Origin of the sequence: Kribbella sp. NPDC050124 (assembly GCF_044460355.1) — a bacterium.
GTDB lineage: Bacteria > Actinomycetota > Actinomycetes > Propionibacteriales > Kribbellaceae > Kribbella.
On the sequence record NZ_JBITJU010000010.1, the window covers coordinates 222,787 to 277,800 of the forward strand.

General features: G+C 69.0%; 57 protein-coding genes (2 of these 57 cut by a window edge). 28 read left to right on the forward strand and 29 right to left on the reverse strand.

Annotated features, from left to right (window positions below):
* On the reverse strand, positions 1-312 hold the 5' end (the start) of the coding sequence (locus ACIBL3_RS24050; RefSeq protein WP_396355768.1) for an MFS transporter. The gene continues 858 nt to the left of window position 1, outside the view; 312 of the gene's 1,170 nt are visible here — the first part of the coding sequence; the start codon lies at positions 310-312; its stop codon lies beyond the left edge, outside the window.
* A gap of 69 nt (positions 313-381) precedes the next feature.
* Here ACIBL3_RS24050 and ACIBL3_RS24055 point away from each other — a divergent pair, with 69 nt between their 5' ends.
* The 7 genes from ACIBL3_RS24055 (at position 382) to ACIBL3_RS24085 (ending at position 5,652) form a co-directional block, all read left to right on the forward strand.
* Positions 382-927 carry a CGNR zinc finger domain-containing protein gene (locus ACIBL3_RS24055; protein WP_396355769.1) on the forward strand — a complete coding sequence of 182 codons (546 nt, stop codon included), beginning with the start codon at positions 382-384 and terminating at the stop codon, positions 925-927.
* Between the two features lie 35 nt (positions 928-962).
* Positions 963-1,184, forward strand: coding sequence for a biotin/lipoyl-binding carrier protein (locus ACIBL3_RS24060; RefSeq protein ID WP_396355770.1), 222 nt, complete (start codon positions 963-965; stop codon positions 1,182-1,184).
* A 153-nt stretch (positions 1,185-1,337) separates the two neighbouring features.
* Positions 1,338-2,006: an RNA polymerase sigma factor SigE gene (sigE, locus tag ACIBL3_RS24065; RefSeq protein ID WP_396355771.1), complete on the forward strand. Its 669-nt coding sequence runs from the start codon at positions 1,338-1,340 to the stop codon at positions 2,004-2,006.
* A complete protein-coding gene (locus tag ACIBL3_RS24070; RefSeq protein ID WP_396355772.1) occupies positions 2,003-2,614 on the forward strand; it encodes an anti-sigma factor family protein in 612 nt (203 codons plus the stop codon). The genes sigE and ACIBL3_RS24070 overlap by 4 nt, the downstream gene beginning before the upstream one ends.
* Before the next feature lie 3 nt (positions 2,615-2,617).
* Positions 2,618-3,676 (forward strand): transcriptional regulator, encoded by a 1,059-nt coding sequence (locus tag ACIBL3_RS24075; RefSeq protein WP_396355773.1) that lies wholly within the window; start codon positions 2,618-2,620, stop codon positions 3,674-3,676.
* Positions 3,677-3,752: 76 nt separating this feature from the next.
* Positions 3,753-5,189, forward strand: a complete 1,437-nt coding sequence (locus tag ACIBL3_RS24080; protein ID WP_396355774.1) for a trypsin-like peptidase domain-containing protein — start codon at positions 3,753-3,755, stop codon at positions 5,187-5,189.
* Positions 5,190-5,307: 118 nt separating this feature from the next.
* Positions 5,308-5,652 (forward strand): sec-independent translocase, encoded by a 345-nt coding sequence (locus tag ACIBL3_RS24085; RefSeq protein WP_396355775.1) that lies wholly within the window; start codon positions 5,308-5,310, stop codon positions 5,650-5,652.
* A 7-nt stretch (positions 5,653-5,659) separates the two neighbouring features.
* On the opposite strand, the gene ACIBL3_RS24090 is transcribed toward ACIBL3_RS24085, so the two are convergent.
* A complete protein-coding gene (locus ACIBL3_RS24090; RefSeq protein WP_396355776.1) occupies positions 5,660-6,613 on the reverse strand; it encodes a helix-turn-helix transcriptional regulator in 954 nt (317 codons plus the stop codon).
* Between the two features lie 62 nt (positions 6,614-6,675).
* Between ACIBL3_RS24090 and ACIBL3_RS24095 the strand changes: the two genes are divergently transcribed.
* Complete coding sequence (locus ACIBL3_RS24095) at positions 6,676-7,875, forward strand: epoxide hydrolase family protein (RefSeq protein ID WP_396355777.1); 1,200 nt, start codon at positions 6,676-6,678, stop codon at positions 7,873-7,875.
* An 11-nt stretch (positions 7,876-7,886) separates the two neighbouring features.
* Here the strand turns inward: ACIBL3_RS24095 and ACIBL3_RS24100 are convergent, their stop codons facing one another.
* From ACIBL3_RS24100 to ACIBL3_RS24135, 8 genes are all read right to left on the reverse strand, one after another.
* Positions 7,887-9,032 (reverse strand): Mrp/NBP35 family ATP-binding protein, encoded by a 1,146-nt coding sequence (locus ACIBL3_RS24100; RefSeq protein ID WP_396355778.1) that lies wholly within the window; start codon positions 9,030-9,032, stop codon positions 7,887-7,889.
* A 78-nt stretch (positions 9,033-9,110) separates the two neighbouring features.
* Complete coding sequence (locus tag ACIBL3_RS24105; protein WP_396355779.1) at positions 9,111-9,674, reverse strand: hypothetical protein; 564 nt, start codon at positions 9,672-9,674, stop codon at positions 9,111-9,113.
* A 15-nt stretch (positions 9,675-9,689) separates the two neighbouring features.
* A complete protein-coding gene (gene htpX / locus ACIBL3_RS24110; protein ID WP_396355780.1) occupies positions 9,690-10,589 on the reverse strand; it encodes a zinc metalloprotease HtpX in 900 nt (299 codons plus the stop codon).
* Between the two features lie 48 nt (positions 10,590-10,637).
* Positions 10,638-11,171 (reverse strand): DUF1003 domain-containing protein, encoded by a 534-nt coding sequence (locus ACIBL3_RS24115; RefSeq protein ID WP_396355781.1) that lies wholly within the window; start codon positions 11,169-11,171, stop codon positions 10,638-10,640.
* On the reverse strand, positions 11,161-12,426 hold the full coding sequence (locus ACIBL3_RS24120; RefSeq protein ID WP_396355782.1) for a magnesium transporter MgtE N-terminal domain-containing protein: 1,266 nt from the start codon (positions 12,424-12,426) through the stop codon (positions 11,161-11,163). Before ACIBL3_RS24120 ends, ACIBL3_RS24115 begins: the two co-directional genes overlap by 11 nt.
* A 107-nt stretch (positions 12,427-12,533) precedes the next feature.
* Entirely contained in the window at positions 12,534-13,061 is a 528-nt protein-coding gene (locus tag ACIBL3_RS24125) for a hypothetical protein (RefSeq protein WP_396355783.1), read from the reverse strand.
* Positions 13,058-13,879, reverse strand: coding sequence for a hypothetical protein (locus ACIBL3_RS24130; protein WP_396355784.1), 822 nt, complete (start codon positions 13,877-13,879; stop codon positions 13,058-13,060). The genes ACIBL3_RS24125 and ACIBL3_RS24130 overlap by 4 nt, the downstream gene beginning before the upstream one ends.
* Positions 13,872-14,813: a hypothetical protein gene (locus ACIBL3_RS24135; RefSeq protein ID WP_396355785.1), complete on the reverse strand. Its 942-nt coding sequence runs from the start codon at positions 14,811-14,813 to the stop codon at positions 13,872-13,874. Before ACIBL3_RS24135 ends, ACIBL3_RS24130 begins: the two co-directional genes overlap by 8 nt.
* Positions 14,814-14,932: 119 nt before the next feature.
* Here ACIBL3_RS24135 and ACIBL3_RS24140 point away from each other — a divergent pair, with 119 nt between their 5' ends.
* Positions 14,933-18,832 carry a S8 family peptidase gene (locus ACIBL3_RS24140; RefSeq protein WP_396355786.1) on the forward strand — a complete coding sequence of 1,300 codons (3,900 nt, stop codon included), beginning with the start codon at positions 14,933-14,935 and terminating at the stop codon, positions 18,830-18,832.
* Positions 18,833-18,937: 105 nt separating this feature from the next.
* On the forward strand, positions 18,938-19,897 hold the full coding sequence (locus ACIBL3_RS24145) for a CoA ester lyase (RefSeq protein WP_360523231.1): 960 nt from the start codon (positions 18,938-18,940) through the stop codon (positions 19,895-19,897).
* Here the strand turns inward: ACIBL3_RS24145 and ACIBL3_RS24150 are convergent.
* Complete coding sequence (locus tag ACIBL3_RS24150; RefSeq protein WP_396355787.1) at positions 19,894-20,511, reverse strand: VOC family protein; 618 nt, start codon at positions 20,509-20,511, stop codon at positions 19,894-19,896. The two genes, ACIBL3_RS24145 and ACIBL3_RS24150, sit on opposite strands and share 4 nt — an antisense overlap.
* 40 nt (positions 20,512-20,551) lie before the next feature.
* Complete coding sequence (locus ACIBL3_RS24155; protein ID WP_396355788.1) at positions 20,552-21,217, reverse strand: peptidylprolyl isomerase; 666 nt, start codon at positions 21,215-21,217, stop codon at positions 20,552-20,554.
* A gap of 121 nt (positions 21,218-21,338) precedes the next feature.
* On the opposite strand from ACIBL3_RS24155, the gene ACIBL3_RS24160 reads away from it, so the two are divergent.
* Positions 21,339-22,766 (forward strand): serine/threonine-protein kinase, encoded by a 1,428-nt coding sequence (locus tag ACIBL3_RS24160; RefSeq protein WP_396355789.1) that lies wholly within the window; start codon positions 21,339-21,341, stop codon positions 22,764-22,766.
* A 114-nt stretch (positions 22,767-22,880) separates the two neighbouring features.
* Positions 22,881-24,071, forward strand: a complete 1,191-nt coding sequence (locus tag ACIBL3_RS24165; protein WP_396355790.1) for an acyl-CoA dehydrogenase family protein — start codon at positions 22,881-22,883, stop codon at positions 24,069-24,071.
* Between the two features lie 77 nt (positions 24,072-24,148).
* Here ACIBL3_RS24165 and ACIBL3_RS24170 read toward each other — a convergent pair whose 3' ends face one another.
* The gene (locus ACIBL3_RS24170) at positions 24,149-25,174 is read right to left on the reverse strand and encodes an ArsR/SmtB family transcription factor (RefSeq protein ID WP_396355791.1); all 1,026 of its coding nucleotides are present in this window, start codon (positions 25,172-25,174) and stop codon (positions 24,149-24,151) included.
* A 194-nt stretch (positions 25,175-25,368) separates the two neighbouring features.
* Entirely contained in the window at positions 25,369-26,475 is a 1,107-nt protein-coding gene (locus ACIBL3_RS24175; RefSeq protein WP_396355792.1) for a magnesium and cobalt transport protein CorA, read from the reverse strand.
* Between the two features lie 76 nt (positions 26,476-26,551).
* On the opposite strand from ACIBL3_RS24175, the gene ACIBL3_RS24180 reads away from it, so the two are divergent.
* Entirely contained in the window at positions 26,552-27,097 is a 546-nt protein-coding gene (locus ACIBL3_RS24180; RefSeq protein WP_396355793.1) for a general stress protein, read from the forward strand.
* A 126-nt stretch (positions 27,098-27,223) separates the two neighbouring features.
* On the forward strand, positions 27,224-27,733 hold the full coding sequence (locus ACIBL3_RS24185) for a MaoC family dehydratase (protein WP_396355794.1): 510 nt from the start codon (positions 27,224-27,226) through the stop codon (positions 27,731-27,733).
* 104 nt (positions 27,734-27,837) lie between these two features.
* Here ACIBL3_RS24185 and ACIBL3_RS24190 read toward each other — a convergent pair whose 3' ends face one another.
* Genes ACIBL3_RS24190 through ACIBL3_RS24205 form a run of 4 tightly spaced genes read right to left on the reverse strand, consistent with a single transcriptional unit; the run spans position 27,838 to position 32,218 of the window.
* On the reverse strand, positions 27,838-29,136 hold the full coding sequence (locus ACIBL3_RS24190; protein WP_396355795.1) for an alpha-L-fucosidase: 1,299 nt from the start codon (positions 29,134-29,136) through the stop codon (positions 27,838-27,840).
* 22 nt (positions 29,137-29,158) lie between these two features.
* Positions 29,159-30,010, reverse strand: coding sequence for a carbohydrate ABC transporter permease (locus ACIBL3_RS24195; RefSeq protein ID WP_396355796.1), 852 nt, complete (start codon positions 30,008-30,010; stop codon positions 29,159-29,161).
* Positions 30,000-30,944, reverse strand: a complete 945-nt coding sequence (locus tag ACIBL3_RS24200) for a carbohydrate ABC transporter permease (protein ID WP_396355797.1) — start codon at positions 30,942-30,944, stop codon at positions 30,000-30,002. Before ACIBL3_RS24200 ends, ACIBL3_RS24195 begins: the two co-directional genes overlap by 11 nt.
* Positions 30,944-32,218 (reverse strand): ABC transporter substrate-binding protein, encoded by a 1,275-nt coding sequence (locus tag ACIBL3_RS24205; protein WP_396355798.1) that lies wholly within the window; start codon positions 32,216-32,218, stop codon positions 30,944-30,946. The genes ACIBL3_RS24200 and ACIBL3_RS24205 overlap by 1 nt, the downstream gene beginning before the upstream one ends.
* Positions 32,219-32,418: 200 nt before the next feature.
* Here ACIBL3_RS24205 and ACIBL3_RS24210 point away from each other — a divergent pair, with 200 nt between their 5' ends.
* Positions 32,419-33,183, forward strand: coding sequence for a FadR/GntR family transcriptional regulator (locus ACIBL3_RS24210; protein WP_396355799.1), 765 nt, complete (start codon positions 32,419-32,421; stop codon positions 33,181-33,183).
* Here the strand turns inward: ACIBL3_RS24210 and ACIBL3_RS24215 are convergent.
* The 6 genes from ACIBL3_RS24215 to ACIBL3_RS24240 all read right to left on the reverse strand — a co-directional run bounded on the left by ACIBL3_RS24215 (position 33,086) and on the right by ACIBL3_RS24240 (position 40,637).
* A complete protein-coding gene (locus tag ACIBL3_RS24215) occupies positions 33,086-34,897 on the reverse strand; it encodes a xylan 1,4-beta-xylosidase (RefSeq protein ID WP_396355800.1) in 1,812 nt (603 codons plus the stop codon). The two genes, ACIBL3_RS24210 and ACIBL3_RS24215, sit on opposite strands and share 98 nt — an antisense overlap.
* Before the next feature lie 19 nt (positions 34,898-34,916).
* Entirely contained in the window at positions 34,917-36,491 is a 1,575-nt protein-coding gene (locus tag ACIBL3_RS24220) for a glucoamylase family protein (protein WP_396355801.1), read from the reverse strand.
* Positions 36,492-36,514: 23 nt separating this feature from the next.
* Positions 36,515-37,327, reverse strand: a complete 813-nt coding sequence (locus ACIBL3_RS24225; protein ID WP_396355802.1) for a carbohydrate ABC transporter permease — start codon at positions 37,325-37,327, stop codon at positions 36,515-36,517.
* The gene (locus ACIBL3_RS24230) at positions 37,327-38,139 is read right to left on the reverse strand and encodes a carbohydrate ABC transporter permease (protein ID WP_396355803.1); all 813 of its coding nucleotides are present in this window, start codon (positions 38,137-38,139) and stop codon (positions 37,327-37,329) included. Before ACIBL3_RS24230 ends, ACIBL3_RS24225 begins: the two co-directional genes overlap by 1 nt.
* A gap of 170 nt (positions 38,140-38,309) precedes the next feature.
* Positions 38,310-39,602: a sugar ABC transporter substrate-binding protein gene (locus tag ACIBL3_RS24235; protein WP_396355804.1), complete on the reverse strand. Its 1,293-nt coding sequence runs from the start codon at positions 39,600-39,602 to the stop codon at positions 38,310-38,312.
* Positions 39,603-39,620: 18 nt separating this feature from the next.
* Positions 39,621-40,637: a LacI family DNA-binding transcriptional regulator gene (locus ACIBL3_RS24240; protein ID WP_396355805.1), complete on the reverse strand. Its 1,017-nt coding sequence runs from the start codon at positions 40,635-40,637 to the stop codon at positions 39,621-39,623.
* A gap of 127 nt (positions 40,638-40,764) precedes the next feature.
* Between ACIBL3_RS24240 and ACIBL3_RS24245 the strand changes: the two genes are divergently transcribed.
* On the forward strand, positions 40,765-41,343 hold the full coding sequence (locus ACIBL3_RS24245; RefSeq protein WP_396355806.1) for a histidine phosphatase family protein: 579 nt from the start codon (positions 40,765-40,767) through the stop codon (positions 41,341-41,343).
* On the opposite strand, the gene ACIBL3_RS24250 is transcribed toward ACIBL3_RS24245, so the two are convergent.
* The gene (locus ACIBL3_RS24250; RefSeq protein ID WP_396355807.1) at positions 41,311-41,883 is read right to left on the reverse strand and encodes a TetR/AcrR family transcriptional regulator; all 573 of its coding nucleotides are present in this window, start codon (positions 41,881-41,883) and stop codon (positions 41,311-41,313) included. The two genes, ACIBL3_RS24245 and ACIBL3_RS24250, sit on opposite strands and share 33 nt — an antisense overlap.
* An 88-nt stretch (positions 41,884-41,971) precedes the next feature.
* Here ACIBL3_RS24250 and ACIBL3_RS24255 point away from each other — a divergent pair, with 88 nt between their 5' ends.
* Positions 41,972-42,379 (forward strand): DUF4267 domain-containing protein, encoded by a 408-nt coding sequence (locus ACIBL3_RS24255; protein WP_396355808.1) that lies wholly within the window; start codon positions 41,972-41,974, stop codon positions 42,377-42,379.
* Here the strand turns inward: ACIBL3_RS24255 and ACIBL3_RS24260 are convergent.
* Positions 42,358-43,137 carry a GNAT family N-acetyltransferase gene (locus ACIBL3_RS24260; RefSeq protein WP_396355809.1) on the reverse strand — a complete coding sequence of 260 codons (780 nt, stop codon included), beginning with the start codon at positions 43,135-43,137 and terminating at the stop codon, positions 42,358-42,360. The two genes, ACIBL3_RS24255 and ACIBL3_RS24260, sit on opposite strands and share 22 nt — an antisense overlap.
* 63 nt (positions 43,138-43,200) lie before the next feature.
* Here ACIBL3_RS24260 and ACIBL3_RS24265 point away from each other — a divergent pair, with 63 nt between their 5' ends.
* Both ACIBL3_RS24265 and ACIBL3_RS24270 read left to right on the forward strand, forming a co-directional pair.
* Positions 43,201-45,267, forward strand: a complete 2,067-nt coding sequence (locus ACIBL3_RS24265; protein ID WP_396355810.1) for an ATP-binding protein — start codon at positions 43,201-43,203, stop codon at positions 45,265-45,267.
* A 70-nt stretch (positions 45,268-45,337) separates the two neighbouring features.
* Positions 45,338-46,726 (forward strand): FAD-dependent oxidoreductase, encoded by a 1,389-nt coding sequence (locus ACIBL3_RS24270; RefSeq protein ID WP_396355811.1) that lies wholly within the window; start codon positions 45,338-45,340, stop codon positions 46,724-46,726.
* On the opposite strand, the gene ACIBL3_RS24275 is transcribed toward ACIBL3_RS24270, so the two are convergent.
* On the reverse strand, positions 46,644-47,048 hold the full coding sequence (locus ACIBL3_RS24275; protein WP_396355812.1) for an NUDIX hydrolase: 405 nt from the start codon (positions 47,046-47,048) through the stop codon (positions 46,644-46,646). The two genes, ACIBL3_RS24270 and ACIBL3_RS24275, sit on opposite strands and share 83 nt — an antisense overlap.
* A 106-nt stretch (positions 47,049-47,154) precedes the next feature.
* On the opposite strand from ACIBL3_RS24275, the gene ACIBL3_RS24280 reads away from it, so the two are divergent.
* The 7 genes from ACIBL3_RS24280 (at position 47,155) to ACIBL3_RS24310 (ending at position 53,283) form a co-directional block, all read left to right on the forward strand.
* Entirely contained in the window at positions 47,155-48,039 is an 885-nt protein-coding gene (locus ACIBL3_RS24280) for a PHP domain-containing protein (RefSeq protein WP_396355813.1), read from the forward strand.
* Entirely contained in the window at positions 48,036-48,653 is a 618-nt protein-coding gene (locus ACIBL3_RS24285; protein WP_396355814.1) for a MarC family protein, read from the forward strand. Before ACIBL3_RS24280 ends, ACIBL3_RS24285 begins: the two co-directional genes overlap by 4 nt.
* A 1-nt stretch (position 48,654) precedes the next feature.
* Positions 48,655-49,548 carry a RecB family exonuclease gene (locus ACIBL3_RS24290; protein ID WP_396355815.1) on the forward strand — a complete coding sequence of 298 codons (894 nt, stop codon included), beginning with the start codon at positions 48,655-48,657 and terminating at the stop codon, positions 49,546-49,548.
* 62 nt (positions 49,549-49,610) lie between these two features.
* Complete coding sequence (locus ACIBL3_RS24295; protein WP_396355816.1) at positions 49,611-50,483, forward strand: alpha/beta hydrolase; 873 nt, start codon at positions 49,611-49,613, stop codon at positions 50,481-50,483.
* A 234-nt stretch (positions 50,484-50,717) separates the two neighbouring features.
* Entirely contained in the window at positions 50,718-51,515 is a 798-nt protein-coding gene (locus ACIBL3_RS24300) for an ABC transporter permease (RefSeq protein WP_396355817.1), read from the forward strand.
* Positions 51,508-52,323, forward strand: a complete 816-nt coding sequence (locus ACIBL3_RS24305) for an ABC transporter permease (protein ID WP_396355818.1) — start codon at positions 51,508-51,510, stop codon at positions 52,321-52,323. The genes ACIBL3_RS24300 and ACIBL3_RS24305 overlap by 8 nt, the downstream gene beginning before the upstream one ends.
* Before the next feature lie 3 nt (positions 52,324-52,326).
* A complete protein-coding gene (locus tag ACIBL3_RS24310) occupies positions 52,327-53,283 on the forward strand; it encodes an ATP-binding cassette domain-containing protein (RefSeq protein ID WP_396355819.1) in 957 nt (318 codons plus the stop codon).
* Here the strand turns inward: ACIBL3_RS24310 and ACIBL3_RS24315 are convergent.
* Positions 53,273-53,539, reverse strand: coding sequence for a hypothetical protein (locus ACIBL3_RS24315; protein ID WP_396355820.1), 267 nt, complete (start codon positions 53,537-53,539; stop codon positions 53,273-53,275). The genes ACIBL3_RS24310 and ACIBL3_RS24315 overlap by 11 nt on opposite strands.
* 73 nt (positions 53,540-53,612) lie before the next feature.
* On the opposite strand from ACIBL3_RS24315, the gene ACIBL3_RS24320 reads away from it, so the two are divergent.
* Together ACIBL3_RS24320 and ACIBL3_RS24325 are read left to right on the forward strand one after the other, a co-directional pair.
* A complete protein-coding gene (locus ACIBL3_RS24320; protein WP_396355821.1) occupies positions 53,613-53,906 on the forward strand; it encodes a transposase in 294 nt (97 codons plus the stop codon).
* 2 nt (positions 53,907-53,908) lie between these two features.
* Positions 53,909-54,808: an IS3 family transposase gene (locus ACIBL3_RS24325; protein ID WP_396355822.1), complete on the forward strand. Its 900-nt coding sequence runs from the start codon at positions 53,909-53,911 to the stop codon at positions 54,806-54,808.
* A 199-nt stretch (positions 54,809-55,007) separates the two neighbouring features.
* On the opposite strand, the gene ACIBL3_RS24330 is transcribed toward ACIBL3_RS24325, so the two are convergent.
* Positions 55,008-55,014, reverse strand: partial view of a hypothetical protein gene (locus ACIBL3_RS24330; protein ID WP_396355823.1) — the end only. It continues 290 nt past the right edge of the window; the window shows 7 of its 297 coding nt (coding positions 291-297); its start codon lies beyond the right edge, outside the window; it ends in the stop codon at positions 55,008-55,010.

Sequence of the window (55,014 nt, forward strand, 5' to 3'; positions counted from 1 at the left end):
CGTGGCCCCAGCGACGGCTGCGAGGGCAGGAGTCATCCACTGGGCGCTGTGCCCGACGACAGCCAGCAGGCTGAGCATGACCACGCCGAGCACCGCCTGGTTGAGCGCCAGCGCACTCCGGCGGTACGGCGTCCTGTCGAGCCAGGCACCGAGTAGCGGCCCAGTGACGACTGCTGGCAGCGCGTAGGCAGCTCCGGTGGCACCTGCCAGCGCAGGACTGTCAGTCCGCTCCAGCACCAGCAGGACCAGCGTGAATGCGACCATCTCGTCGGCCAGCCTGGCTAGGGTCGCCGCCAAGTAGTAGCTGGGCACGCAGGCCTCCTGTAACGCGGATCAGGCTGTTACGCGTTACGCTATCAAATACGTTACGAGAGGAGCGGTGTGGAGCTTCAGGCGCCGGACCGGCTGGTACGGCTGGCGGTGGACCTGGTCAACACCCGGACCCGCGACCCCGAGCAGCTGAACGCGCCCGGGGACGTCCGCACGTTCCTGCTCGAGCACGGCGAGACCGAGCCGATCACGCTGGACGAGTCCGACCTGGCCCAGGTGCGGGCAGTCCGCGAGCGGATCCGTGCCGTCTTCCACACTGAGGCACGGGACGCTGCGGCCGTCCTCAACGAGTTGCTCGAGGGGTACGCCGTACGCCCGTATCTGTCCGACCACGACGGGTCGCCGTGGCACCTGCATGTCGCCAAGCCGGGCGCGACGTGGGGTGACTGGCTGGCGGCGGCCACTGCGCTTGGGCTGGCGAGCTTCGCGGCCGGGCATGGGTTCGATGCCATCGGCACGTGTGCGGCGGTCGACTGCGAGCGGGTCTACGTGAACCCGGCCGAGCGCCGGCCGCGGCGGTTCTGCTCACCGACCTGCGCGAGCCGGACCCGGGTCGCGTCGTACCGGGCCCGCAAGGCGGCAAACCCGAGCACCTAGGATCGAGGCAGACATCCGGGACTGAGGAGTGCGAGTTGAGTCACACTGTCGTGGCGGAGCTGGTCGCGAATGTGCTGAAGGTCACCGCCAAGGCCGGGGACATGGTGGGGCCGGAGGACACCCTGGTCATCCTGGAGTCGATGAAGATGGAGATCCCGGTGCTGGCCGAGGTGGCCGGCACCATCACCGAGCTGAAGGTCGCCGAGGGTGAGGTCGTCCGGGACGGCGACCCGATCGCGGTGATCGAGGAGAAGTAGGGCTGCAACAAAAGTGCTCGCCACCGCGTCTGGTCTTCGGAAGGCTTCGGCTGGGAACTTCCTGCCGGAGCGCCGCGTTGAGCCGTCGTACCAGAAACTCAGGGTCGAACCCGGGTGTTCCCGACGTGCGCAGAGGACGGTGACCGCGGCACCATGGCCTTCACGCTCATTGCCGAGAGGACCCAGGGAGGCGTTGCGGTGAAGCCGGCCGACACCTTTGTGGCGCCTGCGCTGCAGCCGGTCCCGGACGCGCTGCCGTCCTGGGACGAGATCGTGCGGACGCACTCCGCCCGGGTCTACCGGCTCGCGTACCGGCTGACCGGCAACAAGCACGACGCCGAGGACCTGACCCAGGAGGTCTTCGTCCGGGTCTTCCGCTCGCTGTCGTCGTACACCCCGGGCACCTTCGAGGGCTGGCTGTACCGGATCACCACGAACCTGTTCCTGGACGGCGCCCGCCGCAAGCAGCGGATCCGGTTCGACGGGCTGCCGGAGGACGCGCACGACCGGCTGCCGGCCAAGGGCGAGGGCCCGGCCGAGAAGCTGGACTCCGACCAGTTCGATCACGACGTGCAGGGCGCGCTGGACGCGCTGCCGGAGGACTTCCGCGCCGCCGTGGTGCTCTGCGACATCGAGGGCATGACGTACGACGAGATCGCCGACGTGCTGGACGTGAAGCTGGGCACCGTCCGCAGCCGGATCCACCGGGGCCGCTCGATGCTGCGCAAGCACCTCAAGCACCGGGCGCCGCGGTCCGGCCAGACCAGGGTCGGCGGTCCGCCCGCTGACGGACCCTTTGGCGCCGGAGGTGAGTTCCGGTGACTCTGCAGCACCCCCTGGACAAGCTCAGCGCGGTCGTCGACGGCGCGCTCGACCACGACTCGCGGGACAAGGTCCTGAGCCACCTGGTCGGCTGTGACACCTGCCGCGCCGAGGTGGACGCTCAGCGCCGGCTCAAGGCCCGGATGGCCGCGCTGGAGACGCCGGACCCGTCCACCGATCTGATGCAGCGCCTGATGGGCGTCTCGTCGTTCTCGCCGGAGCCGCGCGAGGAGATCCGCCCGGTGCTGACGCCGGCCGTGTCGCTCTTTCCGCAGCGCTCCGCCTTCCCGGCTGCCCGCACGGGCGCCAGCCGGCCCGGTGCACCCCGGACCACACGCTCCCGGCGGCGCACCGGCGTACTGGGCGCTGCTGGTTCTGCAGCCGCCGTTGCGTCTCTGCTCGGTACGGCGTTCATCGTGGGCGACCCGTCCCGGGAGGAGCAGCCGCCGACCCTGCAGCCGCCGGTGGCGAGCTTCTCGTCCGACCACGCGACCACGTCGGGCGGAGCGCCGTTCGCCGACCCGGTGGCGCTGCTGAACTCCTACAACGGGGCTGGGTATGCGGGGCTGAGCCCGACGCTGCAGCCGGTGGCCCTGACAGGACGCTGACCTGTGAGCCTCACCCGGCTCGCCGTACTGGTCAGCACCGCACTGATCGGCTTCGGCCTGCCCGCACCCGCCGTCGCCGCCCCACCCACCTCCGCGCGTGAGGACTCGCCACTGGCGATCAGTTGGCTGGCCCGCGCGGCCGCAGCGCCGAACACCGTCTCGTACCACGGCACGCAGATCATCACCTCGTGGGGACCGCAGGGCGCGAGTTCGGCGATGCTGGACATCGTCCACGCGGCCTCACAAGGCTCTGAGATCAGCGTGGTCGGCTCCTCGTCGTCGCCGGGTGCGAAGGCGTTCGTGCAGCGTGCGACGAATGCAGGCGCCGCAGTCGACGGTGGACCGCTGACTCTGCTCCGGGCGACGTACCAGCTCGTCTACAAGTGCTGCACGGACACCATCGGGCGGGCCGCTGTCCTGGTTGAGGCGCTGCGGGACGACCAGACGCTGGCAGCGCGGTTCTGGATCGACAAGGCGACCGGACTGCTTCTGCAGCGGCAGCTGTTCAGTGTGGACGGCAAGACGATGGTCCGGGCCACGGTGTTGACCGAGCTGGAGATCGAGGAGTCGGAGTTCCTCGGCCACCTGCCGCCGATGGCGCCGGGCGGGGTCGAGTCACTGGGCCTCGGCAAGGTCGACGGACTGCGCTCGGAGGGCTGGGTCTGCGCACCGGAGCTGCCCGCTTCGCTGAAGCTGTACGACGTCCACCAGGACACCACCAACGGGTCGCTGCAGTTCTCGTACTCGGACGGCCTGTTCAACGTGTCGCTGTTCGAGCAGCGCGGGGCGCTCGACCCGGCCGCGGTCGCCGGGTTCAGCACCACCGAGACCCCGGGCGTCTACCTGCGCTACGGGATGCCGTCGTACGTCGTCTGGTCGTCCGGTGGGATCGTCTACACGCTGATCGGGGACCTGCCGCCGGACGTGCTCGGGCAGGTGGTCCGCTCGTTCCCGCACGACGTGCCGGTCAAGCTGACCGCGGTCCAGCGAGTGGGGGCCGGGCTGGCGAAAATCGCGACGTGGCTCACTCCGATGGGTGCGCTTTCCGGGAAGCTGGGATAATCGAATCCGGTAGTGCCTCCCGAAACCCGGGCGGACACCAACCGACGACCACGACGACGACGTGAGGCGGGGCACCGTGACCAGCGACGACGCCGAGCCGACAGTACCGACTCCGAGCGCGGACCCAACCCGCATCCTCCCGGCCGAGTCCCCTGCCGCCTCCCAGACCCCGGCGGCCCCGCCCAGCAGCACCGCCCCACTGCCGTCGCCTGGTGTGGACGCTGCGTACCGGCAGTCGAACGGGCCGACCACCAACCAGCGTTCGGTGACGCAGCGCAGTTTCGGCCGGCCGCAGCAGCAGGAGCCGAGCTTCCGGCCGGTGTACCCCGGCCAGGCCTGGCCGACGCAGCGCCCGGCGTACCAGCCGTCGTACACGCCGCCCCCGCCGCCGGACTGGCACAACCAGCAGGCCCGCGCCTACACGCCGGATCCGCCGCAGAAGGGCAACCGGATCATCGCCATCGCGGCCGCGGTGGCCCTCATCATCGGCATCATCGCCGGCGCCGGCGCCGCCGCGACCGTTGTCGCGATCGACAACAACAACAATCCGGTCGCCGAGCAGCCCAGCCCGCCGGTCGGCACCGGCGCGGACCCGAAGATCCGCAGCGGCTCGGTCTCCGCGGTCGCCTCGACCCTGCTGCCGAGTGTCGTCCAGCTCAAGGTCGAGGGTTCCGACAACACGAACGCGACCGGCTCCGGCTTCGTCATCGACAACGCCGGCCACATCCTGACCAACAACCACGTCGTCGCGTCCGCGGCCCAGGGTGGATCGATCCAGGTGCTCAGCGAGAAGGGCAAGACGCTGACCGCGCGGCTGGTCGGGCGTTCCCCGGTCTACGACCTGGCCGTCGTCCAGGTGACCGGCCTGGACGCGCCGTCGGTGCAGTTCGGCCGCTCCGACCTGGCCATCGTCGGGCAGGACGTGGTCGCGATCGGGTCGCCGCTCGGCCTGGCCGGCACGGTCACCTCGGGCATCATCTCGGCCAAGAACCGCCCGGTCACGACCGGCGACGAGGCGTCCGGCGAGACCTCGTTCATCAGCGCGCTGCAGACCGACGCGGCGATCAACCCCGGCAACTCCGGCGGCCCGCTGGTCGACATGAACGCGCGCGTGATCGGGGTCAACTCCGCGATCGCCACCGTCCGCGGCAGCAGCGAGCAGAGCGGCAACATCGGGCTCGGGTTCGCGATCCCGATCGACCAGGCCCGGCGGACGGCGCAACAGCTGATCGCGACCGGCAAGGCGTCGTACCCCGTGATCGGGGCGCAGGTCGACATGCAGTTCGAGGGCGGCGCCCGGGTCAGCCGGGTCGAGCCCGCGTCCCCGGCGCTGCGGGCCGGACTGCGGGTCGGCGACGTGATCACCTCGATCAACAACGTGGCCGTCGCCAGCGCCGAGGAGCTGATCGTGGCGATCCGGACGCATCAGCCGGGGGAGAGTGTCCGGCTGGTCTACGAGCGCGGCGGCAGGGCGCGGTCGGTGACGGTCACGCTCGGCCAGCAGACCGGCTGAGTTCTTTGGTACGACGGGATGCCGCCAGGTGTCCGGAATCGGCTGACCCGGCAGGCGGTGTCACCATGGTGCGGCTACGCTGGTCGCCGTCGCAGACGATCTGCAGAGAGGTGGGGACATGTTCGGCATCGGGCCACTCGAGCTGGTGGTGATCGCGATCGTCGCCGTGCTCGTCTTCGGCCCGGATCGGCTGCCGGAGTTCGCCCGGACGGCCGGCCGGTTGCTGCGCCAGGTGCGGCAGATGGTCACCAACGCGCAGAACGACCTGCGCAACGAGCTCGGTCCGGAGTTCGCCGACCTGGAGCTGCAGGACCTGAACCCGCGCAACTTCGTCCGCAAGCACCTGCTCGAGGGCAGCGACGAGTACGACGACGACAAGCCCGTCAGCACGCCGGACTTCTCGGACGCTCCGCAGCGCCTTCCGGCCGGCCAGCGCGCGCCGTTCGACCCCGAGTCCACCTGACCTCGACTCACTCCAGGGCGCGGGCGTAGCGGGCTGCCAGCCTGCGAACCTCCGCGGCCAGTTCGGGGGCCTCGGCGACGGAGAAGTCGAGGTCGAGCATGCTCAGATAGCGCAGCAGCATGCCGGGATCGTCGGAGCCGGCGTCGAGGTAGCACGAGGACTCGTCGATCTCGGTCAGCTCTCCCGCGGTCGCGGGCAGCCGGGCGGCGACGACGGACAGCGGAGCGAACACCCGGATCCGGGCCCGGAACTCCCACATCGCCGTCGACACCCCTTGATCGACGTACGACGCGACGCCCTCGGACGGCAGGTCCCGCGGCTCGAAGCGCGGGCCGGTCGGGACCCTCGGCGTCAGCCGGTCCACGCGGAACGTGCGCCAGTCCGCACGGTCCAGGTCGAACGCGACCAGGTACCACCGGCCACGCAGGTGTGCGAGCCGGTACGGCTCCACGGTCCGGACCGACGCCGTACCCGAGTGCGACGAGTAGTCGAACCGCAGCCGCTCATGATCGCGGCAGACCGCGGTCAGTGTGGTCAGCACAGCTGGATCCACCACTGGTCCGGACCCGGGCACCTGGACCGTGTAGCTGTTCAGGGTGTTGACCCGGTGCCGTAGTCGCGACGGCAGGACCTGCTCGAGCTTCGCCAGCGCCCGGACGGAGGTCTCCTCGATGCCCGCGACCGAGCCGCCGGCCGCTGTCCGCAGACCGACCGCGATCGCCACGGCCTCTTCGTCGTCGAGCAGCAACGGTGGCAGCGCGGCGCCTGCTCCGAGCCGGTAGCCGCCTGCGACGCCCGGAGTCGCTTCCACCGGGTAGCCGAGCGACCGCAGCCGTTCGACGTCGTTCCGCACGGTCCGCGTCGTCACGTCGAGCCGCTTCGCCAACTCCGGGCCGGTCCAGTGCTGGTGCGCCTGCAACAAGGAGAGCAGCCGCAGCAGTCGTGCCGAGGTCTCCAGCATTTCTCCAGGATAGTTTCAAACGCGGAACGATCCTTTCCGCATTGGTTCCTAGAGTTGTTGGCATGACGACGAACACAGCAGTGGACAGCCAGATTCGCCCGTTCCGGATCGACGTACCGCAGACCGAGCTCGACGATCTCCGGGCGCGGCTCGCGAACACCCGGTGGCCGCGGGAGCTTCCCGGTCTCGGCTGGAGCCGTGGTGTCCCGACCAGCTACCTGCAGCGGATCGCGGAGTACTGGCAGAACACCTACGACTGGCGCAAGGCGGAGGCTCGGCTGAACGAGCTGCCGCAGTTCGTGACCGAGGTCGACGGTCAGCCGATCCACTTCGTCCACGTCGAGTCGAAAGAGCCGGCCGCCCGGCCGATGCTGATGGTGCACGGCTGGCCGAGCTCGTACACCGAGTTCCTCCGGGTCATCGGCCCGCTGACCGACCCGGTCGCGCACGGCGGCAAGGCCGAGGACGCCGTACACCTGGTGCTGCCGTCGATCCCCGGGTACGGCTTCTCGCCGGTCACCGAACCCGGCTGGGGCAACCTGTTCCGCGTGGCCACGGCGTTCGCCGAGATCATGACGCGGCTCGGGTACGAGCGCTTCCTGGCGCAGGGCACCGACGTCGGCTCCGGTGTCGTCGGGATGCTCGGCATGATCGCGCCCGGTCGTGTGATCGCGACCCACATCAACGGACCGGCGCCGTTCCCGTTCGGCCCCGAGCTGTCGCTGGACGGGCTCGAGGGATCTCAGCGCGAGCGCGCCGAGCGGTTCAACGCGTGGCGTGAGGACGGCGTCGGCTACCTGTCGCTGCAAGCGACCCGCCCGCAGACGCTCGCGTACGGGCTCACCGACTCACCGGTCGCCCAGCTCGCCTGGATCATCGAGAAGTTCAAGGAGTGGACCGACCCCGAGCGCGAGTTGCCCGAGGACGCGGTCGACCTCGACCAGCTGCTGACGAACGTGAGCATCTACTGGTTCAACGAGGTCGGCGCATCGGCGGCGCACGCGGTGTACGAGGGGATGCAGGCCTACCGCGAGTTCGTCACCAAGTCGGACGAGCCGTCGGAGGGCGGCTGGGAAGCCCCGCCGATGCCGCCGACCGGTGTCGCGGTCTTCGCAGCCGACATGTCAGTCCGCCGCGACGTCGATCCGTACGGCGCCTACACGGCATGGAACGAGTACGACGCCGGCGGTCACTTCCCCGCGATGGAGGTCCCCGACGTGCTGGTCGAGGACATCCGGACGTTCTTCCGCACCCACCGCTGACGCGGCGAGGGTCAGCGACCGACGGGGGAGAGGCCGAGTTGGCGGCCCAGGAGACCGCGCGGGCGGCCGCCCAGCTTGGCGGCGATCTTGTCGAGGACCTGGGCTGCCGGGGTGTCGGGGTCGGCAGCCGTGAGCGGGTTGCCCAGGTCGCCGCCACTCCGGAGCCGCTCGTCGAGCGGGATCTCGCCGAGCAGCGGGATCTGGTAGCCCAGGCGGGCCGACAGGGTCTCGGCGACCCGGGTGCCGCCGCCGGTGCCGAAGATCTCGATGCGGTGCTCGGGGCCGCAGTGCGGGCAGGGCAGGAACGACATGTTCTCGATCACGCCCGCGACGCGCTGGTGCACCATCTGCGCCATCGTGCCGGCCCGCTCGGCCACCTCGGCGGCGGCCTCCTGCGGTGTCGTCACCACGATCACCTCGGCGCTGGTCAGCCGCTGGCCGACCGAGATCGCGATGTCCCCGGTGCCGGGCGGTAGGTCGAGGAGCAGGACGTCGAGGTCGCCCCAGTAGACGTCGGCCAGCATCTGCACCAGCGCGCGGTCCAGGATCGGGCCGCGCCAGGCGACCACCTGGTCGCGCTTCGGCTTCAGCATGCCGATCGAGATCACCTTCACGCCGTGCGCGGGCACCGGCATGATCATGTCGTCCACCGCGGTCGGCCGCTGGTCCGCGACGCCGAACATGGCCGGCACCGAGTGACCGTAGATGTCCGCGTCCAGGACGCCGACCGACAGCCCCTGCTGGGCCATCGCGACGGCGAGGTTGACCGTCACCGACGACTTGCCGACGCCGCCCTTGCCGGAGGCGATCGCGAACACCTTGGTCAGCGAGTCCGGCCGGGAGAACGGGATCTCCTTCTCCGCCACGCCGCCGCGCAACTGTGTCTGCAGGGCGGCGCGCTGCTCGGCCGACATCACGCCGAGGTCGACCTCGACCCCGGTGACGCCGTCGAGTTTGCTGACCGCGGCCGTGGTGTCGCGCCGCAGCGTGTCCTTCATCGGACAGCCCGCGACGGTCAGCAGGATCCGTACGGCGACCACGCCGTCGTCCCGGACGACGACCGACTCGACCATGCCGAGGTCCGTGATCGGCTTCTTGATCTCCGGATCCAGCACACCACCGAGCGCCGTGGTCACCTGATCAGCAGTGGGAGCCATACCCCAAGGCTACGTGCTCGGGTGAAGCCCGCCGACCACGGTCCGTGTGACGTACCTCCGGCAAGGCAACCCTAACCTCTACAGGCCGGGCGCACCGTAGACCGGGAACCAGCGGGCCAGGTCGGCCTCGAAGCGCAGGTCGCTGCCGACGATCGACCTGATCTGGAGCTCGGTGGCGTTGTCGCGGCGGTCGGCGCCGACCGGGACGAACGGGTACCACGAGCCGCGTTTGTAGAGGTACACGAGCCCCAGCGACTTGCTGCCGTTGGTGAAGGCGACCAGCGTGCACAGCAGCGCCGACCCGAAGCCCGCGTCGACCAGCGAGGTGTTGACCGCGTGCAGGTCGGTGACGAGGCCCTCCAGGTTGTCCGGAGAGGTCTCCCGGACCAGCCAGGTGAAGCCGTAGGAGTCGGTCTGGCTGGTGAACTTGCCGTTGTCGAGGGCGAGCAGCTTGTCGACCTCCTCGCGCAGCGCCGAGAACCCGCCACCCTCCGCGGCCTTGAAACAGACCGATCCGCTGCCGGTGGCCTTGTATCCGGCCGCGGTGTCCAGGGTGATGGCTGCCGAGGGCAGCGAGAAGAGCTGGTCGAGGTTCGGCGGGACGGCTTTGCTCCGGCCGAGCAGGATGTCGAGAAGGCCCATGAAGCTAATCCTGCGCTACGCCTGCTCGCCCAGCTCGCGCGACAGCACGCCGAGCCGGTCGAGGCGGGTCTCCAGCGGCGGGTGGGTGGAGAACAGCGAGGACAGGCTCGCCCCCCGGCCCGAGATCGCCGGCGCGAAGAAGAACGCGTTGAACGCTTCCGCCTGCCGCAGGTCGCGGGACGGTATCCGGGCGATGTCCCCGCTGATCTTGGTCAGCGCCGAGGCCAGTGCCGACGGCCTGCCGGTGAGCATCGCCCCGGCCCGGTCCGCGGCGAGCTCGCGGTACCGCGACAGCGCCCGGGTGAGCAGGAACGAGATCGCGTAGACGGCGATCGACACCAGGATGACGGTCAGCACGACCACCGTCGCGTTCTGGTCGCGGTTGCGGCTGAGGCCGCCGTACAGGCCGAAGCGGGTGATCAGGCCGGCCAGGACGCCGAGGAACGACGCGATCGTCATCACCGCCACGTCCCGGTGGGCGACGTGGGACAGCTCGTGGGACAGCACGCCCTCGAGCTCGTCGGCGTCGAGCCGGCGCATGATCCCGGTGGTCACGCAGACCACCGCGCTCTTCGGGTTGCGCCCGGTGGCGAACGCGTTCGGCAGGTCGACGTCGGCGATCGCGACCCGTGGCTTCGGCATGTCGGCCAGGGCGCACAGCCGGTCGATCGCGCCGTGCAGCTGCGGCGCCTCCTCGGGCGTGACGATCCGCCCGCGCATCGCGTACAGCGCGATCCGGTCCGAGAACCAGTACTGCACGAACAGCGCCCCGCCCGCGATCACGACGGCCAGGACGGCGCTCTTCGTGAGCGCGATCAGCAGCGCGACGAAACCGACGTACAGCAGGCCGAGCAGGAAGCTGGTGACCAGCATCCGCCGGGACAGCCCACGGTCGGGCGCGAATCGAGTCTTCATTGCACGTCCTCCTCGCCTGTGAGCCAGGCTAGCTCGACCCCAAAGGCCTCAGACCCGGTCGTCCTCGCGGCTCTTCAGGTCCAGGTCGGCCAGCAGCGAGCGCAGCTCGGAGCGCAGGAAGTCGCGGGTGGCGACCTCGCCGACGGCCATCCGCAGCGAGGCCATCTCGCGGGCCAGGAACTCCATGTCCGCGCGGGTCCGGGCGTCGACGTCGCGGTCGCGCTCGTACTGCACCCGATCGCGCGCCTCCTGCCGGTTCTGCGCGAGCAGGATGAGCGGAGCGGCGTACGACGCCTGCAGGCTGAGCGCCAGCGTGAGGAAGATGAACGGGTACTCGTCGAAGCGCAGGTCCGCCGGCGCGAAGATGTTCCAGGCGACCCAGAACAGGATCGTGCCGGTCATGTAGACCAGGAACTGCCCGGTGCCGAGGAAGCGGGCGATCCGCTCGGACAGCCGCCCGAACGCGTCGGCGTCGTACGTCGGCCGGGGCACGAAGGTACGGCGGAAGTCGCGGGGCACGTCCAGCCGTGCGCTACTGCGGAGCAATCGGCGGTCGTCGGTGCTGCGGTCGTCACGGGGCATGGCGGTCCTCCTCCTGCTGTTCCGATTCGCGCCAGTCTTCGGGGAGCAGGTGGTCGAGCACGTCGTCCACGGTCACCGCTCCGAGCAGCCGGCCCTCGTCGTCGAGCACCGGCGCGGCCACCAGGTTGTAGGTGGCGAGGTACTTGCTGACCGCATGCAGGCTGTCGTCCGGCCGCAGTCCGTCGAGGTCGGTGTCCAGTACGGCGGACACCAGCTCGGACGGTGGTTCGCGCAGCAGCCGCTGGATGTGGCCGACACCGATGAACCGCCCGGTCGGGGTCTCCAGCGGTGGACGGCAGACGTAGATCATCGCGGCCAGTGCGGGACTGAGCTCAGCGATACGTACCTGGGCCAGCGCGTCCGCCACAGTCGCGTCGGCGGGCAGGATGACCGGCTCCGACGTCATCAGTCCACCGGCTGTGCGCTCCTCGTACGTCAGCAGCCGCCGTACGTCCTCCGCCTCGTCCGGCTCCATCAGCGTCAGCAGCCGCTCGGCAGTGTCGGTGGGCAGCTCGGCGATCAGGTCCGCCGCGTCGTCGGGCGACATCTCCTCGAGCACGTCCGCCGCCCGCTCGGTGTCCAGGGCAGCGAGGATCTCGACCTGGTCGTCCTCGGGCAGCTCCTCCAGGACGTCGGCCAGCCGCTCGTCGTTCAGCGCGGCGGCGATCTCCTTGCGCCGCTTGGGGGACAGGTCCTGCAGTACGCCGGCCAGGTCGGCAGCCTTCATCGAGTCGAACGCGGCCAGGATGTGGGTTGCGCCCTGCCCCTCCTCGACCTGGGCGAAGCCGCTCACGTCCATCCAGTCGAGCACATGGGACTGACCGCGCCGCCGGAACCGCTTGGCGCCCTCCCGGACCGCCACCTTCGACAGCACCCAGTCCCGGGTCCGCCACTGCTCCATGGCCATGTCGAACACCACTGCAGTCGCACCCGACTCGCGGATTGTGACCGTGCGGTCGAGCATCTCCCCGAGCACCAGCACCTCGGTCGGCCGCTGCTCGAAGCGCCGCATGTTCACCAGGCCGGTGATGACCACGTGGCCGACGTCGATCGACGTCACCCGGGTCATCGGCAGGAAGATGCGCCGCCGGGTGAACACCTCCACGACCAGGCCGAGCACCCGCGGCGGCTGGGTGCCCTGCCGCAGCATCACCACGACGTCGCGGACCTTGCCGACCTGGTCACCGTTCGGTGCGAACACCGGAAGACCAGCCAGCCGAGCCACATACACGCGCGACGACTGCGAGCCACTCATCCGCGTCGCTCCGCTCCAAGCGCGGATGAGTGGCAGGCCACACTGTGCCTTCTGATGAACTCGCTCCGCTCGTCCATGTTCGAAGGCTAACTCGCCGACGCACACTCTCAGCTAAGGCGCGGTCGGCGGCTGATGCGGCGGTGCAGGGTGACCGGCGGCTCGCCCTTGGTTGTTGCGGGTGTCCCGATCGGTGCCTCGGCCCGTGGGCGGTCGTCGTACTGGCCTGCTCGCTCGGTGATCTCACCGGTGGGCTCCAGGACGAGCAAGTCGGCCTCGGTCTTCCAGCGCTCCAGTTGGGTGTCCAACCCGGCTGCGTTGAGCCGCTCGGTCCGCAGTACCTGGGCTGCGGCGGTCCACTCCTCGCTCCCGGGCTCCAGCCGCCGTACCTTGGCTGTCCAGCTCGCCAGCCGGTTGGTGGCGGGCTTGGCCGGTACGACGACCTCCGCAGTGCCCGCCGTGGCCAGTCCGGGCAGCGGCTGCTCGGCGCTGTCCGCGGCATCCGCCAGTACGACGTACTGCCCGTCGACCGTGGCGAACCAGGCCGGCGCCGGGCGGCCGCCGTTCCAGGACAGCCAGACCAGGCCGGCCTTCTTCATGACACCGGCGATCTCGGCAGCAGCGTCCTCGATGGTCACAGGTCCAAGGGTGTCACACCGAGCTCGCGGATCGCGGCCTGCGCGCCCGCCTGGAAGCGGGTCCGTGCGCCGAGCTCCTGCATCAGTGCGGCGATCTTGCGCTGCGCCGTACGGGCGCTGACGCCGAGCTGACGGGCGATGGCCTGGTCGGTCAGCCCTGCGAGCAGCAGCGCGACCAGAGTCTCGTGGTCACTCGACTCCACCGGCAGCGCCCGCTCCCACAGCCGCTCGAACAGCTCGGCATAGGCGTCGAACAGCCCGCACGGCTGCAGAATCACCGCGGAGTCCTCTCTCAGCAACACCAGCGCCAGCCGGTCGTCCGCCAGGTACAGCTGGAGCGGCACCGACGGCAGCACCCGAGCGGCCTCGTTGCCAGACGCATCGACTGCGGCGCTTTCGTAGACGGTCCGGCAGTCGGCGTGGTGCGGCGGCGGAGCGCCGTAGGGCGCCTTCACCAGGCGGCGCAACTCCGTCCGTGCGGCCTGTTGCACCTGGACGACCCGTTGCTGCACCGCACCGATCCCGCTGACCAGCTCCAGCAGCGTGGCAGTGGGTGCACTGGTGTGATTGCGGTAGTCCGCCGCCAACTCGTCGATCCGTGCACGCGCGTCCCGCAACAACCGCTCTTGGTCCAGGAGCAGTACTTCCAGCGCGATGTCCGGGGCGACTGCGACGTAGCGGCCGTCCACGATGCTGACCAATCCCTTGGCGAGCAAGCCTGCTACGGCTGGTGGAGCTGCGCTCGGCGGTTGACCGACGAGGGCGCAGTACGTTGCCTCCTCGGCTGGGCTGAGGCCGAGTGCGGTCAGGTCACCCACGATGCTCCAGCCAGCCACGCAGTACGGCCTGATAGCCGGCCTGGAAGCGAGTGTCGGCGTTCAGGCGATGCCGCATGCCGTCGATGCGCGTGCGGACCGTCCGCTCGCTCCAACCGAGGTGCGCCGCCATCTCGAGGTCCGTGAAGCCCGACATCAGCAACGCCAGCAGGTCCCGCTCCTCTGGTGTCGGGCGGTCTGTCGCAGGCTGGCCGGCGTACGTGGCCAGCGGGACGGCCCTGTCCCAGTACAGCTCGAACAGCGCGGCCAGTCCGGCCACCATGACGGGGTCGTGAACCAGCAGCGCGGTCTGGTGCGCGGTCGCCCGTACGTCGAAGGGGACAAAGGCCATCGGTGCGTCGCTGACGACCAGCTTCAGTGGTACGTCGCCAACCCGAGCCTGCTCGCCGTCGGCGATCCCCTGGATGAGTGCGGCGAGACGACCGGGCCGGTCCACCGAGCCGCGACGGTCATAGACCACCCGGAACGTGACCCCGCGCTTGAGCTGGTCCAGCTCGAGTTGGTTCACCTGGTTGGGATCGTCCCGGTACGGCGGGGCGTCCCAGCCGCAGACCTCCTTACGGGCGCTGAGCAACAACCTGGTCATGCCCTGGACGATCTCCTGCTCGCCGTGCAGCACCTCCATCAGGTCAGCGGGCTCGCGGCGCGCCGTACTGCCGTGGAACCGCACGGTCAGCTCCACCATCTTCCGACGGGCGTCGGCCAGCTCCCGCTCGCGTCGACGGGCCAGCACGTCCAGCGCGGTGTCCGGCGGGAGTACGACGTACCTCGGTGGCTCGGTGTCGATCGGCGTCACCAGGTTGAGCTCGACGAGCCTGCTGAGGGCAGGACTGTCCGGTGCAGTGGCCGGCGGGCCGGACAAGAGCGACTCGTACAGGTCCTGTTCCGCGCGGGTCAGACCGAGTGGCTCGAGCACTGCACGATCATCGCCGGTTTTCGCCATTGGCGTGAACTGCGCGCCAGGACCGCTTCCGGACATGTCGCAGCCCTGCCATGGTCTGCTCAGGTCCCGCTCGACCCTCTAGGAGAAGCCCCATGTCCCGATGGCGGTTGCCGGTCGTCGCGCTCTCAGTCGTCTCGCTCCTGCTCGGCTCTGTCACCGCCGGTGCGACACCACCCGATGTACTGGCGGCGCCAGCCGCACAGCCGGTGCCCGTTGCCGGACCGGTCGGCTCCACCAAGGTCACCCTGATCACCGGCGACCAGGTCACCTACCGGTTCACCGCGGACGGTACGCCGGTCGACGCCGACGTCGCCGCCGCCCGCCGGGTGGGCGGCCGCCCGGTCGTCTTCACCCAGCTCCGCGACCGCGACGCCTACTACGTCTACCCGTCCGACGCGACCGACCTCGTCACCACCGGTCGCCTGGACCGCCGCCTGTTCGACGTCTCCTACCTGACGAAGTACGGCTACACCGACAGCAAGGTCTCGTCGGTCCCGCTGATCCTCCAGTACGGCGCTGCCACCGCGAGGGCAGCCACTGCCGCAGACGCGCTACCCGCCACGAGCAGCACGCGGGCGCTGAACAGCATCCGTGGAGCCGCAGTCCGCGTTGCCAAGGGCCAGACCAGCAGCTTCTGGGCAGCGCTGGACACCCCAAGCGCCAAGACGCTGGACGCCGGTGTGACGAAGGTGTGGCTCGACGGCAAGGTTCAGGCCAGCCTGGACGTCAGCGTCCCGCAGATCGGCGCACCCGAAGCCTGGCAGGCCGGGTACACCGGCAAGGGCGTCAAGGTCGCCGTCCTCGACACTGGCATCGACGCGACGCACCCGGACCTGGTCGGCAAGGTGGAGGCGTCGCAGAGCTTCATCACTGGTCAGGCGGTGGCGGACGGCCACGGCCACGGGACGCATGTCGCGGACACCATCGTCGGCTCCGGCGCTGCCTCGGGCGGCAGGTACAAGGGCGTCGCACCGGACGCCACACTCCTCGTTGGCAAGGTGCTGGACGACACGGGCAATGGCCCGGCGTCGAGCATCATCGCGGGCATGGAGTGGGCGGCCGCACAAGGTGCCGACGTGATCAGCATGAGCCTCGGCGGCTGTTGCACCGACGGCACCGACCCGATGAGCCAAGCCGTCAACGACCTCTCCGCGCAGTACGAGTCCCTCTTCGTAGTGGCGGCAGGCAACGATTCCCGGCCGGCGACCGTCAGCTCTCCAGGCGCCGCCGACTCGGCTCTGACCGTCGCGGCCGTGGACAGCCAGGACAAGCGGGCGTCGTTCTCCAGCCAGGGACCCCGTCTGATCAACTACGGCCTCAAGCCGGACATCGCCGCCCCTGGCGTCTCGATCGTCGCGGCTCGCGCAGCCGGCACGTCCCTCGGTACGCCGGTCGGCAACAAGTACACGACTCTGAGCGGCACCTCGATGGCGACACCCCATGTGTCCGGAGCAGCTGCACTGTTGGCCCAGCGGCACCCCGGCTGGAGCGGACAGCAGCTCAAGAGTGCCCTGATCAGCAGCTCGAAGGAGATCGGCAACAGCGCCTACGAGGTCGGCGCGGGACGGGTCGACGTCGCTCGCGCGGTCAAGCAAGGCGTCTACAGCCTCGGCAACCTGGACTTCGGCATCCTGCCCCTGCCGTACGGCGCACCGGCCATCAAGACGATCACCTACGTCAACACGACGCAGGAGGACGTCACGCTGCACCTGAGCGCCTCGTCTCGGTTGAGCCTCCCAGAGACCGTCACCGTGCCCGCCGAGGGCTCTGCACCGGTCACAGTCGCCTTCAACACCTCCGGACCGCGTACCTGGTACCAGGGGTCGATCACCGCGACCTCTGGCGATCTGCGAGTGCACAACGCGGTGGCGGCGTACCTGAAGCCGAACCGGTACGCGCTGAACGCCAGCATCGTGCTGCCGGCCGGAGCGACGGACGTGCGCTACAACACCTGGAACTTCCTGCGCCTGGACGACCTCGAGGACCTGGACATCGGCGACAACGCGCTGTTCGCGCCCGGTGCGCAGACTGTCGGCGGATCGCTCGACGAGGGCACGTACGCCGTCCAGACCTCGATCACCTGGCGGGACGTGAAGGGCAACCCGCAGGTCACGCTGCTGACCGATCCGCAGGTCGACGTGCGGTCCAACGTGAACGTCGTACTCGATGCTCGCCAGGCAACGCAGGTAGGCACGCGGACTCCGAAGGCCTCGACGGCTGCGGAGTCGCAGACCGGATACCTGCAGACGTCTGCCGGTGGGCTGCGCAGCCTGCGCGTCAGTGCGTCCTCGGTCTACAAGCAGGAGTGGGGTCTGTGGGCCACACCGACCAAGCAGGTCACGGTGGGCACGTTCCTGTGGCGTGACGACCGCCTGCTCACCACACCGCTGGTCGCGATGACAGCAGGTGGGCTTGTCCTCGACGCGAAGTACCTGAGCCTGCATGTGCAGGACGCTCGCTTCAACGGGCTCAAGCGCCTCCCACTGGTGTTCGGCACGCCAGTGAAGGGCGCCGCCGTACTGCTCGATGTCTCGGACCTCTGCGCGGCAACAGCCTGGACGTGTCGATCCGGCGTCCTCAACCGGGTGCTCGACGCGCAGAAGGCCGGCGCAGCTGCTGTGCTCCTGTACGGCGCAGTCGGCCGAGCCATCCCGGTCGACGACGCGCAGGACGACATCGAGACCCCCATCCCCGCGCTGACGCTGCCTGCCTCCCAAGGCCAGGCGCTAAGCGAGCGCATCGAACGCGGCCCCATCACCCTGACAGCCGTCGGTACGGCGACCATCCCGTACGTCTACTCGCTGTCGTACCCAGTCGAAGGCCGCATCCCCACCCAACTCCAGAAGTCCGTCACCGCACGCGACCTCTACCAGTTCGACAGCCGCTACCACGCCGACGCGCCCGGCGAGCTCAGCCTCAGTTGGGGCGCGGCAATGAAGCCCGCCCGCAGCCTCGGCTCGGTCAAGCTGACCATGCGGGCTCCCGGCACCCTCACGGAGTACGTCGGCCCCATGCAGGACGGCGTACTGCGCACCCGCGGAGCGAGCATCATGTACGACGCTCCCGCCGACATGAACGCCTTCCACCGCAACGGGTGGCTGCAGAGCCGGGAAGACGTGCTGACGCGGCCTGGACGCCGTACCGACACCTTTGGCGCCCAGCCGCTGGTGCACGCGGCGATGCGGTCGATCACGCCGGAGATGAACGACTACTACTGGCAGCTGTGCCAGGCATGCCGTAGCGGCAACCTGTTCCTGCCTTGGCACATCAAGGACAGCGACGGGCTCGGTGGGGGATCGCAGACCTACTATTCGACCGACGTGCTCCGTGGACAGCCGCAGGCCAAGCTGCGGCTGTGGGGACCGGACGGCAAGGAGATACCGATCGAGGAGGGCTACTGGCTCTTCTTCATCGCCTTCATCAACATCCCGTACGCCGTACTACCGGACGAGCCTGGTCGATACAAGCTGACCGAGAGCTACCCGGCGCCGTTCAAGCCGCAGCGCTGGGCGCGCACTGTGGAGTCAGAGTGGACGTTCACCTCGGGCAAGCCGGCCAATGGGTTCCCGTACCGGCCTCCACTTGGTGTCGGCGTGCACTGTGGCACCTGGGACGCCTACACAAGGCTGGGTGCGCCGGACAAGGGCAGCTGTGAGCCGAACAAGCAGCTGTACCTGGGCTACGACCTGGACCTGCGGCTGGACAACACGCTGCCCGCCGGGCGGGCTCATGAGATCAAGGTCAGCGGCTATCACCACTCCTACCTCAGCAGCGATCCGGAGCTGACCAGCCTCAAGCTGTCGGTCAGCTACGACGACGGAGCGACCTGGCAGCAGGTCCGGACCCGGAAGTCGGGTCGGAGCGAGTACACCGCCGTACTGCATCACCCGAAGGCCGCCGGTGCGGTCAGTCTGCGCACCGAGGGAGTCGACGCGGACGGGAACACGATCAAGCAGACGATCACGCGTGCCTACGGCCTCACGCCGCGGTGAATCGGGACACACTCGGAGGGGAAGTGAGCGGGGTCACCGGAGCGTACGGGGGTTTCGCCGTACGCTGCCGGTGACCGGCGGGTAACCCGAGGAGAGGACGCGGTGATGGCGGAGCAGGTCCTACGCAGCAGGCGGTCGTGTCTGGCGACTCCGGGGTCGAACCCGCGGTTCCTGGCCAAGGCGAAGGGGCTGGACGCCGACCAGGTGTTCCTCGACCTGGAGGACTCGGTCGCGCCGATCGCCAAGGTGGACGCGCGCAAGAACATCGTCGCCGCGCTGAACGAGGGCGGCTGGGGGACGAAGCTGCGGGTCGTCCGGGTGAACGACTGGACCACCGAGTGGACCTACGCCGACGTGATCGAGGTTGTCGGTGGAGCCGGCGCGAATCTCGACTGCATCATGCTGCCGAAGGTGCAGACCGCCGAGCAGGTGGTCGCGCTGGATCTGCTGCTGACCCAGCTGGAGAAGGTGCACGGCCTGGAGCCGGGGCGGATCGGGATCGAGGCGCAGATCGAGAACGCGCTCGGCCTTACCAACGTGAACGCGATCGCGCAGGCGTCGCCGCGGGTGGAGACGATCATCTTCGGTCCGGCCGACTTCATGGCGTCGATCAACATGAAGTCGCTGGTGGTCGGCGAGCAGCCGCCCGGGTACGACGTCGGCGACGCCTACCACTACATCCTGATGCAGATCCTGATGGCGGCGCGGGCGCACGGGAAGCAGGCGATCGACGGGCCGTACCTGCAGATCAAGGACGTGGACGGGTTCCGCCGGGTGGCCGGCCGGTCGGCCGCGCTCGGGTTCGACGGCAAATGGGTGCTGCACCCGGATCAGATCGCGGCCGCGAACGAGGTGTACTCGCCGCGCCAGGACGACTACGACCACGCCGAGAACATCCTCGACGCCTACGACCACTACACGTCCGCGGCCGGCGGCGCCCGCGGCGCGGTGATGCTCGGCGACGAGATGATCGACGAGGCGTCCCGCAAGATGGCGCTCGTCATCTCCGCCAAGGGCCGCGCCGCCGGCATGACCCGCACCGACATCTGGCAGCCGGCCGACTAACCGGGCGCCACCTGCGCCATCAGAGCCAGCAGCTGACCATCGGGGTCGGGGAAGAACGCCATCCATTCCTCGACCCCGTTGTCGTGCTTGTGGATCAGGTGCGGCGCGTTCTCGAACTCCACGCCCCGCTCCCGCAGCTCGTCGTACGCCGCCCGGATGTCGTCCACCTGGAAGTACAGGCACGATGCCCCACCGGGCTCGTCGGAGGCGCTCAGAAACAATCGCGTCCCGCCACAGTCGAAGAACGCCAGATCCCCGAACGTGTACAGATGCGGCAACCCGAGCACCTTGCCGTAGAACTCCACCGCCTGCTGGATGTCACTGACCGACCGCGCAATCTGCCCGATCGCCCCAAGCCGAACCGCCATCGCCGGTCCTCCCTGTCGCCGCAGAGCACTGTCCGCGGGCACACCGCGCCAGGTCCGAAGCTCGGCCCGGCGCTCCAGGCCGAGCTTCAGCAACGCGTTCGCGACATGGAACTTCACCGCGTCGACGCTGACTCCGCGCCGCCGGGCGATCTCCCGGTTCGGCATCCCGTGCCGCACCATGTCGACCACTTGCCACTCGGCAGGAGTCAGTACGTCGGGATGCCTCGGCCGGCCGCGTGTGCCCACGACCTCAAGCTAGCGCCGCAGGGCCCGGAATTACCCTCCCCTAGCGCGACCAGACCTGGTAGATGTGGATGGGCTTGGCCGGTGGGCCGTCCTGGTCGGGGTCGGCGATGCCGGCGGCGACCATCCGGTCGAAGGTGGACATGCCGAAGATCACCTGGCCGAGAACGGTGTAGTTCGGGGCGATGTTGGCGTGCGAGTGGACGACGAAGAACTCGCTGCCGTTGGTCCCCGGACCCTGGTTGCCGTAGGCAACGGTGCCGCGCGGGTAGGTCTCCTGCCCGGTGACCTCGTCGGGGAACTTGTACCCCGGACCGCCTTCCTCCTGGCGGTAGATGTCGCCGCACTGCAGCACCCCGAGGCGCGCCGAGTTGGTCAGCCGGAAGCACTGGGTGGAGTCGTAGAACCGGCTCTTCACCAGGTGCACGAAGTTGTGCACCCCGCACGGCGCGTTCGGCCGGTCCATCCGGACCACGAACGGTCCGTAGTTGGTCACGAAGAACACGTCCACCATGCCCTTCGTGCGGGCGACCGGCGACGGGATCCGGACCGGCTTGGCGGCCGGGTTCTCCGGCGTCGGGGTGAACTCGCACTTGACCACCGGCTTCGGCGGCTTGGCCGGCGCCGTGGTGGCCGCGGTGGCGGTCGTGGTCGTGAGCGTCGTCGCGACCAGAGCGGCCGCGATCAGGGCGGTAATCGATCGCTTCATGCTGCTCACCGTAGTACTCCGATCGCTCTGTGCAGAGGTTGATGAAGGTTTCGGGCCAGAACTCGCCCTGCGACGCATGCCCCGCCTAAGGTGTTGCGGTCCGCTGCGGAAGGTGTTGTGTGTGAACGGCGAGGTACTGGCAGGGCGTTACCGGTTGCTGACCCTGCTGGGCAGGGGCGGCGCGGGTGAGGTGTGGCAGGCCGAGGACACCGTGCTCGCCCGGCAGGTCGCGGTCAAGCTGCTCCGGCGGCTCGAGGGCGACCCGATGGACGCGGTCGAGCGGTTCCGCGCCGAGGCGCAGGCGGCCGCGCGGCTGATGCACCCGAACGTCGTCGCGACGTACGACGTGGGCGCAGCAGGCGAGCACGTGTTCCTGGTGATGGAGCTGGTGTCCGGGCCGGACCTGTTGCAGCTGATGCGCACCTCCGGCCTGCCGAGCGGCAAGCTGGTTGCCGACATCGCCGTACAGGGCGCACGGGCCCTCGACGCCGCGCATGGGGCCGGCATCGTGCACCGGGATGTGAAGCCCGGCAATCTGATGCTCGCGGCGGACGGCACCCTCAAGATGACCGACTTCGGCATCGCGAAGGGCGTCGGCGCGGAGAGCACCGGCGTCGGGGTGCTCCTGGGCACGGCGTCGTACGTGTCGCCGGAACAGGTCCGCGGCCGGCCCGCGACCCCGGCCAGCGACTGGTACTCCTTCGGCTGCGTCCTCTACGAACTCCTGGCCGGTACGCCGCCCTTCACCGGGCCGGACGTGGAGTCGGTCATGCGCCAGCACCTGGACGCTGCCCCGGCGCCCATCACCCGGGCCGACGTGGAGCCCGCGCTGGCCAATCTGATCCTGCAGCTCCTCGCCAAGGCCCCTGAGGACCGCCCGTCCTCGGTTGCCGACGTGACCGCTCTGCTGACCACCGCCCCGAACACGCAGGTGCTGCCGCTGCTCCCCACCAACGACGTTCTCGACGTCGGCAATTGGGAGGAGGAGCCGGAGCTACCTGCGACTGCCAGCCACCGCGCCCCGACCAAGGGGTTCCCGTTCGCCAAGGTGCTGCTGCCGGTGGGCGTCGTACTGGCCGCTGTCATCGGTGGGCTGATGCTCCGCGAGAGCGTGACCACCGATCCGCCCGCTGCGGCCGGCGGAACACCGTCAGCGCCTGCTGTGCAGGCAACCAGCGCACCGAAGCCCACGCCGAAGCCCACGCCCACGAAGACACCGTCGAAGAAGGCAACGCCGACGGAAACGCCGAAGAACCCGCGTGCTGCCCTGGTGCAGACGCTGCGGACGCTGGCCGCACAGGTGCGGGCGACCCAGCAGGACAGCCGGAGCAAGGCGCTGCGAGAGGCCGCGAACGACCTCGACCAGGCCGCGGAGGCGCTGGACAACGGGAACACCGAGCAGGCGGCCAGGAAGTTCTACGAAGCCCGGCAGCGCCTGTACGAGGCGCAGCAGCGGCACCGCTGGCAGGACACTCCGCAGATCGCCGCCCTGTTCCAGGTGGTCAGCCAGAGCCTGCCGCGTCCCGACGGTGACCGCGGCGACGAGTGAGGCACGCGACCTTCGGCAGGTGGCCGGAGTCACAGCGGGTGTCGGCCTCGTGCCGGGATGCTGAGAACCGCGATACTCGCGGGTAAGGCGTCCCCCGGAGCGAAGGAGCCGACGATGAGCAGGTTGCAGCAGACCGACGGGCTGACCGACATCCAGGAGGAGATCCTGAAGACGGTCCGCGCGTTCGTCGAGTCGGAGATCCTCCCGGTCGCGACCGAGCTCGAGCACCGCGACGAGTACCCGACCGAGATCGTCGAGGGCCTCAAGGAGCTCGGCCTGTTCGGGCTGATGATCCCGGAGGAGTACGGCGGGCTGGGCGAGTCGTTGCTCACCTACGCGCTGTGCGTCGAGGAGATCGCCCGCGGCTGGATGAGCGTGTCCGGCATCATCAACACCCACTTCATCGTCGCGTACATGCTGCTCCAGCACGGTACCGACGAGCAGAAGCAGAAGTACCTGCCGCGGATGGCCACCGGTGAGGTGCGCGGCGCGTTCTCGATGTCCGAGCCGGGATGTGGGTCCGACGTCTCCGCGATCAAGACCAAGGCCGTGCGCGACGGCGAGGCCTACACGATCAACGGCCAGAAGATGTGGCTGACGAACGGCGGTTCGTCGAACCTGGTCGCCGTACTGGTGAAGACCGACGAGGGCGCGGACTCGGTCTACAAGAACATGACCACCTTTCTCGTCGAGAAGGAGCCCGGGTTCGGTGAGGTGGACAAGGGCCTCAGCGTGCCGGGCAAGATCGAGAAGATGGGCTACAAGGGCGTCGACACCACCGAACTGGTCTTCGACGGCTACCGGATCGACGCCGGCCAGATCCTCGGCGGCGTGCCGGGCAAGGGTTTCTACCAGATGATGGACGGCGTCGAGGTCGGCCGGGTGAACGTGGCCGCTCGCGGTTGCGGGGTGGCAAGGCGCGCGTTCGAGCTGGGCATCGCGTACGCGCAGCAGCGGGAGACGTTCGGCAAGAAGATCGCCGACCACCAGGCGGTGCTGTTCCGGCTGGCCGACATGGCGGTGAAGGTCGAGGCAGCGCACGAGCTGATGGTGAAGGCGGCGCGGAAGAAGGACGCGGGGTCCCGCAACGACTTCGAGGCCGGGGTGGCCAAGTACCTGGCCAGCGAGTACTGCGCCCAGGTGGTGGAGGACTCGTTCCGGATCCACGGCGGGTACGGGTTCTCCAAGGAGTACGAGATCGAGCGGCTCTACCGGGAGGCGCCGATGCTGCTGATCGGCGAGGGGACGGCGGACATCCAGCGGATGATCATCGGCCGCCGGCTTCTGGAGGACTACAAGCTCTGACCGGCCGGCGTGCTGGGTCGACGGGCGGGGCGGTGCCAGTCGGCCCAAGCACGCGGCGGGGCAGGGTCTGAGGGCCGCTACGCGGTCAGGCGTGGCGGCGAGGTCGAGGCGGGCTGGCGCGAGGAGCCGTGGCCGGACAGCAGCCAGATGCCGAGCTGAGTGATCTCGTGGCGCACGGACGCACCGGCCCGGCGGGTGGTGATCAGCCCGGCTTCCCGCAGCACCGTCGCCTGGTGGCTGGCGGCGGCTGGTGAGATCTTGCAGCGCTTCGCCAGCTCGGTCGTCGTACAGCCGATGACAGCGGCCTCCAGCGCTGCCGCACGGGTCGAGCCGAGCAGCGAGCTCAGCGCGTCGGTCGACGGGCAGTCCTCCATCGACTGCTGCCGCAGCATGCCCGGCGCGTGGTGGATCGGGTACACCAGGATCGGCTTCAGGTCCGGGTCGCGCAGCTTCGTCGGGACCTGCCAGCAGAACGCCGACGGCTGCAGCTCGATCCCGCGCCCGTCCAGGTAGAGGTCGCGGTCGTGCATGTCCAGCACCTGCAGCACCGGCGCGACCCACCTCACCCGCGGGTGCAGCGTCGACAGCAGCCGGTCCACTCCGTGCCGCGAGAGTGCTTCACCGCGGTGCGCGTGGTCGGCCGACACGTGCGTCCCGATCGACTTCCAGTACGGCGCGATCGCGGCGTCGTGGTAGGTCCGGATGGCCCGGCCGAGCTTGTTCAGCGAACTCCGCTCGCCGCGCGCCAGCTCCCGCGTCCACGGCGACACCGGGCGGTACTTGCTCAGCAGCTCCAGCTGCTCGCGGATCCGCTGGCGCGGTGTGGACAGCGCCAGCTCCAGCGTGGTCTCGAAGTCCGGAGCGGCCTCGGCGGGGGTGAGGAAGTCGGGGGAGTAGCCCCTCGGTGGCGTCAGCTCCAGCAACAGCCGCATCTGGTCCGGGGCGACCTTGGCCCGCACGTACCGGCGCCAGTCGTCGAAGATCAGCCGGCCGTCGGTCTGCTGCAGCATGTGCAGGCTGAGCAGCACCTCCCACAGCGGCGCGGGAGTGGCGGCGACCGTGACGCGGGCAAGATCACGTGGCGTGAAATGGATGCGGAGCACGGTGGGCCCTCCCTGGTACCGACGTGTCACGGCATCCCCGATGCCGTCGGTCGCAGAATGTGGTGGATTGCTGACCGAAAGCGATGGCGGCATTCAATCAAGCGGCCCGAACACGGCACAACCGTTTGAACATTCCAAACTGTCGGGACTGGCGGCCATGGCAAAAGGCTGCCAGGTCAGCGACTACGCAGCGCTCAAAGCCAGTGGTTGCGCTTGAACAGCCGGTAAAGCACGGTGCACGCGACGGCCATCACTGCGAGAACGACGAAGTACGCGTACCTCAGCCGCAACTCCGGCATGTAGTCGAAGTTCATCCCGTAGATCCCGGCGATCATCGTCGGCACCGCCAGGATCGCGACATAGGCGGCGATCCGCCGCATGTCCTCGTTCTCCGACACCTGCACCTGCGCCAGACCCGCCTGCAGGATCGAGCTGAGCAGCTCGTCGAACGAGATCACCTGCTCCTTCACCCGCAGCAGGTGGTCGTCGACGTCGCGGAAGTAGTTCCGGGTCTCGTCGCTGATCAGCGGGTGCCGCAGCGTCGACAGCGCCCGCATCGGCCCGGTCAGCGGCGCCACCGCCCGCTTCAGCTCCAGCACCTCGCGCTTGAGCTGGTAGACCCGGTCGATCTTGCGCCACCCGCGCGGGGTGAACATCTCGCTCTCGATCAGGTCGATGTCGGCCTGAACGGCGTCCGCGACCTCCAGGTACCGGTCGACCACGTGGTCGGCGATCGCGTGCAGTACGGCGCCCGGACCGGCCGCCAGCCGCTCCGGCTCCTGCTCCAGCCCGTGCCGCAGACCGGTCAACTCGCTGTGATCGCCGTGCCGGACGGTGACGACGAACCCGGCCCCGCAGAACACCATCACCTCGCCGGTCGCGACCACCTCGCTGGTGGCGGTCAGATCCCCGTGCGGCACGTAGGTGACGGTCTTCAGTACGGCGAACAGCGTGTCGTCGTACCGCTCGAGCTTGGGCCGCTGGTGCGCCTCGGTGGCGTCCTCCACGGCCAGCGGGTGCAGGGCGAACTCCTCGCCGATGATGGCCAGCTGCCGCTCGTTGGGCTGGAACAGGCCGATCCAGACGAATCCCTGCCCGCGCCGGGCCCGGCTGAGCGCCTCGGTGTAGGAGTTGAGCTTGGTGTCGCGGCGGCCGTCGCGGTAGAACGCCCAGTCGACCAGAGCGCCGTCCAGCTTGCCGCTGGCGACCAGGTCGACCGGGTCCGGAGCGCCCGGGGACCGCCGGGCGAAGACGCGTCCCATCCGGCGTGTCGCGCCCATGTCCCACCGTCGCCCGGTCATCACCGGCGAGGCTATCAAGGCGCGGTAACCAGCCGTCGGCAATGATGGGGGTGGAAGCACGTGGAGAGGAACGACGATGACCACGCAGGGCATGCCCTCGATGGACCCCCGGCCGAGCGGCCTGACGATCGGGACCTATGACACCTACCGGGAGGCGCAGCGAGCAGTCGACTACCTCTCGGACGAGAAGTTCCCGGTCGAGCACACGACCATCGTCGGCAACAACCTGCGTCAGGTGGAGAAGATCACCGGCCGGCTCACCTGGGGCCGGGCGCTGACCGCGGGCGTGGCCAGCGGCGCCTGGTTCGGCCTGTTCGTCGGCCTGCTGCTGGGGCTGTTCACCAACGGCAACTGGCTGGCCGCCCTGCTGACCGGCGTCGTCCTCGGTGCGTTCTTCGGCCTGGTGTTCGGCGGTCTCGGCTACGCCCAGTCGGCGGGCCGGCGGGACTTCACCTCGCGGACCGCGGTGGTGGCGACGACGTACGACGTACTGTGCGACTTCAAGTACGCCGAGGAGGCCCGCAACCACCTGGCCAAGCTGGCCCTCAAGGGTGAGGTCAACCCGCGGCTGCCCGATCAGCCGATCCAGCAGCAGACTCCGCTCCAGCAGCCGCACGAGTGACGCACGAGTGACGCGCGAGTGACGAAGGTCTCGCGCAGGTGAGAGGTAGGCCACGCGCGGGCTACTGCCCAGTCACGCCGACTTTCGGCAGCATGGGCCCCGGGGATACCGGAAGGAGCCGAGGGCATGCAGTTCGGGCGTAGCTACGAGGAGTTCGAGGTCGGCGCGGTCTACAAGCACTGGCCCGGCAAGACGGTGACCGAGTACGACGACCATCTGTTCTGCCTGCTCACCATGAACCACCACCCGCTGCACCTGGACGCGAACTACGCGGGGGAGACCACCCAGTTCGGCAAGAACGTTGTGGTGGGCAACTACATCTACTCGATCCTGCTCGGGATGTCGGTCCCGGACGTGAGCGGCAAGGCGATCGCGAACCTGGAGATCGAGTCGCTGCGGCACGTCGCGCCGACCTTCCACGGCGACACCGTGTACGGCGAGACCGTGGTGCTGGACAAGTGGGAGTCCAAGTCGAAGGACGACCGCGGCGTCGTCTACGTCGAGACCAAGGGCTACAAGCAGGACGGCACCGTGGTCTGCCTGTTCCGCCGCAAGGTGATGGTCCCCAAGAACAACTACCTCGAAGCCCGGGGTGGGGAACAACCCGGCCGCCCCACCCCCATCGACCGCGACTGACCCTCCCCGCTGGTTGGCCGGCCTACCCCACGGTGGGTTGGCCAACCGGATTCCGGCTGGCCAACCCACGCTCTGGTGGGTCAGCCAACCAGAGGGGTGGGCGTTTAGAGGAAGAGCTCGATCACCGGGACCGGGGTGTCCGGGCGCTGGATCGGGAGCTTGAGGGTGAGGGTGTCGGCGGCGACGCCGCCCATGGTGGTGTTCTGCGCCTTCCGCTTCGGGTCGTTGACGATCCGCTTGATCTCCGAGGCGTCGTTCAGGAGCTGGGCGTACTTCACCTTGCCGGCCAGGCCAGGCAGGTGGATGTGGCCCATCGGCCAGGAGAACAAGTGCAGGTAGAGCCGGTCACCCTTCTGGGTGTAGCGGCAGTCGGCGGGTGCGGTGAGCTCGCTCGGCCGGGCGCCGCGCACCGACCGCTCGTGCAGACGCATCCACTCGCCGATCGACGCCAGCGTGGCCAGCGCCCGCGGGTCGAACTCGCCGCGCCCGGTCGGGCCCACGTTCAGCAGCAGGTTGCCGTCCTTGGAGACCGAGTCGACCAGCATCTTCACCAGCGTCTCGGGTGACTTCCAGTCCAGGTTGTCCCGGTCGTAGCCCCAGCTGCCGTTCAGCGTCTGGCAGGCCTCCCACAGCACCGGCTGCCCGTCGCGCATCATCGGCCCGTCCGGCTGGTACTGCTCCGGCGTGACGAAGTCGCCCGGGATGTCCAGCCGGTCGTTGATCAGGATGTCCGGCTGCAGTTCCCGGCACATCGCCATCAGTTCCTCCGACCGCCATTCGTCGCGGCCCTTGCCGTTGCCCGGACCTGGCTGGCCGTCCTCGCGGTTGCGGTTCGGGTAGGAGAAGTCGAACCACATGATGTCGATCGGGCCGTAGTTCGTCAGCAGTTCGCGCGTCTGCGCGTGCAGGTAGTCGGCGTACACCTGGACGTCCCGCCCGGCGGCCTTCGCCCAGGCCTCCTCGTCGTACCGCTGCGGGTGGACGACGTCGATCGGGAACTCCTTGTGGTGCCAGTCGATCAGCGAGTGGTAGAACCCGATGCCGAGCCCCTCCTCGCGGCACGCCTCGACGAACGGGCCGACCAGATCCTTGCCGGCGGCCGTGTTAGTCACCGTGTAGTCGGACACCGCCGAGTCCCATAGGCAGAAGCCTTCGTGGTGCTTGGTCGTCAGTACGGCGTACCGCATGCCGGCCTCGCGGGCGGCACGGGCCCACTTGCGCGGGTCGTAGAGGTCGGGCTCGAAGTGGTCGAAGTACGGCTGGTAGTCCTCGTCGGTCAGCCGCTCGCGGTTCTTCACCCACTCGTGCCGGGCCGGCAGGGCGTACAGGCCCCAGTGGATGAACAGGCCGAACCGCCAGTCGCGGAACTTCTCGACGGAATGCGCAGGAGGCGCGTCGGTCATGGTGAGATCTCCTCGGAAGTAGTTAGCGGCCACCCAGACCGGTGACGAGCAGGCCGCGGACAAGGTGTTTCTGCAGCAGGATGACGAGCAGGACGGTGGGCAGCATGGCCAGCACGGAGGCCGCCATCATCAGGTTCCACTGCGTGCCCTGCTGGCCGATGAACTGAGCCAGGCCGAGCGGGACGGTGCCCTTGTCCGCGACGGTGTTGATGATGATCAGCGGCCACAGGAAGCTGCCCCAGAAGCTGATGAAGGTGAAGACGGTCAGCACCGCGATGGCCGGCCGGGCCAGCGGCAGCATGATCCGCAGGAACGTGCCGAACGGCCCGCACCCGTCCACCCGGGCCGCTTCCTCGAGCTCGGCCGGGACGGTCAGGAAGAACTGCCGGAGCAGGAACGTGCCGAACGCGGTGAACGCCCAGGGCAGGATCAGCGCCCAGTAGCTGTCCACCCAGCCGAGCGACTGCATCAGCCAGTACATCGGCACGATCAGCACTTCCTGCGGCACCATCAGGGTGCCCAGGAACAGCACGAACAGTTGCTCACGGCCCCTGAACTTCAGCCGGGCGAACGCGTACGCCGACATGCTCGAGGCGACCACGACGACCAGGGTGCCGACGATCGCGACGAACAGGCTGTTCAGGAAGTACCGGCCGAACGGCGCGAACGTGAACGCGTCGGCGTAGTTCTGCCAGCGGATCTCGGACCCGAACAGCTCCGGCGTCGGCGTGAACACCTCGTCCGCGGGTTTCAGCGAGGTGGACACGGCGTACACCAGCGGCACCAGGAACAGGATCGCCACGATCACCAGGAGAACGTGCGAAATCCCGCTGCGGACGCGGCGCCCGACGAGGGCGGTGGTCTCAGACGTCATAGTTCACCCACTTGCGCTGGCCCAGGAACTGGATCGCGGTGATGCCCATGATGATCACGAACAGCACCCAGCCGGCCGCCGACGCCAGCCCCATGGTGAGGAACTGCCAGCCCTGGTTGTAGACGTACATGACGATGGTCTGGGTGGACACGCCCGGACCGCCCTGGGTCAGGATGAACGGCTGGGCGAACACCTGGAACGAGGTGATCAGCGTCATCGTGGTGGCGAAGAAGATCGACGGCGTGATCATCGGCCAGGTGACGTACCGGAACCGCTGCCAGACCCCGGCGCCGTCGATCTGCGCCGACTCCAGCTGCGACTGCGGCACCTGGTCGAGCGCGGCGGAGAAGACCAGGAAGTTGTACCCGAAGCCCTGCCAGACCGACATCGTGACGATCGCGAGCATCGCCCAGTTCGACGAGCCGAGGAAGTTCGGCGCGCTCACCCCGAACCAGGTCTGCATCGCGCTGTCGATCAGCCCGCCGGGCTGGAACAGCAGCCGCCAGACCATCACGTTCGCCACCATCGGCGTCATCACCGGGATGAAGAACAGCACCCGGAACGCCTGCCGGCCCTTGATCTTCGGCCCGAGCCAGAGCGCCAGACCGAGTGACACGACCACGTTGAGCGGGACGTACAGCACCACGAACAGCGCGGTGTTCAGGACCACCCGGCGGAACACCGGGTCGTTCATCAGGTGGGTGTAGTTGTCCAGCCCGAGGAACTGGCGCTCGCCGAACACCGGCCAGTCGTACAGGCTGATCGCGAGCGCCATCGCGGTCGGGAACAGCGTGAACAGGGCCAGTCCGCCGAGGCTCGGGCCGAGGAACACACCGGCGTACCGGCCGTCCCGCCGCAGTGCGGGCCGCCGCCCCGCCCGGTCCGCTCGGGACGGCGGGCTGGGCGGTGCGGCGGTCGTGGTGTCGACACTCATCAGGACCCAGCGCCTGCCTGGTCCTGGATGGTCTTCAGCGCCTGGTCCGGCGGGATCTCGCCGTTCAGCGCCTGGGTGCCGAACCGGTTGAGCAGGTCGGAGACCTGGACCCAGTTCTTCGAGGTGACCAGCGCGACGGAGTTCTCCGACGCGTAGTCGATGGTCTCCTTGGCGCCGTCGATCTTCGCGGCGGTGAACCAGGCGTCGTGCGCGGCGATCCGGGCCGGGTACGCGCGGCCGGCCGCGGCCAGCGTGGTCAGCGGCTTGTCACTCGTCATCGACATGATCGCCTGGAAGGCGGCGTCCGGCGTCTTGCAGGACCGGGAGATGCCGAAGCCGGAGCCGGCGGTGTAGGTCTTGGACCCGTCCGGACCGGCCGGGATCGGCGCGATGCCGAGCTGGAACTTGACCTTGCCCTTGGTGTCGATCAGCGACCACGGCCCGTTCAGCTGCATCGCGGCCTTGCCGGCGGCGAACTGCTGGGACTCGAAGTCGGGGTTGCCGGACGGCACCTGCGGGGCGATCTTGTCGGTCTTGACGAAGTCGGCGTACTCGGTGAACCCGTCGACGAACTTCTGGTCGGTGAGCGCGAGCTTGCCGTCGGCGAGCGGCTCCGCGCCGGTCATCGTCCGGACCCAGGAGGTGACGCCGAGGTCACCGGGCGTCGTCACCAGGCCGGTCCGCCCGGCTGCGGTGAGCTTCTTCGCGGCCGCGTTGAACTCGTCCATCGTCCAGCCCGGCTTCGGCTCGGCCACGCCGGCGGCCTTGAACAGGTCCTTGTTGTAGAAGATCACCATCGGTCCGGAGTCGTACGGGATCGCGATCTGCTTCCCGTCCACCTTGAGGCCGTCCATGATCGGCTTGTCGAAGTCCTCGGCCTTCAGGCCGTACTTGCTCATCAGGTCGTCCAGCGGCAGCATCGCGCTCGCGTACGACGCGGTCCGCAGGCTCTGCATGCCGATGATGCACGGCGCCTTGCCACCGGCCAGCAGGGTGCCGATCTTGGCCCAGTAGTTGTTCCAGTCGGTGCCCTGGAGCTTCACGGTGATGCCGGGGTGGTCGGTGGTGGCCTGGTCGGCGACCTTCTGCCAGGCCGCCTGGTCCTCGGTGCCGCCGATCCAGAACGACCAGGTCAGGTCGGCCTTGTCGGCGGATCCGGAACTGTCACCGCCTCCACTGCCGTCATTGCCCCCGCACGCAGCCACCGCCGTGAGGGCGAGGGCCGAGAGGGTGGCGATCGCCCAGCGGCGCACCCGCGCTGGTGTTCGGTTCATCCTGACCTCCAGGGGAACTGGTACTCGAAGAACGAGTTGATTCATCCGATCTATATGCTGTCCTCTTGACATGAGTCAACAGTTCGTGTCCTTAATTCAGGGACGAAACCTAGGGCTGAGCCTGAAAAAGTCGCTCAGACATCCGATGTGTGCGAGATTGACATCGGATGTCTGGCGCCGTTCCTGATGAGGAGGTGGGTGTGCGGGTCACCGACGAGGCCATCGACCGGATCAAGCAGATGATCGTGACCGGCGAGCTGCGACCCGGCGATCGGCTGCCGCGCGAGCCGGACCTGGCCGCGCGGCTAGGCCTGTCCCGCAACTCGCTGCGGGAGGCGGTCAAGGCGCTCGCGCTGATTCGGGTGCTCGAGGTCCGTCAGGGCGACGGGACGTTCGTGACGAGCCTGGACCCGGCGCTGCTGATGGAGACGATGGGCTTCGTCCTCGACCTGCACCAGGACGCGTCGGTGCTGGAGTTCTTCGAGGTACGGCGGATCCTCGAGCCGGCCGCGGCCGCCCGGGCGGCGCTGCGGATGGCCGACGCGGACATCGCCACGCTGCGCCAGCTGCTCGACGACCTCGGCCCGGAGCCGTCGGTGGAGGACCTGCTCGCCAGCGACGTGGAGTTCCACCGGCTGCTCGCGGTCGGCAGCGGCAACCGCGCGCTCGCCTCGATCATCGACAGCCTGCGCCAGCCCACCTACCGGGCCCGGATCTGGCGCGGCCTGACCCAGAACGACGCCGTCGCCCGGACGCTGGCCGAACACCGGGCGATCCTCGACGCGATCGAGGGGCGCGAACCGGAGGTGGCCAGGTCCTGGGCGACGGTGCACATCGCGGGGGTCGAACGCTGGATTCAGGAAGCCGTCAACCTCGACCGGGAGGACGAAGCTCCAGAAGGACCGCGGAAGGCATCGGGAGGGTCAGTTCGACTGCTGCGCCGGTCAACTCCAGCGGAGTACTGACCAGCCGGCTGCGCTCAGCCAACTCGGCGAGTTGCTCGTCGGTCGGCCAGTCGCCGATGCCCAGCTCGGCCGCGGCAGCGGCGACATCGCCGACACCGATCCCGAGTGTGGTCGCGGTGGCTTCCCAGGACGGATACACACCGGACAGCTCGACGCGAACCGTCCTGGAAAGCTCCGGCGCACCGCCCGCCTTGGTCTGGTCGAGGGTGAGATTCCACAGCAGTACGGCGATCCGCTCGTCGTCCCGCGATGCCCAGGCCTCCACCAGGCTGCCGCCGCCGTCCCCGGTCAGCGTGACCGGCAGTTCGACCGGACCGAGGCGGCTCAGCAGGCTCATCGCGTGGTACCGCGGTTTCGCCAGCCCACCCACCGTCTGCAGGCCGAATCCGCCGTGCAGGAACCTTGGCGGGCGGCCCAGCTCCTCGAAGTGGTCCGAGGCGACCCAGTAGGCCAGCGCGTCCACCCGCCCGGCCGCCGACTTCATCCCGCGGAGCAGGAACACCCCGGAGAACACCGAGTCGTTGATCGGGTTGAAATGCGTCGGCGTCACACCCCACTCGGTCCACAGGATCCGCGCGTCACTGAACCCGTGCCGATCCAGCGAGGCCTGCACGTCGAGCGGCGGGCTCCCGTAGGTGTGCGTCGACACGAAGTCCACCGGGGTGCCGTGAGCGGCGGCGTGCGCGAGCAGATCGTCGACCCATCCGGCTGCCGCCGAGGACGGCCCACCGATCGCGAGCCGTTCGTCGACCGACTTCACGGCTGCCGCGGTCACGTCGTACAGGTGCAGCCACTCGGTCTTCGTGCCGGACCAGAAGACCTCGAGGTTGGCCTCGTTCCAGACCTCGAAGTCCCAGGTCAGCGCCTCGTCGCGGCCGTAGCGCTCCACGAGGTGCTCGACGAGGGCGCGGACCAGGTCGTACCAGGCGTCGTACGCCGACGGTGGCGAGATGATCGCGCCGTACTCGAAGACCGTCTTGTCCGGATCGCTGGCCAGCTCCCGGGGCATGAAGCCGAGCTCGACCACCGGCCGCAGGCCGATCCCGAGCAGCTTGTCGTAGATCGCGTCCACGACCGAGAAGTCGTAGCCGGATGCGCCGAAGACGTGCGTGTCGTCGTGGAAGATCGCGTGCGCCCGGACTGTCCGGACCCCGATCTCGTCGTGCATCCGGCGCAGCGCCTGCTCCAGTTCGGGGCCGATCTCCCGGCCGCCGCTGCGGTCCGTGCAGAGCAGCTGGCTGAGCCGCTCGCTGCCGATCATCGGCACCCACGGCTTGGGCAGCTCCTTGCCCTCGGCAACCGAGTCGACGGTCACCGAGACCAGCGGCACCTCGTCGCCTCCGAGCAGCGGCTCCGCGCTGACGGCCTGGCTTGCCCGCCCAACGACGGTCACCTCGGGAACGCTCGCGACCGCATAGCGGTACGGCGTTCCCGGGGTGCACGTGGTGTCGACGTACGGCGGCGCCGGGACCGACAGGATGTCACCGCTGTGGTGGTCGACCGGCTCGAGTGGGCCGTGGTCGCCGGTGCCGCGCAGGATCAGGTACCCCGCGGCCCCGTCGACCGGGGACCAGTCGATGGTGACCTGGCCGGTCCCGCCGACCGCGGTGACCTCCTTGGGCGGGTCGAGGTCCGGGAAGCTGAACTCCCGCTCCTCGTCGCTGCGGATCGCGATCCGCGCGTCCCAGTCGGCCTTGGCGTCGTCGTGCTGCATAGAGAATCTCCCGTGCTGTCTACTCGAGGCCGGACTCGAACTGCTCCATCGCGATCAGCGGCCGGATTCGCTGCTCGACCTGCCGGGTGCTGAAGTTCCGGCGGACCACGTCGCCGGCGAAGACGTTGCCGATGGCGCCCATCACCATCGCCTGGTCCAGGGACAGGTAGCGCCGGGCGATCGTGCCGGACCGCACCGCGACCGAGTCGAAGAAGCCGCCACCGCCGTACGCCTTCAGGTTCGACTCGATCCGGGCCAGGTTGTCGATCGCCTGTCGCGGGGCGTACTGCATCGCCAGGAAGGCCGCGTGCGGGGTGACCACGCCGTCGCCGAACGTCGGGTTCGGGTTCACGCCTTCCCGGCAGCCCTCGAAGCCGGCGTCGTAGTTGGTCGCCTCCAGGTCGGACGGGTAGCCGCCGGGATCCATCCCGATCGCGTCGACGCCGTACACGGAGTACCCGCCCTTGGGGTTCGACGCGGGGGAGAAGCCCCAGTAGCCGTACCTGGCGTCGTCCATGCCGTGCTCGATGTGCGCGCGGACCGTGAGCGGGTGGTTGATGCCCCAGCTCCGCGGCGCCCACGTCGACTCCGGGATGAACAGGTCGGGCATCAGCGACTCGAACATGTCGCCGCCCCACGACGGGACCAGCCGCATCCCGCGGTACGAGTACGTGCCCTCGAAGACGTCCAGGCCGAGGTAGGTCCGGTGCACACCCTTCGGGCGCTGCTCCACCCAGGACCAGTCGCAGGAGTCGGGGAAGGTCCGGTAGGTGGCGAAGTACTGCGTGTGCGGCACCTGCCCGAGCGCGAACCCGACGTACGGCGCGATCCGTGCCTCGGTGTTGCACGTGTCGTAGTGGAACTTGCGGTAGTACACGTCCGGTCCGGTGCCGGCGTGGTTGCCCTTGTCGGTCTCCTCGTCCGGCGGCGGAGTCTCGAAGAAGCCGCCGCGCATCAGGCCGCCGGGCCGGGCCGCGGGGTTGTAGTAGTAGGCGAAGTTCATCTTGCCCAGCAGGGATTCGGCGAGCGCCCGGGCTCCTGGCTCGGCGTTGCGGACCACCATCAGCGCGCAGGCGAACCAGCCGTTGTCGACACTCGAGACGAACGGCGTGATCGGCCTGGTCCCGTCCGGGTCGGTGTACAGCACCTCGCCGGTCGATTCGTCGTACCAGTTGAAGTACATGCCGCTCGGCTCGTGGTGGTCGACCTTCGACATCGTGGTCAGCGTTTGCCGGATCCGGCGCAGGGACTCGCCAGGGGAGATGATGCCGAGCTCACGGGCGACGACCGTGCTCCACAGGTAGCCGCCGATGTTGGTGGGCGAGGTGTAGCGGCTGCGGACCGGGTTCGTCACGGACTCGCCGATGTTGTCGGCGGGCAGTCCGGTCTGCTCGTCGGTCATCGCGACCAGGCTGCGCCAGGTGTCCCGAGCCCACCGCCCGACCAGAGCCTTGTCCGCGAGGCTCGGTTGCCATCCCCCTTTCAGCAGCTCTGCAGGTGAGGGCGTTCCACCGAAGGCGGGTGCTGCGGTTCCGGCCAGGGCGGCGGCGCCGGTGGCGGCTAACAGGGTGCGGCGACTGATGTTGGCGGTCATCTGTCTCTCCAGAGAAGGGGGGTCTACTTGAGTCCAGTGATGGCGATGCCCTTGGTGACGTGGCGCTGGAAGATCAGGAACATGATGAGCACCGGTATGACGACCACGACCGCGCCGGCCATCAGCAGGCCGTAGTTCTGCGCGTTCTGGCCCTTCGAGTACAGCGCCAGGGCGACCGGGAGGGTGTACTTGTCCTGGGTCTGGGCGATCACCAGCGGCCACAGGAAGTTGTTCCAGGACCCGAGGAAGGTGAGGATGCCGAGCGTGGCCAGGGCCGGCTTGGTCAGCGGCAGCATGATCCGGGCGAAGATGCCGAGCTCACTGCTGCCGTCCACCCGCCCGGCGTCCATCAGGTCGTCCGGCAGCCCGAGGAAGAACTGCCGCATCAGGAACACGCCGAACGGCGAGACCAGGAACGGCAGGATCAGGCCCGGGTAGCTGTTCGCCAGGCCGGCGTTGGTGACGAGCACGAACAGCGGTACGAAGGTGACCATGCCGGGGATCATCAAGGTGGCCATCACCAGCACGAACAGCGCGTTGCGGCCCTTGAACCGCAGCTTGGCCAGCGCGTAGCCGATCATCGAGCAGAACATCAGGTTCCCGGCCGTCACCACCAGCGCGACCAGCGTCGAGTTGAAGAAGTAGCGCGGGAAGCTCTCCTTGCTGAACAGGTCGGAGTAGTTCTGCGAGGTGGGCTGCTCCGGCCACCAGGTCGGCGGGACCCGGAGCAGCTCGCCCTGGGTCTTGAAGCTGCCGAGCAGCATCCAGACGAACGGCGCCGCGACGGCGACCAGGCCGAGCAGCCCGATCAGGTAGATCCACCAGGTACGGCGCATCACTTCTCCCTCAGCAGCCGGAACTGGATGAACGTGACCACCGCGATCACGACGAACAGCAGGTAGGCCATCGACGTGGCCAGGCCGTAGTTGCCGAAGCCGAACTGCTCGTAGGTGTACATCGACACCGACAGCGTGCTGTTCAGCGGACCGCCGTCGGTCATCACGAACGGCTCCTCGAAGAACTGCAGGTAGCCGATGCCGGTGGTCACGCAGTTGAACAGGATGGTCAGCCGCAGCAGCGGCAGGATCAGGTACCGGAACCGTTGCCACGGGCCCGCACCGTCGATCTGGCCGGCCTCCTCCACCGACTGCGGGATGCCCTGCAGCCCGGCCAGGAAGATGATCATCGCGGCCCCGAAGTTGCGCCACACCGCCATCGCGATCAGCGACGGCATCGCCCAGGTCTCCGACGCCAGCCAGTTCGGGCCTTGGATGCCGAACCAGCCGAGCGCGGTGTTCAGCAGGCCGGAGTCCGGCGCCAGCACGAACCGCCAGATCACCGCGATCGCGACGATCGACGTCACCACCGGCAGGTAGTAGCCGACCTTGAACAGCGCCTGGAACCGCTTCACCCCGCGGTCCAGCAGCACCGCCGCCGCGAGCGCGACGACCAGCGTCAGCGGTACGCCGAGGAGGACGAAGTACGCGGTGTTGAACGCAGCCTTCCGGAACGTCTCGTCCTGGAACGCCTTCACGTAGTTGTCGAACCCCACCGGGTTCACCGCGAACGGCGTCCGCAGATCCCGCTGCCGCATGTCCGTGAAGCTGGTCAGCAACGACCCGACCACCGGCCCCGCCGTAAACGCCAAGAACAAAACCGCAAACGGCAAGACCAAGATCCACGCAGTCAACGTCTGCTGATCGAGCCGCCCACGCCGGGGTCTGTTGGAGGTCCCCGGTGGCAACCGCCGTACATCTTCCCGGCCTCCCGCCGGATCGTGGCGCGACCCGGCGGGAGCAGTCTTCTGACTCATCGCGATCAGCTACCGGTGCCGATCGACGAAGCTTGGGTTTGGATCGCCTTGGCGGTGTCGGCGGGGGACTGCCCGGCCTTGGCCATCTTCTCCACCTCGGTGTCGAAGACGGTCGCCACCTGCTCCCAGTTCACGATCGCCGGCGGCGCCTTCGCGGACTCCAGCTGCTTGCCGAACACCGGCAGCAACGGGTCGCTGGAGATGCTCGGGTCCTCCCACGCGCTCTTCACCGCGGGCAGGTCGGACGACATCTGGAACCAGCTCGCCTGCGTCTTCGGGTCGCTCAGGAACTTGACCAGCTTCCACGCGCTGTCCTTGTTCTTCGAGGTCTTGAACACCACGAAGTTCGAGCCGCCGACGAACGACGTCGAGGTCTTGTTCTTCGGGATCTCGAAGACCCCGATGTTCGGCTTGATCGCGTCCCCGCCGAGCTTGGCCACCGAGCCCGCCATCCACGGCCCGGAGATGAACATCGGCACCTGCCCGCTGACGAACTGCGCCTCGGTCTGGTTCGGCGGCAGGTCGGTCCCGGCCAGCTTCTCGGTGAAGAAGCTCTGGTAGTACTTCAGCCCCTCCTGCATCTCCGGCGTGTCGAAGGTGAACTCCTTCTGGTCGTCATCGGTGATGTTCGCGCCGGCGGACCAGGAGAACGGCATCACCGTCTGCCACGACCCGTTGCCGCCCGGCTGCAGGTTGATCCCGTACTTCGCGCCGGCCTTCTCCTGCATCGCCTTCGCCATCGCCTTCAGGCCGTCCCAGTCGGTCGGCGGCGTGGTGATCCCCGCCTTCTCGGCCAGGTCCTTGCGGTAGTACACCAACCGCGTCTCGACGTACCAGGGAACGCCGTACTGCGTCCCGCCGACCTTGGTGGTGTCCAGCGCGCCGGGGTAGAAGCCCTCGCTGTCGAAGCCCTGCGGGGTCGGGTCGAGCGCGCCGAGGTCGGCGAACTCGCCCATCCAGGTGGTGCCGACCATCGCGGCGTCCGGCAGCGTCTGCGCGGTGATCGCGGTGGTGAACTTGCTGTGCGCGGCGTCCCACGGGATCGGCGTGACGGTGACCTTCACGCCCGGGTTGGCCTGCTGGAACTGCTGCATCAGCTTGGGCAGGTTCTCGCCCTCGGTGCCCATCGCCCAGACGGTCAGGTTGCCGGTGGCCGGTCCTTCGCTGACCGTGGTCGTTGCCTGCGAACCCCCGCTGGGGGTGTCCTCCGACCTGCCACACCCTGTCAGCGCAAGGGCTGTGGCGGTGATCGCAGCGCTGCCGATCACCAGCCGGCGGCGGATGCTGTGGGTGATCATCTGTGTCTCCTCACTCGGTTACATCCCCCGTCCCGTGCCGCAGCTGTCCCGCAGCACGAGTTGTGTTGCCAGTACGTCGTTACGCGCCCGGGACCGCTCCCCGGTCACCCGCTCGTGCAGTCGTTGCGCAGCCAGCCGGCCCAACTCGGCCATCGGCTGCCGCACGGTGGTCAGCCCCGGCGACACATACCGAGCCGCCATCACGTCATCCCACCCCGTCACCACGATCTCTTCAGGTACGGCGACCTGCGCCGCCTGCAACGTGGTCAACGCAGCCAACGCAAGCTCGTCGTTCGCACACACCAGCCCGTCGGGCCGCTTCTTTGCCGTCAGCAACTTCGTGGCGACCGTCGTGCCCGCCTCCTCGGTCATCGGCACACATTCCGGCTTCGGCACGTTCATTCCACGACTGTGGAGAGCCCTCGCGAAGCCGGCGTACCGTTCGGCGACGTCGTAGCCGCTGTCGGGATCGCCGACGAAGAGCAGCCCGGTGCGACCGTGGTCGAGCAGTCGCGTGGTGAGCTGTTCGGCGCTCGCCGCGCTCTCACTGCGGATCGAGTCGCAGCCCGTCACCGGTGGATGCGCGATCAGCACCAGCGGTACGCCGGCCTTGCGCAGCCCCTGGATCGTCGGCAGGTCCAATGCGTTGCCGTGGACAACTATCCCGTCGACCCGCCCGGCCAGGTCGCGGACCGTGCGGTTCGGGTCGGGGTTGCCGTGCGTGACCGTGATGACGACGCTCTGGCCGTGCTCACCGGCCCAGCGTTCGTAGCCCATCAGCAGGTCGCCGTAGAACGGGCCGGCCAGGTCGGGCAGCACCAGCCCGTGCGCCTCGTGCCGTTGTACCGCCAGGCTGCGGGCGGCGCGCAGCGGTACGTAGTTGAGCTCGCGTGCCGCCTGGTCGACCCGTGCTCTCGCCTTCTCCGACACCGGCCCGGTCCCTTGCAGGACACGCGAAACCGTCGCGATCGACAGCTTCGCGTGCGCCGCGACGTCGTAGATCGTCGCAGGCCTGCCGGTGGGTCCGGATGCCACGTTCTCGCTCCTGGGAGGTCGGAGTGGAAGCGCTTACAGTTTTCGACCCTGCCCTGTCCGGGGTGGGTTGGTCAAGGGGTCGACACCGATCTGCGACGATGAAGCGCTGTTTTGCAAAGATGGAGGCGTGATCACACAAGAGCGACAGGACCAGTTGTTCCTGATCCGGCACGGTGAGACCGACTGGAGCAAGTCGGGCAAGCACACGTCGGTGACGGACCTCCCGCTGACCGCGGAAGGTGAGCGCGTGGCCGCCTCGCTGAAGTCGCGGCTGGCCGGTGAGACCTTCGAGCTGGTGCTGACCTCGCCGCGGGAACGCGCCCGCCGGACGGCGGAGCTCGCGGGCTTCCCGGACGCCGAGGTCGACGAAGACCTGGTCGAGTGGGACTACGGGGACTACGAAGGCATCACCACCGCGGAGATCCGCAAGACCGTGCCGGGCTGGACAGTCTGGTCACACCCGGTACCCAACGGCGAAACGCCCGCCCAGGTCGCGGCTCGGCTCGACCGCGTGAACGCTCGCATCGCCGCCGTACCCGGTGATGTCCTCGTCTTCGGTCACTCCCACGCCCTGCGCGGTCTCACCGCCCGCTGGCTCGAGCTCGACGTGACCGAGGGCCGCCACTTCGTCCTCAACACCGCGACCGTCTCCACCCTCGGCTGGGAGCGTGGTTCACCCGCGATCCACCGCTGGAACAACGAATAGGTCGACCAGCAGGTCCGAGCGGGCCTGCCGGTGATCCGGTCGCAGCCGTGCACCCTCGTTGAGCGTCGCTTGCCCGTGCAGCGCACTCCAGAACACCTCTGTCGCTGTCTCGGCATCCGTCGTCACGTACGGCGTGACGCCGGCCAGGATCTCGGCGAACGCGTCCCGGAGTACCGCCGGCGTGTCCGTCACCCCGAACACCAGCTCCGTCCGCCGGACGAACATCGCGTCGTACATCGCGGGATTCTCCTCGGCGTACCTGAGGTAGGCCCCGGTCAGCCCGCGTAATCCAGCACTCGCGCGCCCTTCGCGCAGTACGACGACCAGCTCCTCGAACCCTTGCAGGGCAACGGCCGCGGCGATCGCATCCATGTTCGCGAAGTGGCCGTAGAGCACCGGCTGGCTGTAGTCGACCTGATCCGCGAGCCGCCGCGTGGTGACGGCCTCCCAGCCCTCGGCCTCCGCCAGCTCCCGGGCCGTCCGGATGATCAGTTCCCGGCGCTCCGCCCGGGCCCGCTCCCTGCGTGACTCACTCGGCATAGCCGAACTCTAGCACTGCTAGACAATCTAGCGATGGCAATGCTAGCGTCGCTAGAAAGATTAGCAACGCTAGATTCAGGAGTCCGCAATGCGTCGTTTCACCACTGTGCTCGCCGTCCTGCTCGGCCTGTTCCCGATCTCGTTCGGCCTGCGGTTCCTGCTGCTCGATCCGCAGGGCGCCGCCGCGGGATTCGGCACCGAGTCCTGGCCCACCGGCGCGGCGGCCGGCTACCTCGCCGTCAAAGGGATCCGCGACATCGCCTGCGGGCTGATCATCCTGGTCCTGCTCGCCCTTGGTGAGCGTCGCGCGACCGGTGTCGTGCTGGCCGTCATGGCGATCATCCCGTTCGTCGACATGGTCGTCGTCCTGACCCATGGCGGCACCGTCGCGACCGCCCTCGGCGTCCATGCCCTCACCGGCGTCGTCGTTCTCGTCAGCGCCTACCTGCTGCTGCGCGAGCGCGCCGCCGTACCTCAGGTCGCATCCCACGCGTAGAAGTCGATCGTGCAGCGCTGCTGGAACCCGAGCGCGGCGTACACGGAGAACCCAGCGGCTGATGAGCCGAGTACGGCGTACTCGACGCCGTGCGCCTGCCGGAGCGCGGCGTACGTGATCGCGGCGCCGATGCCGCGGCGGCGGGCCTCCGGGACGGTCATCACGAAGTAGACGCCGGCCACCCCGGCGCCGAGGAAGATCGTGGTGGTCGCGACCGGTTCTCCGTCGAGGAATCCGAGGTAGTGCCGCCACGGATCGCCATACCCGAGCCGCCGGTACACCTCGGCGACCCAGCGCGCCTCCTTCTCGCCCTCCCCGAAGCCGCGACCGAGTGTTGCCTCCCAGGTCGCGAGCGCTTCGTCGGTCGTGACCCGAGTGAGCTCGAAGCCGGCGACGTCCCGCGGTTCATGCAGTTCGGACAGCTTCACGGCCATCCCTGGCTCGCCACCGTCGTACCTGAACCCGGCCGCCCGCAGTCGGTCCCCGAGATCAGCCGGGCGCATGGACGGCCCGACATGCCAGGTTCCGGGCACGCCGTACTGCCGCATCAGCTCCCGTGAAGCGGCGATGGTGCTGTCGACGTCCTCGGCCGTGAGGTCAGCCGCCACCACTGCGTTGTGGTAGTCGAGCGGCGACCCGCCGATCGTCCAGCGGACCGTGCCGTCATCCCGCTGCACCCCGCCACCAGCGGCGCCCATCGCCATCAGCAACTCGGCAGCATTCTCCTCGATCGCGCGAACCACGGATCTGTCCTCCATCCGGCCAGTGTCAGGCACCACCCGGACGCGGCGCGATCGGTTTCCGGCTGCCACCATGAGGTCATGGGCCCCGCGGAAACGCTCGGCGGGTTGTTGGCAGCATGGCGGCACGAGTTCTTCGTCGGCCGCGCGGCTGAGCTCGACCTGTTCCGAGCCGCCCTGGGAGCCGAGGAACCGGCGTTCCGGATGCTGTTTCTGGTCGGGCCCGGCGGAGTCGGAAAGACGACGTTGCTGGACGCGTACGCCGCTCTCGCCGACGAGGCGGACGCCTGCGTCGTCCGTATCGACGGCCGGGACGTCGTCGGCACTCCCGCCGGCGTGACCGAGGCCCTCGCGGACACTGTCGACATCCGACCGGACGACGCCGCGATCCGCGTGCCGTACGGCGAGCGGCTGGTCCTGCTCGTGGACAGTTGGGAACGGCTCAGCCCGGTCGAGAGCTGGCTGCGGGAGCGGCTGCTTCCCCGGCTACCGGCGTCGACGATCGTGGTCGTCGCGGGCCGCGAGCCACCGGGACCGGAGTGGCGGGCCGATCCAGCCTGGTCCGAGCTGCTCCGCATCGTGTCGCTGCGGAATCTCGAGCAGGCCGACGTCCGCCGGTACCTGGACCGGCGCGGCGTTCGCGCGGACCGGCATGCCGACGTACTGACTCTCACCTACGGCCATCCGCTGGCGCTGTCGCTGCTCGCCGACCTGCTCCGGCGGGACCCGGACGCCGATCTGACCACGTTGCCGATGGACGTGGTCACCGGCCTGCTCCGATGGCTCGTCGCCGACGTGCCGTCGGTCGCCCACCAGCAAGCCCTCGCGGTGGCTGCTGTCGCGCGTACGACCAGCGAAGGACTGCTCCGCGCTGTGGTCGCCGATCCGGGCGATCCGCACCTGGTGTTCGGCTGGCTGGCCGGGTTGTCCGTCACCGAGCTCCGGACCGGCGGACTTGTGCCGCACGACCTCGTCCGCGACGTGCTCGACGCCGACCTGCGCCGGCGTGATCCGGACGGCTACCGCGAGGTGTTCCGCGCGGTTCGGGCCGACACGCTGGCACGGATCCGCGGCAGCGAGGGCCGGGCACAGCAGGAGGCGATCGCGGACCTGAAGTTCCTGTTCCGCAATCTGCGCAGTGTCCTCGCGCCGGTGGAATGGCAGACCTGGGGCAACGAGTACCCCGACCGGAGCCGCCCGGCCGATCATCAGGCGATCGAAGACCTCGTCCGTGCCGGCGAGGGAGCTGACTCGGCGGCGTTGGTCAGGCGGTGGCTGGACCGTCAGCCGGACGGGTTCCACGTGATCCGGGGCATCGACGGGACCGTTCGTGGCGTCGTCGCGCTGCTTGACCTCACCGTCGCGACGCCGGCGGACCGCGACGCCGACCCTGGCACGGCGGCGGCCTGGCGCTTCGCCCAGCGTACGGCGCCGGTCCGGGCCGGTGAGTCCGTCGGACACTGCCGTTTCATCGTCGACTCCCAGGCGTACCAAGGCCCGTCTGCCACGCTGAACGCCGTACCGGTGCTCACCTTGCAGCGGCAGCTGGCCACTCCACACCTGGCCTGGGACTTCGTCACGCTGGCCGAGCCGGACCGCTGGAACGACTACTTCGCCGCCGCGGACATGCCGCGCGCAGGGAGCGCGGACTTCGTTGTGGGGGGTCGCCGCTACGGGCTGTTCGGCCACGACTTCCGGCGGGTCCCGGTCGAGCTGATGACCGAACGTTGGACCGAGCGTGCCCTGGCCGACGACGCCCTGCTGCTCCCCGCCGCGGTCCCGGAGCCCGAGCTCCTCGTGCTCGCCCCTGGCGACTTCGCCGATGCCGTCAAGCAGGCGCTGCGAGACCTGCACCGCCCTGACCTGCTGACGCGCAATCCATTGCTGCGCACGCGTTGTGTCGCCGGCGACAAGAACGCCGACGAGTTGGTGAAGCTACTGCACGCTGCCGTTGGAACCTTGGCCGACGATCCTCGCGACGACCGGCTGTACCGTGCGCTCCAGACGACGTACTTCCGGGCGTCTCGCACCCAGGAGGCTGCGGCCGCGGCGCTCGGTCTCCCGTTCAGCACCTATCGCCGCCACCTGCGGCAAGGGCACGACCGCGTCGTCGCCTGGTTGTGGCGACGAGAGCTCGGCACTGGATGAGCACAGGTGAGCAGTCTTTGACCTGGTGACCGGACCGGGATCCTCGGCACCCTCGCCACAGGAGGCTGCCATGACATCGACCGACCGGGACCGCGCCATCATCCTCGGTGGCAGCATCGCAGGCTTGCTGGCGGCGAGGGTGCTCTCCGAAACGTACGCCGAGGTCGTCGTCGTCGATCGTGACGAGCTCAGCCCGGATCCGGCACCACGCCGCGGTACACCGCAGTCGCGTCATCTGCACGGCTTACTCGCTCGCGGCCACGCGCTGCTGGAGGAATTCTTTCCAGGGCTGACCGCCGAGCTGACCGCGGGCGGTGCACAGGTCGGCGACATGCTCGCGGACACCCGCCTGTGCTTCGGGGGGCACTACTTCCGGCAGGGAGCCTCGGGCCTCCCCGCGCTCTGCGTGAGCCGCCCGGCCCTGGAGGCTGCGGTACGGCGACGCGTCCTGGCGCTGCCGCCCGTCCGGGTGCTCGGACGACACGACGTGGCCGGTGTGGTCGCCGAGGGCCGGCGGATCGTGGGCGCCCGGGTGGTCGGCCGTGCCGACGGCAGCGCGCCGGAGGAACTGCCCGGCGACCTCGTCGTCGACGCGACCGGTCGCGGGTCGCGGCTTCCGGTCTGGCTCGAGGCACTCGGCTTCCCGGCGCCGAGGCAGGACCGGCTCGCGGTCGGCGTCGGTTACGCCAGCCGGCGCTACCGGCTCCATCCTGATGCCCTGGGCAACGACCTGGTGGTGATCTCCGCTCCCTGCGCGGCACGGCCGCGAGGTGGTGGCCTCTCGCGGATCGAGGACGGGAACTGCCTGGTCACGCTGATGGGCGTCCACGGCGACCACCCACCGACCGACCCGGAGGGCTTCACCCGGTTCGCCGCCGACCTCGCGCTGCCGGACCTGTCCCGGATCCTGGCGGCCGCCGCACCCCTGGACGATCCGGTCGCCTACCGGTACCCGGCGTCGCGGTGGTGCCGCTACGACCGCCTGGACCGCTTTCCGAGCGGTCTGGCAGTCCTCGGCGACGCCGTCTGCACGCTGAACCCCATCTACGGACAGGGGATGACGGTCGCGGCGCTCGAGGCCGACGCACTCCGCCGGCAGTTGGCCGCCGGCCACCCACTCCTCGGCCACCTTCGCGACACCGGCCGGATCGCGGGCGCCGCCTGGGCCTTGGCGAGAGGCGCCGACCTGTCGTTCCCCGAGACCCCGGGCCGGCGGACGGCCGCAGACCGCTTCTTCGGCCGGTACGTCGGGATGCTGCAGGCCGGCGCCGTACGCGACGAGCACCTGGGACGAGCGTTCCTCCGGGTGACCAGCCTGGTCGATCCGCCGACGGCCCTGCTCCGTCCCGCGGTCGTGGCCCGGGCCCTGGCAGCAGCTAGCCCGGTAGGGCGTTCCACTGCTCGAGCGTCGAGGTCAGGAGCGTCGTGGTCGGCAGGGTCAGGAACTCCGCGCGGGTGACGAACTTCGCGTCGGAGGCGTCGTCACCCGGCGTGAGGCTGCCACCGACGGCTGTCGCCTCGTAGTCGCGGATCACGTAGAGCGCGCCCTTCGGGCCGTCGCGTTCGACCTCGCCGACCAGAGCCCCGACCTCGACGGTCAGACCGGTCTCCTCCGCGACCTCACGGGCCACCGCCGCCGGGTCGTCCTCTCCCGGCTCGACCCGGCCGCCCGGGATCGACCAGAGCCCACGGCCGGGCTCATTCGCTCTCCGGACCACGAGCAGCCGGTGCTGGTCGTCGTACACGAGAGCCCCGACACAGTCGACGCGGTGCGCATCCATGCCACCCCACGATAGGGCCAGCCTGGGGACAACCGCCCGGATCAGGGGGCGGTCACGGATAGCATCAGCCGTGACAGTTGTCCATGGAAGGGATCCGGCACCGCTCGTGCGTATCGACCTGCACACCCATTCGAACCGCTCGGACGGCACCGACCCGGTGGACGTCTTGATGGCGCACGCCAAGCGGGCCGGCCTGGACGTGATCGCGCTCACGGATCACGACACGGCCGACGGGTGGGCCGACGGCCGGATCGCCGCGGAGCGGCTCGGTATCGGGTTCGTGCCCGGCCTGGAGATCTCCTGCAAGCTGCGCGGGATCAGCGTGCACCTCCTCGGGTACCTGCCCGACCCGTCGTACCCGGCGCTGGCCGAGGAGTTGCGGATCGTCCGCGACGGCCGCACCGACCGGATCCCGTCGATCGTGGCCCGGCTGAACGGCCTCGGCGTCGCCCTGACCGTCGACGAGGTGCTGGCCCAAGCGATCGGTACGCCGTCCGTCGGCCGGCCGCACGTGGCCGACGCGCTGGTCGCGAACGGGACGGTCGCCAACCGCAGCGAGGCGTTCGACCGGTTCCTGGCCGACGGCAAGCCCGGCCATGTGTCGCACTACGCGATCGAGCCCGGCCGCGCGATCGACCTGGTCCGCGAGGCCGGCGGCGTGCCGATCATCGCTCATCCGTGGGGCCGGTCCAGCTACAAGGTGATGACCGCGGACACCATCGGCCGCCTGGTCGACGACCACGGGCTGGCCGGGATCGAGGTGGACCACCAGGACCACTCGGAGGAGTCCCGGACGGCGTTGCGCGAGATCGCGCAGGACCTCGGCATCATCTACACCGGCTCCAGCGACCACCACGGCGTCGGGAAGATCGACCACGACCTGGGGGTGAACTCGACCGAGCCGGAACAGTTCGAACGGCTCCTCGAGGTCGCCAAGGCCAACGCTGCCGCCGCCACCGACGCCCAGGTGCCCGAGGCCTACCTCCCGTGAACGATGTCATCAATCTGGCGTTGCTCAGCGAGGTCGTGGTCACGTTGTTCGTGATCATGGACCCGCCGGGCACGGTGCCGGTGTTCATCTCGCTGACCGCCGGCCAGTCCCGCGCGGTCCGGAAGAAGGCCGCCTGGCAGGCGGTGCTGGTCGCGTTCGGCGTGATCGTCGTGTTCGCCGCCTTCGGCCAGCAGATCCTGCACAACCTCGGCATCACGCTGCCCGCCCTGCAGGCCGCCGGCGGTCTGCTGCTCCTGCTGATCGCGCTGCAGCTGCTGACCGACACGGCCGAGGATCCGGTCCAGACCAAGAACGTCAACATCGCCTTCGTCCCACTCGGTACGCCGCTGCTCGCCGGACCGGGTGCGATCGTCGCCACCATGGTCTTCGTCCAGCGCGCGAACGGCTCGCTGCCGGACGTGGTGGCGATCTCGGTCGGCATCATCCTGATCCACCTGGTGATGTGGCTGACGCTGCGGTTCTCCGGCGTGATCATGCGGATCCTCGGCGAGAACGGCGTACTCCTGGTCACCCGGATCGCGGGCCTGCTGCTGAGCGCGATCGCCGTACAGCTGGTCGCGGACGCGGTCACCGACTTCATCAAGGCCGGCTGACATGAGTGACGACATGCTGCCCGGGATGCCGACGCGGTTGTTCGTCGCGACGCCGACGAAACTGCTCACCTTCACCGACTGCAAGCGGAAGTACCGCTACACCTACCTGGAGACGCCGCGACCGCCGAAGGGGCCACCGTGGGCCCACAACACGGTCGGAGCGGTCGTCCACGAGGTGCTCGCCGACTTCTTCGGGCGCTGGCCGGCCTCCCGCCGTACCCCTGACGAAGTGGTCGCCAAGATGCGGTCGAGCTGGCGCAGCGAGGGCTTCCGGGACGAGGTGCAGTCGCTCGACTGGCGGGAGCGGTCGACGTCGATGGTGCTGGGGTACCTGCGGGACTCCGATCCGTACTACGAGCCGCGCGGAGTGGAGCGTACGGTCGCCTTCACGACCGAGCGGGCGTCGCTGCGCGGCCGGGTGGACCGGATCGACGAGCGGCCCGCCCGCGACGGTAGCGGTGGGACCGAGTTGGCGATTGTCGACTACAAGACCGGCCGTCGGCCGCTGACCACCGCGGACGCTCGGTCGTCGCTGGCGATGGCGCTGTATGTGCTGGGTGCGCGGCGGGTGCTGCACAAGCCGTGTACGCGCGTCGAGCTGCATCATCTGCCGACCAACACGGTTGCTGCTGCCGATCATGACGACGCTTCGTTGGCGCGGCACCAGCGTCGGGCCGAGTCGATCGCGGACGACGCGGCGGCGGCTGAGGCTCGGTGGCATGAGGGGTTGACTCCGGCTGAGGCCGATGAGGCGTTTCCGCCGGAGCCTTCGGCGCTGTGCGGGTGGTGTGATTTCGCGCGGATCTGCCCGCAGGGCCGCCGGGTGGCGCCGCCGCGCGAGTCGTGGGCCGGGCTCGACGACAGCGTGCCGGTGGCGGTGGAGGACGCGGGCTGATCTCCTCGCCCGTGCCAGCGGTATGTGCGTGGGGTGCCAGCGGGGTGGTGGATGGTGGCGGCATGGGTGCGAAGACTGTGAACAAGCTGCCGGTTCCGGGGGCGACGCTGCACTACGAGGTGACGGGCTCCGGGCCGGTGCTGCTCCTGATCGCCGGTGGCGGGACGGACGCGGGGATCTTCAGCGGCATCGTCGGCCAGCTCTCGGCCGACTACACAGTGGTGGCGTACGACCCACGCGGCAACTCCAGGAGCCGCTACGACGCCGAGCCCGTGGACGGGTGTGACGCCGAGGCCGCCGACTCCGCCGACGAGGTCGTGGCGCAGGCGACTGAGGATGCGCTGGCCGTGATCGACGCGGTCGCCGGCGACTCACCGGCGTACGTGTTCGGCAGCAGCTCTGGTGCGATCACCGGGCTCGAGCTGATCACGCGCTACCCCGAACGGGTGCGGATGCTGGTCGCCCACGAGCCGCCGTGCGTGGAGGTGCTGCCGGATGCGACCGACGCCGCCGCGTTCTTCCAGGACGTGTACGACACCTACCGGCGGGACGGGCTCGACGCGGCGGACGTGCTGTTCTCGATCGGCACCGGGATGGACCAGGACGAACCGCCGCCGGTGGAGGACCTGCTGCCGGAGTACCAGGAGCTGTTCCGGAGAATGCGCGCCAACGCGGCGAGCTTCTACGAGCACAAACTGCTCCCGTTCACCCGCTACGAACCTGACCTGGACGCCCTCAAACAGGTCGCTCACAAAATCGTCCCCGCCGCCGGCCACGACTCCGCGGAATACCTCCCCGGCCGCCCCATCCAAGTCCTCGCCGACCACCTCGGCTGGCCCGTAGTAACCTTCCCCGGCCCCCACACCGGCTACGCCACCCACCCAGCTCCCTTCGCCACCCTCCTCTCCCGCCTCCTCGAAGCCGAACTCACCTGAACCCCCGGCCGGGCGGGGTCTGAGGGGTCCCCTCCCGGCCGGGCGCGTGGGGAAGAAACCAGTTGACTGCCGGCCGTGGACCGGCGTAGCGTCACGAGCCTTTCCTTGACAACGGTGTGGATTGCCATGCCGTCACAGTGGTGTCCGAACCCCCGGGTCTTTCCAGATCCGGGGTAGTTCTGCGTGCCGCTGGAGCGATCGGACACCACCTCGCAGCTATGAGAGGAGGTTGCCGTGGGCGTCTACTGGGCGATCGGCGTACGGTCGTTCCGCCGGTTCTCGACGTACCGGATCGCCACCGCGTCCGGCGCGTTCACGAACACCGTGTTCGGGTTCATCCTGTGCGGCGTGTACCTGACGCTCTGGCACGAGCGGCCGGGACTCGGCGGGTACGACGTGGCGGACGCGCTGACGTTCGTGTGGTTGCAGCAGGGGTTGCTGATGCCGATCGGGATCTTCGGTGCGACCACCACGGTCGAGCTCGGCGCGCGGGTGCGCAGCGGGGAGATCGCGGTCGACCTGTACCGGCCGACGCACCTGATGCTGTGGTGGCTCTCGGTGGATCTCGGCCGGGCGATGTTCCAGTTGATCGTGCGCGGTGGTGCGCCGCTGCTCATCGGTGCGTTGGTGTTCGACCTGGTGTTCCCTTCCGATGCGCTCACCTGGCTGGCGGTCGCGCTCGGCCTGGTCCTCGGCATCCTGGTGAGTTTCGGCATCCGGTACCTGGTCGCGTTGTCCGGGTTCTGGATCACCGACTCGCGCGGCATGGAGGCGCTGGCGCTGGTGCTGTCGCTGTTCTTCTCCGGCACGATCCTGCCGCTGGTGGTGTTCCCCGGCTGGATCGGCGAGTTCGCCCGGGCGACGCCGTGGGCCGCGACCCTGCAGGTGCCGATCGACATCTGGCTCGGCCGCAATCCCGGCGGGATCGGGTCCGCGCTGCTGTTCCAGTTCGGCTGGTTCCTGGTGCTGCTGCTGGCCGGTCAGCTCGTCACGTTGTTCGCGACCCGGAAGGTGGTGATCCAGGGTGGTTGAGCGGCTCCGCCGGGCGCCGGCGCAGTACTGGATGCTCGTCCTGATGTGGATCCGGTCGGCGCTGGCCTATCCGGCGTCGTTCGTGCTGATGCTGTTCAGCACGATGCTGATCACGGTGACGGACTTCGCGGCGATCGTGCTGATGTTCAGCCACATCGACGCGTTCGGCGGGTTCAGCCTCGGGGAGATGGCGTTGCTCTACGCAACGGCTTCGATGACGCTCGGGCTGGCCGATCTGTTCACCGGATCGATCGAGCGGGTCGGGCAGCGGATCCGCGCCGGCTCGCTGGACGTGTACCTGATCCGCCCGGTGCCGGCGTTCATCCAGACCGCCGCGGACGAGTTCGCCCTCCGCCGGATCGGCCGGCCGCTGCAGGCGGCCGTCGTCCTGGTCTTCGCACTGACCAACCTCGACGTCGACTGGACCGTTGCCAAGGGCATCATGCTGCCGTTCTCGATGATCTTCGGATCGGTGATCTTCGCCGCGATCTTCGTCCTCGGCGCGGCGTTCCAGTTCCTCGCGATCGACTCCGCCGAGGTGGCCAGCGCGTTCACCTACGGCGGCCAGACGTTGACGCAGTACCCGTTGAGCGCGTTCGGCAAGGACATCGTGCGGGCCGTGACCTTCGTCGTACCGCTTGCCTTCGTCAACTACTACCCGGTGCTCTTCGTGCTGGGCAAACCGGCCCCGTTGGGCCTGCCGTCCTGGATCGGCCTGCTGTCCCCGCTGGTCGCCGTCGTGATGGTCGCGCTGGCGTCGTTGGCGTGGCGAGGCGGTCTCCGTCGCTACCGCAGTACAGGGAGTTGAGCAGTGGCAGTCATCGAGTTGGAGAACGTGTCCCGTGCCTTCACGGTGACGTCGCGGGCCGGGTTCCGCCGTACCCGCCGCGTCGTGAACGCCGTGGACGACCTGTCGTTCACCGTCGAGCCGGGGGAGGTGGTCGGCTACATCGGGCCGAACGGCGCGGGGAAGTCGACCACGATCAAGATGCTCACCGGCATCCTGGTGCCGAGCGGCGGAACGATCCGGGTCGCGGGCGTGGACCCGTCGCGGCACCGGCTCAAGCTGGCCAAGCGGATCGGCGTCGTCTTCGGCCAGCGCACCACCTTGTGGTGGGACCTTCCGCTGAAGGACTCGTTCGCCGTACTGCAGAAGATGTACGGCGTCCCGCTCGCCAGGCACCGCGACAACCTGGCGACGTACGTCGAACTGCTCGACCTCGAGGACCTGCTCGACGTACCGGTCCGTCAACTGTCGCTGGGCCAGCGGATGCGCGGCGACATCGCGGCCGCGTTGCTGCACGACCCGGACATCGTCTACCTGGACGAGCCGACGATCGGCCTGGACGTGATCAGCAAGGCCCGGTTGCGTGAGTTCCTCGCCCGGGTCAACGCGGAACGCCGTACCACCGTCATCCTCACCACCCACGACCTCGACGACATCGAGGCCCTGTGCTCCCGCGTCATGGTCATCGACCACGGCCGCCAGATCTTCGACGGCACCCTGACCCGCCTCAAAGCCAGCCAGTCAGCTCCCCGAACCCTGGTCGTGGACCTGGCCACCTCCCTCCCTCCCATCACCGTGCCCGGCGCCACCGTCATCAAGGTCGACGGCCCCCGCCAGCACCTCACCTTCCCCACCACCACCAGCGCAGCCCCCCTCCTGGCCGAGATCGCCGCCAACTACCCCCTGGTCGACCTCACCATCGCCGAACCCACCATCGAATCCGTCATAACCCAGCTCTACACCCAACCAGTCAAGGGTTAACCCCAGCCGCAATAGCCAACACATCCGCAGGCTTCAGAGGTCTCGGATCGGCCCGCCACCGCTCCAGCGCCTCGGAATCGTCGTCAAGCCGGCCGATCGCCCCCTCGTCGATCAGCCGCCGAGCCTCCGCCGGCCCGATCTCCGTGTACGAGAACCAGCGCTCCATGTAGTAGTCGTTGCGCAAGGCATTGTTGTCATGAAACCTCCCCGTGTTGGCCACATAGGCATACATGTGCTCGTGCGCCAACGCCGCCACCCAGACACGTCGCTCGTCTTCTTCCTGGGTTTCCCCTCGTAGCGTGGAGACATCCCCTTAGAAGGTGAGGGCGATGGCGGAGGCACGACGGAAGTTTGATCGGGAGTTCCGCGAGGGCGCGGTCCGGATTGTCCGGGAGACGGGTAAACCGATCGCGCAGGTAGCCCGCGAGCTGGGCATCAACTCGGGCACGCTGGCGAACTGGGTGGCCACCGACCGGCGGGCTCGCGGTAGTGACGGGCACTTGAGTGCGGATGAGCGGGCAGAGCTGGCTCGGTTGCGTCGGGAGAACGCCGAGCTGGCGATGGAGCGCGATGTCCTCAAGCGCAGCGTGGCCCTCTGGGTCAAGGACGCGATGGGCCGGTAGCCGTGGCCGCGTTCATCGCCGCCCAGAGGGAGCAACACGGCGTGCCACACGCGACTAGCTGCCGGGCGCTGGGGGTCAGCCAGGCGTGGTTCTACAAATGGCGACATGGCGACGCCTCACCGCAGCATGCCCGTCGCGAACAGCTGAAGGTGGCGATCGGGCGGTGGTTCGCAGCCCACCAGGGCAAGTACGGGTCGCCGCGGATCACCGCCGATCTGCGCGATGAGGGCTGGCGGGTCAGCAAGAACACCATCGCCAAGCTCATGGCCGAGCTCGGGTTGCAGGCTCGGCGGAAACGTCGCCGCAAGCAGACCACCCGCCCCGGCCGGGGGAAGTGGCGGGCACCAGACCTGATCGGCCGCGACTTCGGTGCCGGCGAGCTGAACCGCAAGTGGTACGGCGACGGGACCGAGATCGTCACCGACGAGGGCAAGCTGCACCTGGCCAGCGTGCTGGACATGGCGTCGCGGCGGATCGTCGGGTTCTGCCTGAGCGAACACCACGACGCCGAGCTCACCTACGACGCGCTGGTGATGGCGGTCGCGGTCCGCGGCGGCCGCGAAGCCGTCACCGGGGTGATCATGCACACCGATCAGGGCAGCGAGTACACCGCCGGCAGCTTCCGGGCCGCCTGCACCCGACTGGGCATCACCCAGTCCATGGGCCGGGCCGGGTCGGCGCTGGACAACGCCGTCATCGAAGCGTGGCACTCCACCGTCGAATTCGAGCTGCGCATGCTCGAGCATTTCCACACCAAGACCCAGGCCCGCACCCGGGTGGCGGCCTGGATCGAGGAGTACAACCACGACCGGCGCCACTCCGCGCTCGGCATGCGCTCCCCGATCGACTACGAACTCACCCACCACACCGGCCACGAACCAGACCACGACCAGGCAGCATAAACGACCAGCTCCCGCACACCGAGTCTGACCTCGCCCTCGCCGACGTCAAGGCCAAGCCCCTCCGGGGTGGCCTCCGGCCAGCCCTGACCCCGACTCCGGCCGAGCCCGCCGGGCAGCCAGCGGGAGACCGGCCAACGACCGAAACACCAAATCTCAAGTCTCTACGGTTTCAGGGGATTGCCGTCCACCAGGTAGAGCTTCATCGG

Coding starts and splice junctions, on each gene's coding strand:
- ACIBL3_RS24225 (WP_396355802.1), bottom strand. CDS start 37,327: ATGCGCCGTACCTGGTGGATCTACCTGATCGGGCTGCTCGGCCTGGTC.
- ACIBL3_RS24155 (WP_396355788.1), bottom strand. CDS start 21,217: ATGAAGCGATCGATTACCGCCCTGATCGCGGCCGCTCTGGTCGCGACG.
- ACIBL3_RS24095 (WP_396355777.1), top strand. CDS start 6,676: ATGACGACGAACACAGCAGTGGACAGCCAGATTCGCCCGTTCCGGATC.
- ACIBL3_RS24265 (WP_396355810.1), top strand. CDS start 43,201: ATGGGCCCCGCGGAAACGCTCGGCGGGTTGTTGGCAGCATGGCGGCAC.
- ACIBL3_RS24250 (WP_396355807.1), bottom strand. CDS start 41,883: ATGCCGAGTGAGTCACGCAGGGAGCGGGCCCGGGCGGAGCGCCGGGAA.
- ACIBL3_RS24180 (WP_396355793.1), top strand. CDS start 26,552: ATGACCACGCAGGGCATGCCCTCGATGGACCCCCGGCCGAGCGGCCTG.
- sigE (WP_396355771.1), top strand. CDS start 1,338: ATGGCCTTCACGCTCATTGCCGAGAGGACCCAGGGAGGCGTTGCGGTG.
- ACIBL3_RS24175 (WP_396355792.1), bottom strand. CDS start 26,475: ATGACCGGGCGACGGTGGGACATGGGCGCGACACGCCGGATGGGACGC.
- ACIBL3_RS24185 (WP_396355794.1), top strand. CDS start 27,224: ATGCAGTTCGGGCGTAGCTACGAGGAGTTCGAGGTCGGCGCGGTCTAC.
- ACIBL3_RS24220 (WP_396355801.1), bottom strand. CDS start 36,491: ATGACCGCCAACATCAGTCGCCGCACCCTGTTAGCCGCCACCGGCGCC.
- ACIBL3_RS24105 (WP_396355779.1), bottom strand. CDS start 9,674: ATGGGCCTTCTCGACATCCTGCTCGGCCGGAGCAAAGCCGTCCCGCCG.
- ACIBL3_RS24145 (WP_360523231.1), top strand. CDS start 18,938: ATGGCGGAGCAGGTCCTACGCAGCAGGCGGTCGTGTCTGGCGACTCCG.
- ACIBL3_RS24165 (WP_396355790.1), top strand. CDS start 22,881: ATGAGCAGGTTGCAGCAGACCGACGGGCTGACCGACATCCAGGAGGAG.
- ACIBL3_RS24290 (WP_396355815.1), top strand. CDS start 48,655: ATGAGTGACGACATGCTGCCCGGGATGCCGACGCGGTTGTTCGTCGCG.
- ACIBL3_RS24235 (WP_396355804.1), bottom strand. CDS start 39,602: ATGATCACCCACAGCATCCGCCGCCGGCTGGTGATCGGCAGCGCTGCG.
- ACIBL3_RS24190 (WP_396355795.1), bottom strand. CDS start 29,136: ATGACCGACGCGCCTCCTGCGCATTCCGTCGAGAAGTTCCGCGACTGG.
- ACIBL3_RS24260 (WP_396355809.1), bottom strand. CDS start 43,137: ATGGAGGACAGATCCGTGGTTCGCGCGATCGAGGAGAATGCTGCCGAG.
- ACIBL3_RS24085 (WP_396355775.1), top strand. CDS start 5,308: ATGTTCGGCATCGGGCCACTCGAGCTGGTGGTGATCGCGATCGTCGCC.
- ACIBL3_RS24320 (WP_396355821.1), top strand. CDS start 53,613: ATGGCGGAGGCACGACGGAAGTTTGATCGGGAGTTCCGCGAGGGCGCG.
- ACIBL3_RS24090 (WP_396355776.1), bottom strand. CDS start 6,613: ATGCTGGAGACCTCGGCACGACTGCTGCGGCTGCTCTCCTTGTTGCAG.
- ACIBL3_RS24100 (WP_396355778.1), bottom strand. CDS start 9,032: ATGGCTCCCACTGCTGATCAGGTGACCACGGCGCTCGGTGGTGTGCTG.
- ACIBL3_RS24115 (WP_396355781.1), bottom strand. CDS start 11,171: ATGCCCCGTGACGACCGCAGCACCGACGACCGCCGATTGCTCCGCAGT.
- ACIBL3_RS24255 (WP_396355808.1), top strand. CDS start 41,972: ATGCGTCGTTTCACCACTGTGCTCGCCGTCCTGCTCGGCCTGTTCCCG.
- ACIBL3_RS24275 (WP_396355812.1), bottom strand. CDS start 47,048: ATGGATGCGCACCGCGTCGACTGTGTCGGGGCTCTCGTGTACGACGAC.
- htpX (WP_396355780.1), bottom strand. CDS start 10,589: ATGAAGACTCGATTCGCGCCCGACCGTGGGCTGTCCCGGCGGATGCTG.
- ACIBL3_RS24270 (WP_396355811.1), top strand. CDS start 45,338: ATGACATCGACCGACCGGGACCGCGCCATCATCCTCGGTGGCAGCATC.
- ACIBL3_RS24195 (WP_396355796.1), bottom strand. CDS start 30,010: ATGACGTCTGAGACCACCGCCCTCGTCGGGCGCCGCGTCCGCAGCGGG.
- ACIBL3_RS24120 (WP_396355782.1), bottom strand. CDS start 12,426: ATGAGTGGCTCGCAGTCGTCGCGCGTGTATGTGGCTCGGCTGGCTGGT.
- ACIBL3_RS24215 (WP_396355800.1), bottom strand. CDS start 34,897: ATGCAGCACGACGACGCCAAGGCCGACTGGGACGCGCGGATCGCGATC.
- ACIBL3_RS24140 (WP_396355786.1), top strand. CDS start 14,933: ATGTCCCGATGGCGGTTGCCGGTCGTCGCGCTCTCAGTCGTCTCGCTC.
- ACIBL3_RS24295 (WP_396355816.1), top strand. CDS start 49,611: ATGGGTGCGAAGACTGTGAACAAGCTGCCGGTTCCGGGGGCGACGCTG.
- ACIBL3_RS24205 (WP_396355798.1), bottom strand. CDS start 32,218: ATGAACCGAACACCAGCGCGGGTGCGCCGCTGGGCGATCGCCACCCTC.
- ACIBL3_RS24200 (WP_396355797.1), bottom strand. CDS start 30,944: ATGAGTGTCGACACCACGACCGCCGCACCGCCCAGCCCGCCGTCCCGA.